Source organism: uncultured Sunxiuqinia sp. (genome assembly GCF_947495665.1).
GTDB lineage: Bacteria > Bacteroidota > Bacteroidia > Bacteroidales > Prolixibacteraceae > Sunxiuqinia > Sunxiuqinia rutila.
In genome coordinates, this window is sequence record NZ_CANLZV010000009.1 from 1 (window position 1) to 57671 (window position 57671).

34 protein-coding genes (1 of these 34 running past the window's edge) are annotated in these 57671 nt (G+C 43.2%); 16 read left to right on the forward strand and 18 right to left on the reverse strand.

Features of this window, described 5'->3' with window-relative positions; genetic code table 11:
- Nucleotides 1–344: 344 nt before the first annotated feature.
- The 9 genes from Q1A18_RS12200 to Q1A18_RS12240 form a co-directional block, all read right to left on the reverse strand.
- Entirely contained in the window at nt 345–2624 is a 2280-nt protein-coding gene (locus Q1A18_RS12200) for a glycoside hydrolase family 95-like protein (RefSeq protein ID WP_299580357.1), read from the reverse strand.
- Nucleotides 2625–2718: 94 nt separating this feature from the next.
- On the reverse strand, nt 2719–4515 hold the full coding sequence (locus tag Q1A18_RS12205) for an alpha-L-fucosidase (RefSeq protein WP_299580359.1): 1797 nt from the start codon (nt 4513–4515) through the stop codon (nt 2719–2721).
- Nucleotides 4516–4866: 351 nt separating this feature from the next.
- Nucleotides 4867–7014: an alpha-L-fucosidase gene (locus tag Q1A18_RS12210; RefSeq protein WP_363322890.1), complete on the reverse strand. Its 2148-nt coding sequence runs from the start codon at nt 7012–7014 to the stop codon at nt 4867–4869.
- A gap of 28 nt (nt 7015–7042) precedes the next feature.
- Nucleotides 7043–9184, reverse strand: a complete 2142-nt coding sequence (locus Q1A18_RS12215; RefSeq protein ID WP_299580361.1) for an alpha-L-fucosidase — start codon at nt 9182–9184, stop codon at nt 7043–7045.
- 143 nt (nt 9185–9327) lie between these two features.
- The gene (locus Q1A18_RS12220) at nt 9328–11049 is read right to left on the reverse strand and encodes a RagB/SusD family nutrient uptake outer membrane protein (protein ID WP_299580364.1); all 1722 of its coding nucleotides are present in this window, start codon (nt 11047–11049) and stop codon (nt 9328–9330) included.
- 26 nt (nt 11050–11075) lie between these two features.
- The gene (locus Q1A18_RS12225; RefSeq protein WP_299580367.1) at nt 11076–14450 is read right to left on the reverse strand and encodes a SusC/RagA family TonB-linked outer membrane protein; all 3375 of its coding nucleotides are present in this window, start codon (nt 14448–14450) and stop codon (nt 11076–11078) included.
- Between the two features lie 214 nt (nt 14451–14664).
- Nucleotides 14665–15654 carry a FecR domain-containing protein gene (locus Q1A18_RS12230; RefSeq protein WP_299580370.1) on the reverse strand — a complete coding sequence of 330 codons (990 nt, stop codon included), beginning with the start codon at nt 15652–15654 and terminating at the stop codon, nt 14665–14667.
- Nucleotides 15655–15730: 76 nt separating this feature from the next.
- Nucleotides 15731–16309: an RNA polymerase sigma-70 factor gene (locus Q1A18_RS12235; RefSeq protein ID WP_299580373.1), complete on the reverse strand. Its 579-nt coding sequence runs from the start codon at nt 16307–16309 to the stop codon at nt 15731–15733.
- A gap of 80 nt (nt 16310–16389) precedes the next feature.
- Nucleotides 16390–17820: a sulfatase gene (locus Q1A18_RS12240; RefSeq protein WP_299580376.1), complete on the reverse strand. Its 1431-nt coding sequence runs from the start codon at nt 17818–17820 to the stop codon at nt 16390–16392.
- Nucleotides 17821–18204: 384 nt separating this feature from the next.
- Here Q1A18_RS12240 and Q1A18_RS12245 point away from each other — a divergent pair, with 384 nt between their 5' ends.
- The 8 genes from Q1A18_RS12245 (at nt 18205) to Q1A18_RS12280 (ending at nt 32350) form a co-directional block, all read left to right on the forward strand.
- Nucleotides 18205–18795 carry an RNA polymerase sigma-70 factor gene (locus Q1A18_RS12245; RefSeq protein ID WP_299580379.1) on the forward strand — a complete coding sequence of 197 codons (591 nt, stop codon included), beginning with the start codon at nt 18205–18207 and terminating at the stop codon, nt 18793–18795.
- Nucleotides 18796–18873: 78 nt separating this feature from the next.
- A complete protein-coding gene (locus Q1A18_RS12250; RefSeq protein WP_299580382.1) occupies nt 18874–19893 on the forward strand; it encodes a FecR domain-containing protein in 1020 nt (339 codons plus the stop codon).
- 93 nt (nt 19894–19986) lie between these two features.
- Nucleotides 19987–23391, forward strand: coding sequence for a TonB-dependent receptor (locus Q1A18_RS12255; RefSeq protein ID WP_299580385.1), 3405 nt, complete (start codon nt 19987–19989; stop codon nt 23389–23391).
- Nucleotides 23392–23412: 21 nt separating this feature from the next.
- Complete coding sequence (locus Q1A18_RS12260; protein WP_299580388.1) at nt 23413–25293, forward strand: RagB/SusD family nutrient uptake outer membrane protein; 1881 nt, start codon at nt 23413–23415, stop codon at nt 25291–25293.
- A gap of 38 nt (nt 25294–25331) precedes the next feature.
- Nucleotides 25332–26207 carry a discoidin domain-containing protein gene (locus tag Q1A18_RS12265; RefSeq protein WP_299580391.1) on the forward strand — a complete coding sequence of 292 codons (876 nt, stop codon included), beginning with the start codon at nt 25332–25334 and terminating at the stop codon, nt 26205–26207.
- Between the two features lie 469 nt (nt 26208–26676).
- Nucleotides 26677–27822, forward strand: a complete 1146-nt coding sequence (locus Q1A18_RS12270) for an efflux RND transporter periplasmic adaptor subunit (protein ID WP_299580395.1) — start codon at nt 26677–26679, stop codon at nt 27820–27822.
- Between the two features lie 3 nt (nt 27823–27825).
- Nucleotides 27826–30972: an efflux RND transporter permease subunit gene (locus tag Q1A18_RS12275; protein ID WP_299580398.1), complete on the forward strand. Its 3147-nt coding sequence runs from the start codon at nt 27826–27828 to the stop codon at nt 30970–30972.
- Between the two features lie 4 nt (nt 30973–30976).
- A complete protein-coding gene (locus Q1A18_RS12280) occupies nt 30977–32350 on the forward strand; it encodes an efflux transporter outer membrane subunit (RefSeq protein ID WP_299580401.1) in 1374 nt (457 codons plus the stop codon).
- A gap of 221 nt (nt 32351–32571) precedes the next feature.
- Here Q1A18_RS12280 and Q1A18_RS12285 read toward each other — a convergent pair whose 3' ends face one another.
- Nucleotides 32572–33441 (reverse strand): AraC family transcriptional regulator, encoded by an 870-nt coding sequence (locus Q1A18_RS12285; protein ID WP_299580404.1) that lies wholly within the window; start codon nt 33439–33441, stop codon nt 32572–32574.
- 359 nt (nt 33442–33800) lie between these two features.
- Here Q1A18_RS12285 and Q1A18_RS12290 point away from each other — a divergent pair, with 359 nt between their 5' ends.
- The 6 genes from Q1A18_RS12290 (at nt 33801) to Q1A18_RS12315 (ending at nt 48359) form a co-directional block, all read left to right on the forward strand.
- The gene (locus tag Q1A18_RS12290; protein ID WP_299580406.1) at nt 33801–35180 is read left to right on the forward strand and encodes a sugar porter family MFS transporter; all 1380 of its coding nucleotides are present in this window, start codon (nt 33801–33803) and stop codon (nt 35178–35180) included.
- Between the two features lie 21 nt (nt 35181–35201).
- Nucleotides 35202–38042 carry a sugar-binding domain-containing protein gene (locus Q1A18_RS12295; RefSeq protein WP_299580409.1) on the forward strand — a complete coding sequence of 947 codons (2841 nt, stop codon included), beginning with the start codon at nt 35202–35204 and terminating at the stop codon, nt 38040–38042.
- An 11-nt stretch (nt 38043–38053) separates the two neighbouring features.
- A complete protein-coding gene (locus tag Q1A18_RS12300) occupies nt 38054–41266 on the forward strand; it encodes a sugar-binding domain-containing protein (protein ID WP_299580412.1) in 3213 nt (1070 codons plus the stop codon).
- A 37-nt stretch (nt 41267–41303) separates the two neighbouring features.
- Entirely contained in the window at nt 41304–43364 is a 2061-nt protein-coding gene (locus Q1A18_RS12305) for a Sip1-related alpha-galactosidase (protein ID WP_299580417.1), read from the forward strand.
- Between the two features lie 166 nt (nt 43365–43530).
- A complete protein-coding gene (locus tag Q1A18_RS12310) occupies nt 43531–46839 on the forward strand; it encodes a DUF5107 domain-containing protein (protein WP_299580420.1) in 3309 nt (1102 codons plus the stop codon).
- Between the two features lie 74 nt (nt 46840–46913).
- Entirely contained in the window at nt 46914–48359 is a 1446-nt protein-coding gene (locus tag Q1A18_RS12315; protein ID WP_299580423.1) for an arylsulfatase, read from the forward strand.
- Between the two features lie 109 nt (nt 48360–48468).
- Here the strand turns inward: Q1A18_RS12315 and Q1A18_RS12320 are convergent, their stop codons facing one another.
- From Q1A18_RS12320 to Q1A18_RS12345, 6 genes are all read right to left on the reverse strand, one after another.
- A complete protein-coding gene (locus tag Q1A18_RS12320; protein WP_299580426.1) occupies nt 48469–49554 on the reverse strand; it encodes an alpha-L-fucosidase in 1086 nt (361 codons plus the stop codon).
- Between the two features lie 11 nt (nt 49555–49565).
- Nucleotides 49566–51971 (reverse strand): glycoside hydrolase family 95 protein, encoded by a 2406-nt coding sequence (locus tag Q1A18_RS12325; protein WP_299580429.1) that lies wholly within the window; start codon nt 51969–51971, stop codon nt 49566–49568.
- 180 nt (nt 51972–52151) lie between these two features.
- Nucleotides 52152–52604: a hypothetical protein gene (locus Q1A18_RS12330; RefSeq protein ID WP_299580432.1), complete on the reverse strand. Its 453-nt coding sequence runs from the start codon at nt 52602–52604 to the stop codon at nt 52152–52154.
- A gap of 134 nt (nt 52605–52738) precedes the next feature.
- Nucleotides 52739–53095, reverse strand: coding sequence for a hypothetical protein (locus Q1A18_RS12335; protein ID WP_299580435.1), 357 nt, complete (start codon nt 53093–53095; stop codon nt 52739–52741).
- A gap of 32 nt (nt 53096–53127) precedes the next feature.
- Nucleotides 53128–53373: a hypothetical protein gene (locus tag Q1A18_RS12340; protein WP_299580438.1), complete on the reverse strand. Its 246-nt coding sequence runs from the start codon at nt 53371–53373 to the stop codon at nt 53128–53130.
- A 157-nt stretch (nt 53374–53530) separates the two neighbouring features.
- On the reverse strand, nt 53531–53665 hold the full coding sequence (locus Q1A18_RS12345) for a hypothetical protein (RefSeq protein WP_299580441.1): 135 nt from the start codon (nt 53663–53665) through the stop codon (nt 53531–53533).
- Nucleotides 53666–53762: 97 nt separating this feature from the next.
- Here Q1A18_RS12345 and Q1A18_RS12350 point away from each other — a divergent pair, with 97 nt between their 5' ends.
- Together Q1A18_RS12350 and Q1A18_RS12355 are read left to right on the forward strand one after the other, a co-directional pair.
- Nucleotides 53763–54167, forward strand: a complete 405-nt coding sequence (locus Q1A18_RS12350) for a hypothetical protein (protein ID WP_299580444.1) — start codon at nt 53763–53765, stop codon at nt 54165–54167.
- 105 nt (nt 54168–54272) lie between these two features.
- Entirely contained in the window at nt 54273–55025 is a 753-nt protein-coding gene (locus Q1A18_RS12355; RefSeq protein ID WP_299580448.1) for a DUF6261 family protein, read from the forward strand.
- Nucleotides 55026–55265: 240 nt separating this feature from the next.
- Here the strand turns inward: Q1A18_RS12355 and Q1A18_RS12360 are convergent, their stop codons facing one another.
- Complete coding sequence (locus Q1A18_RS12360; RefSeq protein ID WP_299580451.1) at nt 55266–57323, reverse strand: GDSL-type esterase/lipase family protein; 2058 nt, start codon at nt 57321–57323, stop codon at nt 55266–55268.
- A gap of 10 nt (nt 57324–57333) precedes the next feature.
- On the reverse strand, nt 57334–57671 hold the 3' portion of the coding sequence (locus tag Q1A18_RS12365) for an alpha-L-fucosidase (RefSeq protein ID WP_299580454.1). 2041 nt of this gene lie beyond the right edge of the window; only the last 338 of its 2379 coding nucleotides appear in the window; its start codon lies beyond the right edge, outside the window; it ends in the stop codon at nt 57334–57336.

The following is a 57671-nucleotide window of genomic DNA, read 5'->3' on the forward strand; positions in this document are numbered from 1 at the left end:
ACTTTTCTTTTCCCATATCATGTAAATTTTAAAACATTCATTTTTGTTTACATGACACAGTTTGTTGAACACTCTCAATCTAACAGTCAGGAATAAGAAAATCTAACGATCTATTATAAAAAGTATACTGGGAAGAAAACGAAAAAAGCCAATCCGAACAGCCAAAAGATGAGGAATGATTCCGTTTTTTACAGGAATGATCCCCCACTTGGCTGGAAAGATTGGCTTTTTAGCTGGAAGAACTTACAAAATGTATTGGAAATCCTGCTCCCCCCTGGCAGAACACCTCCCACAGCCGGAAGAAGGCTTTCCTAAAAATAGCTTATCTCCTTTCTAATCTAATACTAATTAGCATTAAGCGTTATAACCTCATCTTTCATTAAATCAACCACAATAAGATTATCCTTAGACTCCACTTTCTTTGAACAAATAAAATCACCGCTTCCAAAAGGATTCTCTAATATAAATTTTCCACCACGTTCTGAGCTAACAACAATTTTGTTCACCCTACGATTCTTCATTTCCGCAGTAACCAGAAATGCACCATAGGTTCTTAAATTTTCAAAGGCCACATCTTTCCATGAAGCTGGAATTGCTGGAAACACCTTTACAACGCCGGTATGGCTCTGAATCAACATCTCTTGGATGGCTGAAGCAAAAGCAAAGTTTCCTTCCAGAGTAAATGGACGATATGTTGTACCAGTCTGCCCATCTTTGCATTGGTTCCGATTAACATGAAACGAGTTTTTTAAACAATAGCACTTAGCAAACGTCTTCAATACCTCCACTGCTTTTTCGCCATCAAAAGCACGGGCATAAAGATTCCCCTGCCAGCTGAAGGAGTACCCCGTCCACCTTGAAGATCCGTTTGCTTCAAGGTTTTTTAGAGTATTCTCAATAATTATCTTATCGCTTTCTCCTTTCGAAAAATCGACTATTCCCAGTGGATGAAAAGCCAGCAAGTGTGAAAAATGGCGATGCGACTCATTGTATGGGAAACCCGGGGCAAACATAAATCCCGTTTCCGAATGAATTGCCAGTTCTGGCCATTCTTCTAATTTTTTTGTCCATTTCTCAGCCTCATTGTTCAAGCCCAATTCAGTAGCCAACTCAGCTGTTTTTTCAAGATTCCAACGAATCAAAGCCAGATCAAAGTTGGTCGTTTCAGCAAACCAGGCTTCTCTTGAGTTGTTATAGATTTCCGGGCTCGAACTGATTTTTAGTTTTCGTTTACCATCTGGCCCTATCACCGATATTTCATCCAGAAATACAGCTACGTCTTTTAACCACGGATATGCCTTTTTTTCCAGAAACTCTCGATCTTGCGAAAACTGCCAGTGTAAATAAAAATGATGTGCCAACCAGGCACTTGCCCCTTGTCCCAAGGCATACTGTATCCAGCCTCCCATTGCTTTTCCTTCCAGTGTGGAAACACCGGGGACATTTAACCCCTCTACCTCAAAATAATCTTTGGTATACTGTTTAAAATTATCTCTGTATTTCCAAAGCCAGTTAATAAAGCCTTCTTCCAGGTTTAAATAATTACCAGCATACGACGGCCAATAACTTAACTGAGTATTCAAATCGTGATGAAAATCGCCTTTCCATGGTGGCAATTTACCATGATCAGCAGTCCATACTGCCTGCAAAGAAATAGGAGGAGCATCAGCCCGTGCTGCCGAACCGAATTTATACATTTCCATGTAATATTGTTTCTGGAGTATCGAATCAGGAATCGTTATCGACGATTGTGCCCAATAATTTGACCACCACGTCAAATGACTACTCATAGACTTTTGGTAACCGGTCTTTATTTCATCCTGAACTACATCAATAGCTTTGGGAGTAAGCTCCCAATCCTTTTTTTCAGACGACACCGACCAGCAGCCCGATAAGCTATTATTTCCTGCTTCCCACCGGGTACTAATCTGATAGGCAAAATCATCCCAGCCTTTTTGACTGTAAGTCAACGAATTTTTAGTTTCTATAATTTCACCTTGTTCATATCCCAGTGTATTAAGGGCATTTTTTGATTGTGTAATACCTGTTTCTTCATTTTCACGATTATAAGCCGGGGATATTAAACTCACAGTTACAGCTTCCGGAAGGTTTTCAAACTTATACCAACCGACTGGCTTTTCGGCATGGACAAAAGTGGTGAGTTGTGCACCACACTCCCATTCTACCATACATGTCGCTGTTTCAATATCTAAGCTAACCTCTTTCACTTTCCCAAGCGCTTCAATTTCAAACTCCAAAGCACCGGCAGGAATTTTTGACGGTGCCGGCAATTTTCCGTAAGGATGATCAAAGGTTTCCTGTATTTTCAAATAGTTATCAGCTTTCCAGTACTCATACACATCACGGAACTTCCATTTGTCGAAGTCAATACTTTCCATTGGGCGTAAATCCCACAAATCAGCCCGGTCGAGCGAAAAGCGGAGCTTCCCATTTTTTTGCCATATGAGATTACCAACCATTCCATTTCCAAGTGGCATAGCCTCGTCCCATACCGTTGCTAATTCCGTAAAAACCAGCTTATCTTTTTTGCTATTTTCTTTAATGCTCCTTTTTGTACAGGAAAACAATAAGAGTGCTATACACAGGACAGTTATTTTATTCATTTCTCTATAATTTGCATAAATAGTTACTATTCGTATTTGTTAAGTTTAAGATACTGAATATTGACTTACACAATATCTCTTCATTTAATTCATACTATTTACCATAAACGACTAAATTTTTAATGTAAAGTTCAGGTGAATCACTTTTCGTTGTATGAATACGAATGTACCTTGTGTCTACTCCAGGGAGTTGAATTCCTGCGCTAAAATTGGAGATAGTAAGCTCCCATTTTCCCTGTTCCGGAACCTCTTTAGCTATTTCTTTCCATTCTTTACCATCCGCTGATACCTCAACTTTTACTTTTTGTTTAATATTTAGAGTTAATTCACTAATAGCAATTCCTGTAGCATGCACTATTTCTTTCAAATCAACACGCAATACTTCCTTTCCTACCAGTTCTTCTTTTGCCCATAGGATACTCCCGTAAACCGGATCTGAGAACTTTGATAATTGTCCGCGATGGGGAGCCATTCCATCAATCTTGTTTTCAAATTCCAATTCGACAATGATCGATTCTTTGGTGTCATTGACATTGGTCAGATCGAATACTATGGCTTTGGGGCTTTGCTCATATTCTATTTCCCCCCCAGTAAGGCATTTTACTGACTTCAACCGATTGTTTAAAGCAGGCAAAAGCAGCCGGTCTGTTAAAACATCAGTTACATGCACATAGACCTTATTCCCTTTATAGGTACTGCCTCCCCAGTTTTCAGGATACCATGGTCCTCCCTTGGTTTCATAAATGGTATGTCCGTATAATTGCAACCAGTCACCTACCTCTTCAAGCCGATGAACCTGTTTGGGATCGAAAGCTCCTTCCCATTTTGGGCCCCAGCTCAGTAAAGCATTCCCATTGCCACAAGACGTTGCTGTGATGATTTTAACAAGTTGTTTTTTTGTCTTTACCGGGGTATCTGACCACGACCAGGAACTACAAAGTGTTAAGCAACTTTCCCATGAACGTTCCTGGTACATACCAATTTTTTGTTCAGGCGTATCAAAATCGCCTGGGATACTCGCCCGATTATTGATGATAATACCAGGCTGAAGTTCCCGAATCATCCGGGTAAGTTTCTCTGACTGCCACATATCGGCCGTGAACATGCCTCCCCACCAACAGGCATCAAACCAAAAAACATCAACTTTACCGTAGTTTGTGCACAATTCGCGCACCACATTAAACTGGTAATCGATGTACTTCTGATGGTTTGGGCCAGGCTTTATTTCGGTTACTCCGGGGCGGGCTTTGTAATACGGAGGTTGCCTTATTGGTTCAATGAGACTGGTATCTAATGGTTCATAATCCGGATGATACCAATCACGCTGAGAATAATAAATCCCAAATTTCATCCCGGCTTCGTGGCAAGCATCGGCAATTTCTTTAAGGTAGTCACGCCCAAAAGGAGTGTTGGTCACTTTAAAATCAGAATATTTAGTATCCCACAGGTGAAATCCATCGTGATGCTTGGCAATGGTAACGATATATTTCATTCCGGCTTTTTGGGCAATATCCACCCATTTGCGGGCATCAAAATTTTCGAACACAAAATGCTCTGGATATTTCACCCAAACACTATCGGCAATGGGGCCGTGTCCCCCCCCCATGCCATCGGGTGCTTTGCGGGTGTAACACATCCCCCAGCTTAGCTCTTTACCGATGTAGGTCGAAAGACCAAAGTGAATAAACATCCCGTAACGGGTATCATTAAACCATTGCATTTCATCTTCAGAAGCAAAGTTACTAGCGTTCCATTCTTCTGTAGAAAAGCGTTGAACAAGGTTCCATTTGGCGTGGTTGCTTGTGTCCGATTCAAGAACAGACCACTGAGCCCGGGCTGATATTGTAAATAAGATGGTACTTAATAATATTAGTAAAATCTGTTTAGGCATAATTTAATTGATTTAGATGCTGTTAAATTCTGATATTAAAAAAATATAAAGAAATCCTGAGTTAGTAAATAAATAAAAAACATTGATTTGTTTATGTTATTCGTTATTTGCTCGGACTGAAAACATCGTGTCCTTGTAATGATCGTATTGCTGATTCATTTTATGTTACACATTTAATGCGCCTGGAAAAGTATGGCTATTTTATATTTTCAGAACTAAAGTTCAAAAAACACACTTGTTCAATAGCGTTTCCAGCTCCTTGTTTTAGTTATTTATGCTTCTGTTTTCCATGTCTTTTATTTTCTAAACCGGGGTGTAATTCGGCAAATATTGAAAAAGTAGATTTACTTTTTACCAAATTTCAAGCCCGGCAGCAACGAACCTTGACGAGTTTTTCTTGCCATCGCTTATTTCAATTTTAAATCCATCGGTTGAAACCGTTTTGTCGAACCAAACATTCTGCACAATAGGATTATTATGCATATTGCCAAAAGCGCCTGTTTTTATTATTTGCCAATTGCCATCCTCATCTTTCATCAAGATTTTATAATGTTGAATATGTGCATAGCCGGTCATTTCCCCTTGCTTGGGGGTGTAACTAAATCCCTTGATTTTTGTTCTTCCATTAAATTGAATTTCAATAGCAGGAGCACTTTCCGAACTGAATTCTGTCCAGGTTTCAGCATTAAAATCCATAAGGGCTTTGTGATTAAATAGCCCCTTAATCTTCCACTTATCAGGATTCTTGCCGGCAAATGATGAACTTATCTGCTGAAAGCTTTTATTATCTTCAGATACAGAAACGGCTTTCACAAGCCCACCTTCGGGGAATTCAAATGGTTCCGAATAGACCAGGGTCGATTCCGAGTTTACAGGAGATGTTCCATCGATGGTGTACCTGATTACAGCATCGGCACTACTAATGTTTACCTTTGCCTGAGCATCCTGTTTTATGATAGGCGGTGCCACAAGATGCGGAGCAAAGTAGAGTTTAAGTGTGGCTAAGCTCGGGCTTTTACGACTTTCGAGGATGGTTATTCTTATTTTATTGGTTTTGATATCTGCTGTTCTCAAAAGCCTTCTGAATCCAATAGTTGTGGCTTCTCCTGCCTTTGCCCATTCCGAACCTGTCCAGTAATCCACTTTAAACTTTTCAATTCTTTGCCCAAATTCCGTAATAGCTTCACGAAGTTCAATTACATTAAATTCATGGTTATCATATAAGTTTATTGTTATTTCGCCAGTTGTTGAGTCTTTTTTTGCAACCCAACATGTTCTTAAATCATCGTCGAAAAGATAATTGGCTGCATAGCCTCCATCTCGTACAGAGGATGAAGTGGCGGTTGCCCCGTCTGCAAAATTATTTTTGTACATAATTTTCAGATAGTTCCCAAAATCTGTCATAAGATGCACGTCTTTTTCGGGAATTAAGCCCAAGGTATCAGGCGAGTGATTTACCAGCAAATTGCTGTTTTGGCCAACTGTTTCGAAATAGGAATTGACCAAATAAGAAAGTGTTCTAGAGCTTTGTCCAGGATGCCAAAACCAGCCATGACGAATTGGTAAACCACCGCGGGCAGGGTACCAGGCTAACTGCTGTGCACCTTGTAACTGTTCGATATGACCAAGATTAGCTGCCATTAAAGGAACTTGAGAATCAAAACCCGAAAAATCAGCTTCCGGTAAATGGATTCCCTGCACACTCCATTCGGTAAATCGGCCTCTGCCACCTTCGTTTCCTACCCAACGGATGTCGGGTCCAGCTCCCGAAATTAAAGCCTGGGGTTGCAAGGTTCTGATCGTATTGTAAATTCGTGGCCAGTCGAAATGCATAGTAACGCCACTAGTTTTAGTATCAATACCTGCCCCATCGAACCAGACCAAATCTACCAAGCCGTAGTTGCTCAGAAGTTCCTTTAGCTCATTTATCATGAGGTCGTTGTACTCCTCTTTGCCATAAGGTTTCTGCATGTCCCAGGGCGAATAATACATGCAAACACCAATTCCCTCTTTGTGGCAGGCATCAACAAATTCCCTGACAATATCTCCTTTCCCGTTTTTGTAAGGTGTTTGTGCAATAGTACGTTCGCGGTATTTGCTTGGCCAAAGGCAAAATCCATCGTGGTGCTTGCAAACCAGGATGATTGATTCAATCCCCGCACTTTTAAAAGTTTGCACCCACTGATTGGCATCCAGCTTTTTAGGATTGAATATGGATAGATCCTCATTCCCGTTTCCCCATTCTGCTCCAGTATAGGTGTTCAGGTTTAAACAAATAAAGCCTAACATTCCATACTGTTGCCAGCGAAGCTGACGAGCCGACGGGCGTACCTTAGACGCAAGTTCAATTCTATCTTTTGCTGAAGCATTCTCAGGACAAGTAACTGAAACGCCATCGTAGTAAGAGTTTTTTATGTACTTAACCGGCGTTTGCTGCGCCCATCCAAAGGCATTTGTTAGTAACGTGATGCATATTATATTTATTATAGTCTTGTTCATCTTATGGGTTCTTGTTTAGTTTGAAGCATTAAAACAAGCGAAGATCAGCAACTTTAGCCACTGTTTGTTTTCGGGTAGCACGGTTTATTACAATTTTTATTTCGTGCGATATTATTTGATCTTTGAAGTTCACTGTTTGTTCAATCGGATTATTATCAATATTCCCAAAATCACCGGAACATACCTCTATCCATTTCCCGTTCTCATTTTTCGTATAAAAGGTGTAACTCTCAACACGTCCAGGCTCGTTGGGAGCGCCTTGTGGGGGCAAATAACTAAAACCTGAAAGTTTTGTTTGCCGATTGAGTTCAATCAGAATTTCCCCGCCGTTTTTTTCAGTTAAATCAAATTCAGTGCTTGTGGCAGGATCATAGTCGGCCAGGTACCGGCTTTCATCGCCTCCCTTTATTTTCCAAGGTTGCGATTCTATGCCTATTGTTTTTGAGCTTTCGCTACTCCAGTTCCCGCTATTTCTGTCACCTGCAATTGCCCTGACATATCCACCCACAGGCAAACGGAAAGGCTTCCGGTAAAGCTCAGCCTTTTCGCCAAAAGGACTGGTGTTATCAACGGTGTAATATATAGGTAATCCATTTCCGTTGATTAGAATTTCTCCTTTCTTATTTTGGGTAATTTCAGGGCCTTCCTTTATTTGCGGAGCAAAGTATAACTCCAGTGTAGCCAGCGAAGGGCTCATCCTGCTTTTGGTAATTCTTAGTCGCAATTTATTGGTTTTGGTTTGTTCAACCCGAAGCAATCTTCTTATGCCCACGGTAGTTCCTTTTCCGATTATTTTCCAAGCGGAGTTGATCCAGGCATCTACTTCAAACTCTTCTATACGCTGTCCGAAATCCACAATATTTTCCTGCAGTTTTACCACATTAAAACTTTGCACACCATACAAATCAACCAAGATTTCTCCTTTTGATTCATCTTCCGGAGCCAGCCAGCAGGTTCTCAAATCATCATCAAAAAGATAATTGGCAGCATAGCCTCCCTCTCTAACAGAACTGGCTTTTGCCACTGCCCCGTCCGTATAATTTTTTTTGAACATAGCCGACAGATACTCACCAAATGTTTTCATAAGCACCACATCTTCGCTGGGGATTAACCCATGATTATCGGGAGAAAGGTTAACAAGTACATTGCTGTTTTGACCTACGGTTTCAAAATACGAGTTCACCATATACTGCAAGGTTCTCAGCTGCTGGCCTTCTTTCCAAAACCAGCCATAGCGGATTGGTAAGCCACCCCGCGCGGGGTACCATGCCAGCTGCTTAGCACCTTGTAACTGCTCGATGTGTCCAAGATTGGCTGCCATCAAAGGAACCTGAGAGTCAAAACCTGAAAAATCAGCTTCAGGCAAATGGATTCCCTGCACACTCCATTCGGTAAAACGGCCTCTGCCGCCTTCATTTCCTACCCATCTGATATCGGGTCCGGCTCCTGAAATTAAGGCCTGTGGTTGCAAGGTTCTTATTGTATTGTAAATTCGTGGCCAATCGAAGTCCATTTTTACACCACTTGTTTTGGGATCAATACCTGCTCCATCGAACCACACCAGATCAATGTTGCCATATCTGGTGAGCAGTTCAGTTAGCTCATTTATCATTAAATCGTTGTATTCCAATTTGCCGTAAGGTTCTTGTTTATCCCAAGGCGAATAGTATATACAGGTTTTAATTCCCTCTTTTCGGCAGGCATCTATAAATTCCCTTACAATATCACCTTTTCCATTTTTATATGGTGTCTGCGCAATGGTTCGTTCCCGGGATGTACTTGGCCAAAGGCAAAATCCGTCGTGGTGCTTACAAACCATTATTACCGATTGAATCCCGGCACTTTTAAAGGTTGCAACCCATTGGTCGGCATCCAGACCGGCAGGATTAAATATGGACAAATTCTCGTGCCCCGTACCCCATTCCCGGCCGGTAAATGTATTCAGGTTAAAATGGACAAATCCCAACATGCCATATTGCTGCCAGCGTACTTGACGAGCCGACGGACGGACTTCAGCTGCAATTTTAACCATATCATCATTCGATATGCCCGGATTGACTAATACCGATGTGCCATCGTAATATGAATTCTTTATAAATTTTGGTTCTGTATTTTGAGCAATTACAGAAATTGCTCCTATGATTAATAATCCAGTCAATAAACCTTTCATAACAAATCTCCCCTAAACTACTTCAAAATATTATTGGTATAACGCATTTAAATTGCTGTTCTTCTTCAATTATCATTTTATTTATAATATTGGGGATAAGATTCTTATCCCCAATATTATAAATAAGCCAATCAATACAATTACTAATAGCCAGGATTTTCTACAAGGTTTGGATTATCAGAAATTCGACCTAGCCCCAGTGGAAAATAATAAAAACGTTCTTCGAAAATATGCGGGTTCGCACCGTCTGCATTTTTTACAGTAACGATATAATTTTTACCATCAGTAGCATCAAAATCATAGGTAAATTCTAATCCTTTGTAAACTGTATTCAGATCATCGTAAGCCGTTCTCCATCTTCTTACATCCCAAAAGCGCTGGTCTTCGAACACCAACTCCACCTGACGCTCCTTACGAATTAATTCTTCCGTGATTTCTGTTAGTGGGAACATACCTGCACGTGCACGTACTTCGTTCACCAATGCAAGTGCCTCTCCGGACTTGTTTAGATAGAATGCTGCTTCAGCTTTGTTAAGAAGTACTTCAGCATACCTGAAAACATAGTAATCGGTGCTGCTATAACCGGCAAGTGGATTCACGTAACTTTCGTCAATCCTTTTACGGGTAAGTAATCCAGTGCGCTGCCAGTTACGATTTGGCCCGGCGTTTGGAACATCGGAATCTGCCGGACGTGTACCAATAGATCTCATGTGCATCCAAACGGTTTTGCCCTGAAATTGCGATTCCGGATAAAAAATAGACGCCCTAAACCGAGGGTCACGTTTTCCAAACAAATCATGAACATCCCAATGGTTTTCGGAATTAAATTCGGAACGATCAATCTTTCCCGACCTTCCATCAACAAAATCAAAATAATCCACCATTTCCAGGTACGGACCATAATTCGAGTTCCAGGAAGCAAATCCCATAGGCATACCAATATTGTCGTACATATGCCCTTTACCCGCAGCACCATCAAATAAAACAGAGAAAATAGGTTCAGGATTCTCGCTTTCATCTAGAAATAGATTGATGAAGTTCTGAGCCGGATCGGCATTTTTGTTGTATAATGCATATTTTCCACTTTTAATAATGGCATCGGCGGCATTGTATGCTTTTTGCCAATAGGCACCTGCTTCGCTTGCGTTCATTCCAAGTATTCCGTCGAGTTGCACCCTGCCATCAAATTCACCAACACTTGCGGCGTATAACATCGCACGACTTTTCAATGCATAAGCAGCGTATTTATTTGCCCTACCGGCTTCTGTCACCTCGGGCAATGCATCTGCAATTTCATCCAGTTCAGTGTCGAGGTAATCATAGATCTCTTTTTCACTATTTCTTGGCACAAACAAATCGTCTACATCCTTGTCCTGGGGAGCAAGAATAAGTGGTACACCACCATACCGACGTACCATTTCGAAGTAACACCAGGCACGAAGAAATTTAGCTTCTGCCGATTTAATTTTAATAACCTCAGGATCAAGAATTTCGTTTGCTTCGATTTTTTGGATAAAATCGTTGTAAGCTCTAATATTACCATATACCCAATAATCGTATTTTTTTGAGCCACTTTCATCCGGTATGTCATACGTCATATTCCAAGGATCCTGCCAGGGGCCAAATACTCTGGCTTCGCCACCAATCTGCCACCAGGCACCCAAGTTATGGTTAGAACCTCCCTGGTACTGAAACTGAGTACGGCTATACAAATCGGCAAGTAGTGCATCAACGAGGTTTGGATCTTTGAAAACATCCACCTCCGAAATTAGACTTTTAGGTGATTTATCCAGAAAATCATCGCTGCAATTTACAAACAGCAGTGATAATAAGCCTAATAAAATTATATATATTATTTTATTCATTTTTTTAGATTTATTAATTAATACTTCTATAGTACTATATTCACTCCTAAAGAAATCGAGCGTTGGTTTGGAAATACCCAGGTTGAAGAATTAACACCTGAGAACTCCGGGTCAAAACTGTCTTTATATATACCCAATTTACTAAGGGTAAGTAAGTTGGTACCACTAACAAAAACCGTAGCTCCTTCAAAAACACCTTTAATTAACTGGCTAGGAATGTGATACGATATATTCAGGCTTTTCAACCTTAGGTAAGTTCCATCCTTTAGCCACAAATCTGACATTTTGGAATTGTTGCCCATGGTCCCATTAGAATGGACTGCTGGCAGTTCCGCATCAGGATTAATATTTTTAGTCGGATTGGTTGGATCATCCGGTATCCATCTGTATTTTTCATAAAATGTTTGTGGAACCGCCGTGTTGTTTGTAAACGGGCTACGTGGCGCACCAGCAATCGACATGTTAAAATGACTAGCTCCCTGCCATAGCATATCTGCACTAAAGTTTTTAAAAGATCCGGCTAACCTTATTCCGTACGACATGTCAGGGAAACTGCCATAACCCAGTTCAATCTGATCTCTGAAATCAATTACTTCATCATTGTTTATGTCTTTGTAGATAATGTCTCCCGGTTTCAAGGTAGCATTACCATGCTGATCCTGATCGTAGGGAAGTGCATCGATTTCGGCTTGCGAATCAAAGAAACCATCCGTCACATATCCAAAAATACGATTGGTCCATTGCCCTGATCTTTTATAAATTCGAATTTGATCGGGATCAGTGTATTCATCTTCTTCGTAGTGATCCCATTTTGCCCGGGTTAATGTAATATTACCAGAAACCGTGTAGGTAAAATCACCGGTTTTCCCCTGATAGGTCAACGTAGCATCGAAACCACGGTTGTTTTGGCTATTTATGTTTTCCTGTGGTAGCCCCAGCCCGAATGTACTGGGTATTTGGGCAGTTGAATTTGCCAAGATGCCCGTTCTTTCGCGATAGAAAACATTACCCTCGAAAGTAACTTTATTGTTCAGGATAGCAACATCTACACCTAAGTTATAGGTTGTTACATTTTCCCAGGTAGCATTAGGGTTGGGTAAGCCGGTTGCTCTTATTCGTGCATAAGCTTCGTTATTTCCGAACAGGTAGGGTTCTCCACCCTGAACATTAAAACCGATAAGATGCTGAAATGCATTATTGATATTGTCAACTCCGGCCTCAGAATACGATGCTCTTAACTTTAAGTTATTAACAACATTTTCATTAAAAAACGATTCCTCACTAATTCGCCAACCTGCCGATACACTTGGGAAGAATCCCCAGCGGCTGTCTAGCGGAAATTCTGAAGTAGCATCGAAGCGGAAAGTCCCTGATAAAAGGTATTTATCTTTGTAACTATAATTTAAACGACCTGCATAACTCCTTCGTGCTGTTTCACTTGAACCACCAGAGACATTTTGGCCGGTTTCACTTCCGGCAAAAAACTCGTTTAATTCTCTGGAGAGAAACTGCCCCCTGTAGCCACTAAAGTTAAAACCACGATTGTCAATTTGCTCGGCAAGCACTAATACATTCAATTTGTTATTTTCATCAATCTGGGTATCGTATTCGGCTGAAAGGAGTGGATAAATTTGTATGTTTTTACGGAAAGTCTCAGTCATGTTTCCGCCGTCAGTTTCTCTGTGATGCAATATAAATGGGTTGCCTTCTGAATCGAGAGTGTAAATATCAAATTTAAGTCCTCTGTCCTTATAGAACTCGCCGTTATAGAAATACGATAATTTAGCTTTCAGTGACAAGCCCTTAATAAAGGGCAAGTCGTATTTAAGGCTCATGTTCCCGCTAAAAATGTCATTGCTAATTTCTGTAAATCCGGAAATGTTCCTTTCCGATAATCCATCAATTGAAGTCTGGTCGCTACCCAGGTAGGATGCCATATCATCGCCTGGTACTTTGGGATAAATCGGTGCTGCAACATCCAATCCGTTAAAAATTTCACCAACATCACCTCCCGGACGTTCTCTGAATTCGTTCCGGTACGCAAGGTCGAGTGAATAGGTCAGGTTCTTGTTGATCTCTGCGTCAATATTTGCCCTCGCACTATATCGCTTAAATGAAACATCATCAGAAGCCAAAATACTTCGTTGGTTAAGGTGTCCCAGCGATGTAAAGAATTTAATCTTATCGCTACCTCCTCTAACAGTAAGGCTATTCTCAACCATTGGGGCATCATTCCGGAATAAAACATTCTCCCAATCGGTATTGTAATAACCGGGAGCTTCATTCCTAAAGTTATCTACCACTTCAGGAGTGAGCGGAACCAATTCACCTCCGACAATAATCATCGGATCGATACCATCTGCCAGGTTGGCTTCACGCCACATCTCGGCAAATCCGCCAGCATCAACATACTTCGGATAAACCACAGGACGTTGCAGGGAATAACTGTTTTTAAACTCAATAACGGGCTTACCCATTTCGCCCCGTTTGGTGGTCACTAAAATAACCCCGTTTCCTGCTCTTGAACCGTAGATAGCTGCTGCAGCATCCTTTAAAACAGTAATCGATTCAATTTCGTTTGGATCGATGCGTTCGAAATTGGTTTCAATACCATCCACCAAAACGAGTGGTGCTCCAAATCCACGTATTGATATATTTACATTGTCGTCGCCCGGCATACCTGAAGTTTGTTTTGTAATAACACCGGGCATCCTACCGGCAACTGCTATAGCGGCGTTACCAACCGGAGTTACGGTTAATTCATCGCTGTTTATCTGCGCAATAGAGCCGGTTAAACTTACTTTTTTCTGGCTACCATATCCAACAGCAACAACTTCATCCAAACCAATAGCATCATCGTCCATAATCACGTCAATTGTTGAATGATTTCCAACAACAACTTCCTGGGTTCGCATGCCAACAAAAGAAAATACTAAAGTCCCACTAATAGTAACATCCTCAATCGAATAATTCCCATCAAAATCAGTGACTGCCCCTTTAGTTGTTCCTTTAACCAAGACAGTTACACCGGGAAGTGGTTGCCCGGATGAGTCGGTCACCTTTCCTGTAATCTTTCGCTTCTGTTGTGCAGACAAGTCTCCCTCTTGTGGTTTGATAATTACATTCTTTCCTGCAAGCTGGTAATTGACAGACAAATTTTTCTCAAAATAGTCTAAAACTTCTTCGAGTGTTTTATTCTTAAACTCGACATCTACCAATTGCGTATCATCCACTTCTTCTTTATTGTAAAAGAAATAGACATCCGATTTCTGCTCAATGGCATCAAAAACCTCAGCAATCGTAGCCTTAGTCATTTTGAGATTGAGTTTGGCATTTTGAGCATTCACTCCGGCAGCCACTGGAAAAACCGATATGAGCAATAGAAATAAGTTTAGCCTCATAATTAATCTCAGTTTTTTGAGCGCAGGCATACCACCTCCGCTCGAACATGGAATTTTTTTCATAAATTTGATTGTTAATCGTTAAAAAATGATTTTCGTTTTTTACAGCAGGATTAGTTGGCGCTAATCCTGTTGTTTTTTTAATGTTCTAAGCGTTAGTCAGTTCTTTCCATCTCATGAAATTTTGAAGAATTAGTTATAGGTAAATTACTGGTTATTCCATCCAAATGTCGCGTCCTTCCACCCGGAAGTGAATGGATGTTGTTTGCTCGATAGCTTCCAGAGCATTCAAAATATTTTGGTCATACTCAAAAGTTCCGCGAAAGCGTGTCTCTCCCATTGCCTCGTCTTTCAGGTGAAACCGCACCTTATAAAATCGCTCTAAATGATAGATAATGGTTTTCAGTTCAGCATCTTTAAACACAAACTTTCGGTCGCGCCAGGCCGTGTGAAAATAGGTATCTGCTTCCTGAATCTGAATATTCTTTTGCTCTGGATTATAAATTGCTTGCTCCCCCGGTTTTATTTTCACGGGGGCCTGATTGGGATAATCCGTCAAGTACATTTCAATGACACCTTCTTCCAGTACTGCTTCGGTATGATTTTCATCCGGATAAGCCCTCACATTGAATGAGGTTCCTAACACTTTTACCTGAAGCTTACTGGTTTTAACGACGAATGGTTTTTTCGGATTTTTACTCACCTTGAAATATCCTTCACCAATCAGTTCAACATTTCGCTGGTCTCCTTGAAACGAAGGATCATAACGCAATGAAGAGCCGGCATTCAACCAAACATGTGTTCCGTCGGCCAGAATACTTTCTGCCACCTGTCCTTCAGGAGCAATCAATTCACTGTAGAGTTTTTCAGAACCAATTGATTGTGTTCCCAAGTACCAGCCAAGCGCAAGAAGTAAAGGCATGGCAATAACTGCTGCAGCCTGCATCCATCGTCGCATCAGGCGTTTCTTCGGGATGTGCTCTTCTTTTTTATGAATTGTTGTTTTAACGTTTGATAAGGCCCTTTGGACATCGTGGCTACTGATCGGTCGCTTGCTGTTTTGCCAGATACGACGAATTTGCTCAAAACTTTTTCGGTTTTGTTCGCTGGAACAAACCCACGCTTCAAACTGAGCCAGTTCTTTAGGTGTAGCCTCACCACTAAGCTTTCGGGTAATCAAAAATTCGATGTGCTGATCATCCATTCGTTGAGAATATTGCTTGATTAAATGAACACTTTACCCTGAGACGTATTCGAAAGCAAATCCCCTGAAAAGAAAATCAGTTTTTTTTCGAAAAAACAAAAGCCAAAAGATTAAGATACTGTGAATCTGAAACTTTAGCTTTGATTTTTTTTAAGGCAATGCTTACTTGTGTTTCTACTGTTTTCACTGAAATTTCAAGGCGCGAAGCTATTTCAGCATATTTCAGACCATCAAAACGACACAAAACAAAAATTTCCCGGCACCGTTCGGGAAGTTCCTGAATAGCGGTATTGATTTTGTCATTTAGCTCGGCAAGCTCCAATTGATCCAAAAAGACCGCTTCTTCCTGCTTAAAGCTCTGTTCCTGCAAATATTCCGACTCTACTTTACGATGCCTTAACCAATCTAAAGCCTGATTTCGAACTGCCCGAAACAAGAATCCTTTCAGCGAATACACCACATCCAAGCGTTCCCGCTTCAGCCAAAGATCGACAAACACCTGTTGCACAATCGAACTGGATTGATCGTAGTCATGAATGATGTTATCAGCAAAAAAACACAATCGGGAATAATAGGACTCAAACGTCTCATTAAAGGCCGTTTCATCCCCTTCTCTGATTTTTAGGAATCGTGTTTTATCGTTTAGCAGAGTCATAGTGGACGCAAAAATAACGAATAAATCGAATGTGCAATTTTTTAAAAAAGACTGCCAAAGATCGATTAGAACAATTCTTTTTACTCCTGGTAATCCGCATTGGGTGTCAAAGGCACTGGTGCCTGTGTTTTTACCCGCCAGTCAATTAAGAGCTGGTGTAATTCATCACGCTTGTCAGGGTTTGCGATAGCCAGGTTATTTTTCTCACCTATATCATCCTTCAAATGATAAAGCTCCAAATCATCGTTTTCGAAATACTCAATAAGTTTCCAGTCTCCCAATCGGATTGCTGAACCTGGCCGGGTTCGGAAGATCGGATCCTGGGTTTCCTGATTACCCCCCTCCAAATAAACCGGGAAATGCCAAAAAAGAGCCCGGTCCTGTATAGTCCCTTCACCGATTAATACCGGCAAGAGACTTTCACCATCCAGGTTCAGGGCTTCCGGTTTTTCGACTCCGGCCACCTCTAAAATAGTGGGAAAGAAATCGAGATTCGTTACTGGAAGATCCGATTGTCTTCCGGCTTGAATTTTCCCTGACCAAACCGCAAACATGGGCTCGCGAATCCCACCCTCGTAATAAGCTCCTTTACCCGCCCGAAGCGGCCATTGTTTTGAAATTGGGTAAAGGCCACCATTGTCCGAAGTAAAAAGAATAAAAGTATGCTCCAACTTGCCTGAGCTTTCCAATAAGTCAATCAACCGCCCAACTTGCCTGTCCAGGTTCTCAACCATGGTGGCATATGCTGCATTGCCTTGCCCATTTGAAGCCGCTTTATTCTCATATTTCTCCAGCAAATCCTTCACCGGTTGGATCGGAGTGTGAACTGCATAAGGCGAATAATAAAGGAAAAAGGGTTCCTTTTCAACTGTACGCAAAAAATCAAGGGTTTTATCCATCACCAGGTTGGTCAGGTAATAATCCTCAGACGGAGCTTTAAGCGATGGAACATTTCTATAAGGTGGGTAGTAACTCCCCGGATTTCCGGCATGACTACCACCAATATTGACATCAAATCCCTTCTCCAAAGGATCGTCGGATAAATGCCACTTTCCGGCATGACAGGTCGTGTAGCCTGCCTTTTTCAGAACTTCAGGGATCAGCAGAAATTCGTCATCCAGGTATTCCGTGTTTGGCGTGGGAATCAACTTTCTGTCTTTTCTCTTACCTCGTTCTGAGCTACCAACCGTATAAATTCCATGTCGGGGAGTCCATTGTCCGCTCATCAGGCAAGCACGGCTTGGAGCACAGTTAGCTGCCGCCGCATAGGCATTGGTGAAAACAATTCCTTGTCCGGCCAGCTGATCTAGGTTTGGCGTTTCGTAATACTCCGAGCCCATAAAGCCGACATCGCGCCAGCCCATATCATCGATATTAATTATTAGGATATTGGGAGTTGAGTTTTGCGGAGCCTGAGCCCGTTCTTTAGCTGTATTACATCCTGCAAAAGAAAACAGCGAAAGCAAAGCTGCACCACTTAAAGCAAGGCTTAGATTTTTGTGTAATTCCATCGTTAGTCAGTCGTAAATAGTCGTAGTTTAAAATTGAAGTTCAGAATAAGTTCTCTTCAAAAATTTCAATAACAAATCTACCTACAGGTTATCGTTATCCCAACAAATTTCCAGAATTTATTTGAGAGGCTCACTTCTAAAAAAAATATTATCATGATTCTGTCTACCTGTTTTTGCGCTTCAATGCGTTCCAAATAGACCTATAAATAGGATTCTTTTTCAATAAAAAGATTTACTAAAAACCAAAGCGAAGTTAGCAGATAGAACTATCAGAACTAAACACAAAGAATAGTTAGATAAACTGGCCAACAATTTTCCTACTTACGCTAGGATGCTTTATATTTAAGCACTCAAAGAGCATTTTTAAGTTTAAAATAAACCAAGTTGCCTAACAATCAAACAAATAACGAATTAGAATTAATCCAAAAATTTAAAAACGGAGATTCGGCTGCTTTTGACGCGTTATTTGCACTGTATGCCAGCAAGTTATTCAACTTTGTCAATAAATACCTCGATTTAAAAGAGGAAGCCGAAGAGATTGTACAAGATGTTTTTCTGAACCTTTGGAAGCACAAAAAGGAAATTCGATCGGAAAAAGCATTTAAATCTTACCTCTATCAAATTGCCTTAAACAACATTCGGAACTATTTCAACAAAAAGCTGGTTCAGGAAAAGCATAAGCAATTGATTGCTCAAAATTACCTTTTTGAAAAAGAATCGGATGCGGATGAGCTGGATTACGAATCTGTCATCAAAGAAGTTGACCAACTGATTGACCAGTTACCGCCAAAACGAAAGGAAATATTTCTTCTAAGCCGAAAAGAAGGGCTTGACATCTCTGAGATTGCCAACTATCTCAATATTTCAGAAGCAACTGTAAAAAACCAAATTACATCGGCTGTTGCTTTTCTTAAGAAGGCTGCCAAAGAAAGCGGATTATCCAATTCCCTATTCCTGGTTTTATTTTATCGCTAAAAAAATTCTTCGAAACATAGTACCATTTTTTTTGAACTTGTCTTTAAAGTATATCAGCTTGACAAAAAGGATATCAAAATGACAACTTCGAAGAAAAAAGATTTTGAAAATATATTTGAAGGGAAACGCTCTTTCTCTTCCGTATCCTCTGTTATCGATTACCTTGGAAGACAAAAGAAGGAGCGGGAGACAGAAGATTTTCAACAAAACCAATGGCATCATATTTTATCAGATGACAGCATTCCATCGGCTGACTTAAAGCATGTCCTGTATAAAGTCAAATACGATATTCTATTTGAAAAAAATCAAAAGCAAAGGAAGTTACTCCTAAGCATATCAGCGGTTGCAGCATCTTTGCTTTTACCCTTGATTTTGATTTTCACGCTCAACTACCAAGCCGGCATACACACTAAAAATACGAGTAACCTTGTTGAATTGCATTGCCCGGAAGGAACACGAACAAAGTTCACCTTACCGGATGGCTCCAGTGGCTGGCTTGCCGGTGGATCATCCATTGCTTACAATCTGGACTTTAATCAAGCTCGGAATGTTAGCGTTAATGGAGAGGCTTTTTTCGATGTCAAACGTGATCCGAAGAACGAATTCACTGTAGAATTGAATGACATTACTGTTCGTGTATTAGGAACCCAATTCAATGTACTAAACTACAATGATGATCCAATTTCCGAAGTCGTTGTATTATCAGGATTGGTGCAAGTTGCCGGCAATGAGAATCAGTTTCAGGAACAGCTAAGCAACAATAGGAAATTACAATTTCAATCAGAAAAAAATGAATTGGCCCTGTCCCATGTAGATGCAAGTAGCTATACAGCTTGGAAGAAAGGTCGTTTGATTTTCAATAATGAAAACCTGGAAGAAGTTTGTCGCAAAATAGAACGCTATTACAATATAGAAGTCGAACTAAAAACAGAAGGACTTGACAATCAACTATTCAGAGCTGATATCGAGATTGGCCGACTTAGCGAATTGTTGAACTACATGTCTTTAGCATTACCAATCAAATACGAACTAACTAATCAAAACCAAAATAAAACAGGAGAGGGAAAATCTCAAAAGCTCACTATCTCAAAAAATTAAAGTAACTAAAAAAAAGAGGAAATGCTCGCAACACTTCCTCTTACATTTAGCATATAGACGATTTTTTAACTAAGTACTAAACATTTCAAATTTATGAAAAAAAAACATGGGGAAAGAACATGGCAAAGTCATGTTCTTTCAAAAACATTTAAAGTTATGCGCCTAGCCTTATTTTTTACCCTGGCAAGTATCTTTCAAACAGCTGCTTCAACCGGGTATTCTCAAAGTGCAAAAATCACTCTAAAGCATGAAATTGTAAGCCTTGAGAATGTGCTCAACAAAATTGAAGATCAATCAGAATACCGGTTTATCTTCAATAAAAACCAAATTGACCTTACTCGAAAAGTCAAAGTCAATTTTGAAGAAACAACCATCAAGGAAGTTCTGAGTGAGTTGTTTGTAAACAATAAAATAGACTACCGAATAATTGATAAACAAATCATTCTGACTACAAGTAAGCAAGCAAATGCGCAACAACCACTAATAATAAAGGGAAGAGTTCAAGATGATGCAGGACAGCCTCTTCCTGGCGTAACTGTTGTATTAAAAGGAACGACACAAGGAACAATAACCGATACTGAAGGTAACTATTCATTAAAGGTTTCAAAACAGGAGAGCATCACTCTACTGTTTTCATTTATTGGCATGAAATCACAAGAAATAGTAGTTTCTGATCAAAGCACGATAAATGTCACAATGATTGCAGAAGCCAAAGGGTTAGATGAGGTTGTTGTTACTGCTTTTGGTACAGCTCAAAAAAAGGAAAGCATCGTTGGCTCTATTCAAAGCATACGGCCCGATGATTTAGTTGTTCCCGCAACAAACCTTTCAAGTGCCTTTGCAGGACGATTATCTGGGGTAATTGCTTTCCAGCGAAGTGGAGAGCCAGGAGCCGATGGGGCTAATTTTTACATCCGGGGAATATCAACTCTAAGCGGAGCTAAAGACCCATTAATCGTAATTGACGGAGTTGAATCTTCTAAATCCAGCTTGAATGCGCTTCCTCCTGAAACGATTGAAAGTTTCTCAATTTTGAAAGATGCAACTGCAACTGCAATGTATGGTACACGAGGGGCAAATGGAGTACTCATAATAACAACCAAAAGCGGTGCCGACATGAAACGCCCTGTTATTAATGTACGATTAGAGAATACTGTAAACACCCCAACATCTATTCCTGAGTTCGTTTCAGCCCCCCAATATATGAGCTTATTTAATGAAGCTGTACGTAACCAATCATTGGGCGACAGGCTATACACCAATGACGAAATAAGAGGCACCGAACTAGGACTCAACCCATATGTATTTCCTGATGTTAACTGGTATGATGAAATTTTCAAATCATCCTCCATGTCTCAAAATGTCAATTTCAATGTCAGAGGAGGAGGAAAAAAACTTGACTATTTCATGAATGTAGGATACAATCATCAAGAGGGAATGTTGAGAGGAAGAAGTAATGAGTTCTTTTCATATAAAAACAACATTAACCTATCCCGCTATGTATTTCAGAACAATATTAATCTAAAGCTATCCCAAACCTCAAAAGTTGGGCTTAAGCTAAACACTCAACTTCAAACCAAACGTTCTCCATCCAAAGGTATCGGCAGTTTATTTTCATCAGTTATTAATACCAGTCCTGTGGTTTTCCCTGTAATGTATCCACGCAATGAAGACGACTCCTGGATAAAATGGGGAGGGACCTCCGAAGGAATTTCCGGAATAAATCCACTTGCAGAATTGGTAAGAGGGTACGAAGATTCATTTAACAGTAACATAACAGCAAACCTGGAGTTTGAGCAAAAACTCGATATACTGACCAAAGGGCTTCGATTCAAAGCATTGGCCTCATTTCGCAATAATTCAGCAACAAGTACAAAACGCGAACAAGGGTATAATAGTTACCGTGTTACGGACTATGCATTGAATGAAGATGGAACCTATTCCTATACGATTGAATCTCAAAGCGAAGAAAATGATCCAGTACTCTCTACTTCTGGGCAAGTTAGTGGAAACCGCCGTGTCTATCTCCAAACTTACTTTGATTATACCCGAAAGTTTGGAGTACATGATGTAAACGCAATGCTACTTTACAATCAAGACCAACTAGCCAACAATAAGGCAGATAATCTTATGGCCTCATTGCCGAAACGCAAGCAGGGGATTGCTGCCCGTGTCTCTTATGGATATGACAACCGCTACTTAGTTGAATTAAACTTAGGTTATAATGGGTCTGAAAATTTTGCAAAAAATCATCGTTGGGGGTTTTTCCCTTCAATAGCAGTTGGCTATAACATCTCTCGTGAAGCTTTCTTTGAACCACTAAGCAAAGCAATATCTAATCTGAAATTCCGAGCTTCCTATGGGTTCGTTGGAAATGACCAAATTGGCAGTGACCGTTTTGTATACCTTTCAGATATTAGTTTAAGCGGTAGTGATAAATATAAAACCGGCTATGGCTCAACTACAACAGAAATGGCCGGGCCAAAGTATGTACGTTATAGCAACAGTGGCATCACTTGGGAAGTTGGCAGAAAGCTAAATATCGGAGCAGATTTGCAACTATTTAGAAACCTAAATATTGTTGCGGATTTTTTCAGGGAGAACCGGGAGAATATTTTTCAACAAAAAGCAACTATTCCGAACTATCTCGGAACATCTGGCACAAAGGTATTTGGAAACTTTGCAGCCGTACGAAATCAAGGATTTGACCTTGCAGTGGATTATGGGAAGGTTCTAGACCAAGATTGGACTATCCAATTTAAGGGAACATTTACATTTGCTCGTAACAAAATTACCGCTTACGATGAACCCGCATATATGGAATATCCTCACTTAAGGCGTGTTGGAAGCTATTTGAACCGAATAGAAGGCTATATCTCAGATAATCTTTTCATTGACTGGAACCATATAGCCAATAGTGCCGACCAGCAAATTTCGGAAAATGTTGCTCCCGGAGATATCAAGTACTTAGACCAGCCCAATGCAGATGGAGAGTATGATGGAATTATAAATTCCGATGATAAAGTAACTATGGGACATCCTACTGTTCCTGAAATTGTTTATGGTTTTGGTCCCTCTGTAAAGTATAAAAACATCGATCTTTCCTGTTTCTTTCAAGGTGTGGCAAATACCTCATTGATGATGTCAGGGTTTCATCCGTTTGGAACTCAAAAAAGTCATAATGTGCTCCAGTTTATCGCAGATGATCATTGGAGTCCTGATAATCAGAATATTTATGCAGCCTATCCTCGACTCACTAAAATTGGACACGGCAACAATTCTGCCGCATCTGACTTTTGGCTACGCGATGCCTCATTTTTAAAGTTAAAAAATGCAGAAATTGGCTATACCTACAAAAGAGCACGTTTCTATGTTAGCGGAATGAATCTACTAACATTTTCGTCATTTAAACACTGGGACCCGGAACAAGGTGGAGGTTCTGGCTTACGCTACCCAACACAGCGTTCCTTTAATGTTGGACTGCAAATTAATTTATAACAAATACTAAATACAAAACAGATGAAAACATCAATATATTCAATAATACTCGCTTTTATTTTATTGGGAATATCATCCTGCGACTATCTCGACATTGTTCCCGATGAAAGGCCTACTGAGAAAGATGCCTTTAAGGATCAAAAAGCTGTACAAAAGTTTTTATACTCCTGCTACTCCTACTTGCCAAACCCCAGAGATGGCGCAGCATCCCTTGATTTGATGACAGGTGATGAAGTAATTACGGGCTTTGAACACGAAACATTTGCTAAATTCCCTAAAGGGAACTACACAGCTACAACACCTGTTATTTCATATTGGAACACCTTATTTGGAGGCCTGAGGCAATGCTATATAATGAAAAACAATGTAGCGAACGTACCAGGACTTTCCGAAAAATTAATTAAAGATTATACAGCTCAGGCTGACTTCCTAATCGCATACTATCATTTTCTATTAATCAAATGCTACGGCCCCAGTATTTTGATAAAAGAAGAACCTGATGTCAATACTCCTCCGGAAGACTTTTCAACAAGAAGCAGTCTGGATGAATGTGTCCAATTTGTTGTTGATAAATTTGATGAAGCTGCTACCAACTTACCGGCAAAAAGATTTGGAGAAGAATATGGATTGGCTACAAGTGTTGCAGCCAAAGCTCTTAAGACAAGAATACTTTTGTATGCAGCCTCTCCCTTATTTAACGGAAACTCAAGGTATGATGACTTGAAGAATGATGATGGTACTCCACTCTTCCCAACAAGCTTTGATTTGCAAAAGTGGCAGTTAGTAAAAGATGCAACGCTGGATGCTATCACGACAGCTGAATCAGAGAATCATGCGTTATATACGAATAGCAGTTATGGTGAAAACGGTTATCCTGATGATCCGGTAATACGTACATTAAGGTACAACATTATTGAACCTGCTAATTCCGAGATTCTTTGGGCAGATACTCGTAAAGAAGGAACATATGGCTTACAAAATAAGTCTCGCCCCTTTGTATCAAAGGCTTCCTGGAATGGAGTAGGTCCCACTTTAGCCATGTTAGATCGTTTTTATACCGAAAATGGGTTACCCATAAGTGAAGACCCAGCATACAACTACGCCAATCGTTTTAATGTAATTACAGTGGAGCAAGAAGATGAAAAAGTAGCTCAACCAGGAAAGAAAACGGCAGTTTACAACCTCAACAGAGAACCTCGATTTTATGCCTGGGTATCTTTTCATGGGGGTTACTATGAATTAATGTCTGCTACATCCAATGGTGCCTATAAAGATGATCCAGACTTTCAGGAATCAATTATCGAAGGAGAAAACTACTCTCGGCTAGTAACTTCAATGTTGAAAAACGGAAATTGTGGAAGAGGCAACAGAACAAATAACTACAACCCCTCTGGTTTTCTAAACAAAAAAGGGTGTGATCCATCACACAGAACAAAACTAAGCAGTGAAGGCCCTATTGAGTATCCTTGGCCTGTTATCAGGCTGGCTGAGCTTTACCTTACTATGGCCGAAGCATGTGTTGAAGTAAACGATTTAGCTAATGCCAAAAAATATCTAAACAAGGTTCGAGTGCGTGCAGGCATTCCAACTGTTGAAGAAGCCTGGAGCACGGTTGCAGACCTAAGTCAGGATAAACTTCGTGAGATTGTAAGACAGGAACGTCAAATTGAATTATACCTTGAAAACCATAACTTTTGGGATATGAGACGCTGGATGTTAGCCGAAGAAGCCTTCAATAAAAAACATAACGGATTTAATACTGAGGCCGAAGACGTTGAGAACTATGTGAATGTTACAGAAATACCTTTTAATCGTGTATTTAAGTCCGCAAATTACTTGCTCCCTATACCAATCAAAGATATTAATGTAAACACAAACCTGGTTCAAAACCCCGGATATTAAGGCTTCGCTTGTATTTAACAAACTAAAACGAAAAACAGATGAAGAAATTACTATATATTTTAATCGTACCTTTTTTCTTTATTGCCTGTGAGGAAAATGAAACTGTAAATGTTATTCCTCCCGATATAAGTAACGTACATTCAGATTCCTTGCCTGGACAAATTGTTTTAAGGTGGGATATGCCAACTGATCACGAGAATATTCACTATATAGAAGTGAGCTATTTTGATCACCGTAAAAATAAAGACGTAATCAACCTTTCAAGTGGAGACTCTCTACTTATAGATGATACAAGATATAAATATGGTGATTACCAATTTAGACTAACCCCCTACAGTATTACCCGGACACCAGGAGATTCACATGAATATACTGGAATATCTGGTCATGCCCCAATTCAGGAAACTTTTCTATCTCAAGAGAAATTAAGTTTTACTGAAGCACAAATAACTGGTAATTCAATTATGGAAGGAGGGAAAAATCCTCCCATAAACCTTTTCGATGGCAATGATGGAACAATTTATCACGCTAGATGGAGTGGAGATATCCCAGATATTGCATGGTTGGATTTTGATCTTCAGGAAGAGGTCAAAGCTTTTAAAATAAACTGGTTTCCAAGAACAAATCAGTCCTTAGGAAAACCAATTGATGTTGACCTTATGGGGAGTATTGATGGTCAGGACTGGTTTTTGATTATTAATCTGACCAAAGAAAAAGACGGATTACCAACATCTCAAACAGACTGGTTCCAATCTCCAACATATAAATCCAGTCAACCATTTCGATATCTCAGATATGCTGTAAATAAGACAAATCAAGGAGATAAATTCTGGACTATGAGTGAAATGGAAATTTATAAAGTAAATTTACAGATTATCGATCCTGAGTCACCTGATTACGAAGAAGAGTATTAGCCATTTCATTCGCCTCATGCCATTTGAAAAAAATGGTTAATGAGTTAGCTCATAACAAGAATGATTAACGACTTCCCTTAGGTCGGAATCATTCTTGTTATTCAATTTCTATTATTTTGTTCCCAAATTCTATAAAAAATACCACTCTGACCGATTAAAAAAAACAGAGCGTAAAGAAAGCTCCCAAAAACTTCGTTGTTCCTGCTTAAGCAATTACCTCTAACTAATATTCTCAAAGTAAAAAAGGCAAGGCTCAAATCACAAACTCCACACAAAAAGCCGCTTTTATTCACTTCTTCCTCCTCTCCTCCTTCCTCCTGGATATAATAATCTGAATTTCTCCTTATCTCATCCAGAACTTGCTTTTAAGCTGATATTTCCCTAAATTATATCTCGAAACAGCGACCATTCAAGTCATTACAAGATATTGACCCATTTCACAATTAGAAATTTAATATCTCCTCAAATTATGACAAAAACATTCGCCTTGGCACTAATCCTTACCTTTGTGGTAGGATGTGCTCCCCAGAAACCCACCTTTGAGCCCCCTGTAATTCCGGTGTACAAAGCCTCAATGGAGGAGGTAGAGGTCTACAAAGATTTTATCGGTCAAACCTATGGCCTTTATGATATTTCCGTTCGAGCCCGCGTTGATGGGTATTTGGAAGGCATTCATTTTAAAGAAGGCGGAAAAGTCAAAAAAGGGCAATTGCTCTACTCCATCGATCCGGCTCCTTTAAATGCAAAAGTAGCTGAAGCCATGAGCCTTCTGGCCCAGGCAAAAACCAACCTGATTAAAGCTGAAAGCGACTACAACCGCTATAAACCACTTGTTGCTAATAAAGCCGTCAGTCAAAGTGATTATGACGCTGTTGTTGCCAGCTATGGGGCAGCCCAAGCCTCACTGGAAGCAGCCCAGGCCTCACTCGACTATGCCAAAATTCAGCAAAGCTACACGAAAATATACGCTCCAATCAGCGGCATTATCGGAGCTTCAGAAGCAAAGACCGGAGATTATGTCGGGCTTGCTCCCAACCCGGTTGTGCTGAATACAATATCTCAACTAGACACCATCCTGGTTCACTTCTACTTAACCGAATTGCAATACCTGAACATTTCTCAACTCGAAAAAGCCCAGCAAGCCATTGCGGAACCAAACAAACAGGAAAAAGAAGCAGAGGTTCAGCTTTTCTTTGCCAACGGTAGCCGACATACTCACTTGGGACGGGTTGATTTTGTTGGACGGAACATTAATCCAACAACCGGAACAATTCTGGTGCAAGCCTCTTTCCCCAACCCCAAAGAAACCATACGCCCCGGACAATTTGCCCGCTTAAGAATCGGTTTTGCCGAACGGGCCAAAGCAGTAGTCATTCCGTTAAAGTGCTTACAGGAAGTTCAGGGGCAATACCACGTCTATGTGGTAAACGACAAGGACGAAGTAGAATTCAAATCTGTTGAGGCTGGTGAAACCCTGCAGGACATCGTGATTATTCGCCAGGGAATCAGCCCGGGAGATCTGGTCATTCTTGAAGGAACCAACCGGGTTCGAACAGGAATGCAAATAACTCCTCAACCACAAGAGTTTGTTAGTGTACGCAACGAAGAACAATAAGCTATGGGAAATTTTTTCGTTAAACGGCCCATCGTGGCCATGGTTATTGCGATCGTTATTCTGATCGTCGGAGGGATCTCGGCCATACAACTTCCCATGGAACAGTTCCCGGACATTACGCCACCAATGGTTCAGGTAAGAGCTCAGTACAGTGGAGCCAACGCCATCAATGTAGAACAATCAGTTGCCACTCCTTTGGAACAGGAAATCAATGGCGTGGAAAACATGCTTTACATGAAATCGACCAACGCCAACGACGGCAGTATGGTCATTAGTATTTCATTTGAAATAGGCACTGATCCGGACATGAATACGGTGTTTGCCCAAAACAGGGCCTCTGCCGCTACGGCCAAACTCCCGGAAGAAGTTAAACGAATGGGTGTTACCACCAAAAAAAGCATGAGTAGCATTGTTATGGCTTTGGCCATTTATAGTGATGGACGATACGATCAGAAATTTCTGGGGAACTATTCCATCATCAACATTCAGGATGTACTGGCACGGGTTAGAGGAGTAGGCCGTGTCACCGTCATGGGAGCCGGCAACTACTCCATGCGTATTTGGATCAAGCCAGACCGGCTATCACAGTTGAACCTCACTGTCCCTGAAATTACCAATGCTATCCGGCAGCAAAACACCATTGTTCCCGGCGGTAAGTTTGGCGCCGAACCGGCCCCTCCAGGTACCGAACACACCTACACCGTTACTTTACCCGACAGGCTGGTTACTGCCGAAGAGTTTGGAGAAATTGCCATTCGCACCAACCAGGATGGCAGCCAACTCAAACTAAAAGATGTAGCCACCATCGAACTGGGATCGGAAAGCTATAACACCGAAGCCCACTATCAGGGAAAACCCTGCGCTTTAATTTCCATTTATCAGTCTCCGGGAACCAACGCGGTTACCATGGGCGAAGAAATTATAAAGACAATGGATGAGCTGGCAGCCTCCTTTCCTGAAGGAATACAATACGAAACAGCATTGGACGCCACAGCTCCTATTACTGCAGGACTTAAAGAAGTAGTCATCACCCTCATTGTTGCTTTAATTCTAGTCATCCTTGTCGTATTCCTGTTTATTCAGGATTGGCGGGCAACCCTTATTCCAACCATTGCAATCCCGGTTTCTCTAATCGGAGCATTTGCCATTTTTCCATTGTTGGGATTCACCATCAACACCCTCTCTTTACTGGGACTTGTTCTTGCCATCGGAATTGTTGTGGATGATGCCATTGTGGTTGTCGAAGCCGTGCAGGTTAATATTGAAAACGGCATGGATCGAAAAACAGCCACCATTGCAGCCATGAAAGAGGTTACAGCTCCGGTTATAGCAACCACTCTGGTGCTTGTTGCCGTATTTATTCCGGTAGCCTCCATGGGCGGAATTAGCGGTCGGCTGTATCAGCAATTTGCCATTACCGTAGCCGTTTCCGTGGTATTTTCATCGGTCAATGCCTTGACCCTGTCCCCTGCCCTGGCTTCCATTCTTCTTCGGAAACCAACGTTGCCTGGCGGTTTGCTTGGTCGCTTTTTCAAAACCTTCAACAAGGCTTTTGAACGAGGCTCCGTCAACTACATGAAAGTTACCCATATTGTTGCTCGGAAGATTACGCGAAGTATCCTGTTCCTGGTCATGACGGTGGTCTTAACAGTTGTTGTCAGCCTGTTTGTTCCCGAAGGATTCATCCCCGAAGAAGATCAAGGCTATCTGTTTGTAAACATGCAGCTTCCTGATGCGGCCTCGCTGCAACGCTCGACTAAAGTCGTTGATGACGTACAAGCGATCCTTGAAAATGTAGAAGAGATTCAAAGTGTCGCTTCCGTGGCAGGCTTTAACCTGCTTTCAGGAAGTATGTCCACCAACTCAGCCATATGTTTTATTACCTTGAAGAAATGGGATGAACGCAAGTTGAAAGCCAACCAGGTTGCTCAAAAGCTAAACATGCTTTTCAACCAAAACATCAAAGCAGCCCAGGTGCTCTCTTTCGGACCACCAGCCATTCCCGGACTTGGAAACGGCTCCGGCTTTACCCTCATGTTGCAAGACAAGCAGGGACACACGCCTCAATTCCTTTCAGAACAAAGCGAACTGTTTATACGAGCAGCCATGCAGCGGCCCGAAATTGCCAATATTTTCACCACCTACCGTTCGAATGTTCCCCAACGACGGCTAAACATTAATCGGGACAAAGCACTGAAATCCGGTGTCCAGTTGAATGACCTTTACACCACCATCAGTGCCTTCTTAGGAGGTGCTTACATTAACGACTTCAACCGGTTTGGACGACTATACAAAGCCTACTTACAGGCGGCTCCTGAATATCGTCAGGATGGCAATCAACTCAACATGTATTTCATTAAAAACAGCGATGGGGTTAGCCTGCCACTTTCTTCACTGGTCACAGTTGAAAAAAGCTCCGGAGCAGACTACACCAACCGTTTCAACCTTTACCGGGCTGTTGAACTGTCGGGTTCGCCAGCTTCCGGATACAGTTCAGCGCAAGCCCTTACAGCCTTGGAAGAAGTCGCTCAGGAAGTATTGCCTCCGGGCATGGGATACGAGTGGGCCAACATGTCGTACCAGGAGAAAAAAGCAAGTGGCTCGGGAGCAATCGTTTTTGTCTTCGCTTTAATCTTTGTCTTCCTGATTTTGGCTGCACAATACGAAAGTTGGTCGCTCCCTTTCAGCATTCTGCTCGGAACGCCATTTGCCATTCTTGGAGCCATGCTTTTTGTTTTACTTGCACGCTTTATAAGCCCCAGCTTCGAGAACAATGTATTTATGCAGATTTCGCTGGTTATGCTCATTGCCATGGCCGCAAAAAATGCCATTCTGATTGTTGAGTTTGCTAAAATCAAATTTGATGAAGGCATGAGCTTATATGATGCAGCCATTGAATCGGCACGGCTCCGTTTTCGTCCCATTTTGATGACTGCCTTTTCATTCATCCTCGGCGTATTACCTCTTGTTGTAGCATCCGGAGCCGGAGCCGAAGCCCGCAAAGTGATGGGCATGGCCTTATTCGGAGGAATGACCATCGCCACTTTACTTGGAGTCGTCATGTATCCGATGTTATTTGTTTTCATCGGAAAGCTGGCTAAATACGAAGAAAAAAGAGCATTAGCCAATCAACAAAAACCAAAAGAGTAGCCTTATGAAAATGATTCGAGCCATCGCTTTGCTTTTTCTGGGAATCCTAATTCTCGGAGGATGCAGAGTCGGAAAAAACTATACCCGACCCGAAGTTCAACTTCCGGAGCATTACCTTTTTGACGAAGAGAAAGCCAATTTTGACGATAAGCTGAAATGGTGGAACCTGTTTAATGATCCGGAATTGGATACCCTGATTCAAAAAGCATTGCACAACAATAAAGACCTGTTGGCCACTGCCCAAAGAGTTGAAGCCGTGCGCCACCAGTTGGCCATCCAAAAAGCTGATTTGTACCCGCAGTTTTCTTATTCAGGTACAGCCGGAAGAGGCAATTATGCGGGAAGCAAACTTCCCAACCCGGTCAACAGCTTTAACCTGATTGGACAAGCTAGTTGGGAACTGGATTTCTGGGGAAAAATAAGACGAATGAATGAAGCGGCTCAAGCCCAATACCTGGCCAGCGAACATGGGTTAAATGCCTTACGGCTTTCGCTTGTCACTACCTTGGCAACGACCTATTTTCAAGTTCAGGAGTTTAACGCCAAACTGCAAATTGCTGAATCGACCTATGCGATTAGGGATAGCTCCTACCAGATTTTGCAGTACCGCTTTGATGCAGGAATCATTCCGGCAATTGACCTGAACCATTCCCGAATTCAAAAAGCCATCGCCGAGGCAGCTATCCCTCTTTACAAGCGGTTGGCAACACAATCGGAGAATTTCCTGGCTATCCTGGTTGGCGAGTATCCCAGTCAGCAAGACTATGCCAATAAGCTGAATGTTTACGCGCAGGTTCCGGAAATACCAGCAGGCATTCCTTCAAGTTTGTTGGACCGCCGACCGGATATCATGCAAGCAGAACAAGAATTAATTGCCCAAACTGCAATGGTTGGCGTTGCGCAAGCATTGCGTTTGCCATCATTTAGTTTAACGGGCTTACTCGGTGTTGCCAGCAACGATTTAAGTGAGCTTACTTCTGGTGATCCGGCCTGGAATGTCAATGGAAGCCTTTTGGGACCGCTTTTCAACTGGCAAAAAAATGCCAACCGCGTAAAGGCTGAAGAAGCGCTTACCCAAGCGGCCATCCACCAATATGAAGGCATCGTTCTCCATGCTTTTCGAGAAGTAGAAGATGCCCTGGTAGCTATTCAAACCCTGAAACAGGAAGAAAAAGCGATTCAGGAACATGTTGATGCTGCGGTTGAAGCTGCAAAACTTTCTGAAGAAAGGTATGACAAAGGAATTGCCAGCTACATCGAATTTCTTGAAAGCCAGCGCCAGGCCTTTGATGCTCAAATGTCGTTAACCAGCAACAAACAGGATTTACTCGAAGCCTTTATCAATTTGTACCAGGCCTTGGGAGGAGGCTGGGAATAGAGCACTTGTGAAGAAGTGCCTAAAGTTGGAGAAGAAGAGTGCCCGGAGAATGGTGATCAGTGGTTGGTGACTGGGTGGTTATGAGTGCCTGCCTAATGCCTATTGTCTTGATTATGAAAACCCGGGCATCTAAAGTCTATTGTCTATCTTCTAATGCCTTGATTCCTGCTTTTAAGATCCCGTCCGGCTTAGGAATGACTTCACTCCCCTTCCGCCCCCTCTCAACGCTTACGGTAAGCCCGGGGAGTCACATTCATCACTTTTCGGAACTGTCTTGAAAAATAGAACTGGTCATCGTAACCCAGTTGATAAGCCACTTCAGCAATACTAAGCGATCGCTTATCCAAAAGCTGACAGGCTCGCTGAATCTTTAATTGTATAAAGTATTCAATCGGAGAATAACCCGTTCTATTTTGGAACGTACGCGAGTAATGCGATGCAGAAAGGGCAACAACCGAAGCGATTTGCTCCAACTTCAATTTTCGATCCAGATTTTCGAGCATGTAATTAATGGTTTGAGCAACCACATCATCTTCATCTGATAATTTGACCTCGCGAAATTGTTGCACATGTGAAAAAGAAGCCAACAGGTATCGCAAACAAAGGTTGACATATTCCAGCGTCTCCTGACTATAACCCCGTTCCAGGTTACGAAAGATTTCAGCAAACAGGTTGAGGCGATCATGTATTCGTGAATTTCGCTCCCGCTTAATATCAAAACACGCCCCCGACAAACGATGATAAAGCATTGCTTTTTCTCCGGTAAAGTGAATCCAATAGATTGACCATGGCTGCTTTGAAGACGAATGATAAGCATGACCTACTCCAGCAGGGATAATAAAATATTGATCAGCATGAATCGGATAATCCGTTTCCTTTATTCGAATAACCCCTTCGCCATCCAGGCAATAAATTAAAATATACTGAGCACTTCCACGCTCTCGAAATCTAAAGTGATGCCTGGCTTGCGGGTAATAACCAATGTCGGTAAAATACAAATCATTAATCAACCGGTTTTGCCTGATCAGATTAACGACCTTCTCGGGCAGAACAAAACTCAATTGTCCCGGAAATCCCTCTTCTTTTTTCATGAGCAACAGCTAAGTATAAACATCACATACTTAATAAACTTATTCAATATCGATTCAAGCTTTCGAATTCCTGAGCTCCACCACACACCAATGACTTAATGCCGACCATCAATATTAAATGAATACTGCCTAAATAACGAATCCGAATTCTTGACTGGACAAAACTATCAAAATAGCAACACATTACCAATAACCACTAAGTTCAAATCTTTATAAAACCCTAAAAAGCAAACAGAAAACAAAAACATCAAAATATACCAAATAGCAAGATAATCCATAAAATCACAAAATAATTCATTTGTCATTTGCTCATTTGGTGCTAGATTTGCCTTCAAGTATAACCCCATAAACCTAAACACATGAATAAAAGGTTCATTTTCGGCATCACACTCATCTCTGCACTCGGAGGCCTGCTCTTTGGGTACGACTGGGTAGTCATTGGCGGTGCCAAACCTTTTTACGAACGTTTTTTCGACATTGTCAACTCACCAACCCTTCAGGGATGGGCCATGAGCAGCGCCCTAATCGGCTGCTTATTTGGAGCGCTGTCCTCCGGATTCATTTCCGATCGCTTCGGACGGAAACCATCGCTGATTTGCGCTGCTGCTCTGTTTACCATTTCTGCTTTGGGAACGGGCTATGTTTCTCAATTTACCCCATTTATCATCTTCCGGCTGGTAGGTGGGCTTGGCATTGGATTAGCGTCTGCTATTTCGCCTGTTTACATTGCAGAAATTGCTCCGGCAGCAACGCGAGGGCGCCTGGTTTCAGTCAACCAACTTACCATCGTCATTGGAATTTTGCTAGCGCAAATAATCAATTTGCTTATTGCTGACAAAGTTGATCCGGGAGCTTCTGATCAGGCAATCCTGAATTCCTGGAATGGGCAATGGGGATGGCGCTGGATGTTTTGGGCTGAACTGGCTCCGGCTTTACTGTTTTTCATTTTGGCATTCTTCATTCCGGAAAGTCCGCGCTTCCTTCTTAAGAAAGGAGATAATGCCGAAGCTCGAAAAATTCTATCACGCATTGGAGGCGCTGATTATGCCCGGCAGGAAGAAGCTAGCATCAACGAATCCTTTACCGAGCACTCCTCCCGAATCAACTGGAGCAAACTCCGTTCAAAAAAAATACGCCCAATACTTGTCATTGGCATTGTTCTGGCGGCATTCCAGCAATGGTGCGGAATCAATGTCATTTTCAACTATGCTGAAGAGGTGTTTACCTCCGCCGGCTACTCGTTGAATGACATGCTGTTCAATATTGTTGTTACCGGAACAGTTAACCTGCTTTTCACCCTGCTTGCCATGCGGGTTGTTGACAGCTGGGGACGCCGAAAACTACTATTGACCGGATCTTTGGGATTAGCCGTCATCTACCTGACCATGGGCATTTGTTTCTTTCTTGAATTGAAAGGCCTGGCTATTTTAAGCCTTGTATTGCTGGCGATTGCCACTTATGCCATGACCCTTGCACCGGTTACCTGGGTGGTTCTTTCCGAGATCTTCCCAAACAGCATTCGGGGAGCAGCCATGGCTATCGCCACCATGTCGCTTTGGATTGCCAGCTTTGTGCTCACCTATACTTTCCCAATACTGAATAAATGGCTAAATGCCAGTGGCACATTCTGGCTTTATGCCTTTATCTGCATCGCAGGGTTCCTGTTTATTCTGAAGAAACTGCCTGAAACCAAAGGAAAAAGTTTGGAAGAAATTGAAAAATTAGAGACTGAAAGTTAAACTTACTATTATACAAAACAGATGAAATACACGAACTTTATAATCTTTTTACTGATCATTTTTGCTACAGCCTGCCAACCTCACGCAGGTCAAAATCAGATTAATTTGGCTGGAAGCTGGCAATATGAACTGGATCCTGATGATAAAGGGATTCAAGAGGAATGGTACAACCGCAATTTTGAAGGTAGCCTGACTTTACCCGGCTCATTAACCACCAACAACATAGGCGATGACATATCAGTCAATACCCCATGGACCGGACTGATTGTGGACAGTTCCTATTTCAAAAGCCCGGAGTATGCAAAATATCGCGAACCGGGTAACATCAAAGTACCTTGCTGGCTTCAGCCCATAAAATATTACAAGGGAGCTGCCTGGTACCAGAAAGAAGTCAGCATTCCGGAAAGCTGGAAAGGACAAGCCATCGAACTATACCTGGAACGCTGCCATTGGGAAAGCCGGGTTTGGGTTGACGGGCAAGAAGCAGGCATGCAAAACTCGCTTGGAACTGCTCATCAATACGATTTAACCAGCATGCTAACTCCCGGCAAACACCGCCTGACCGTTTGCATTGACAACCGGACAAAAGCGGTTGATCCCGGATTAAACTCTCACTCTATTTCAGATCATACCCAATCAAACTGGAATGGCATGATTGGCGACTTATTACTAAAAGCTGAAGCGCCAACCCATATCAACAGCCTGCAAGCATTTCCAGACCTTGACACAAAATCATTCACCGTCAAAGCCACAGTGGTCAACACGGGATCAGTTACGCAAAAAGGAAATTTTAGCTTGAATGTACAGCCTCATAACTTCAAATCGAACGAAGACATTGCAACGGTAACCCAGGAATTGGAACTATTGCCCGGTGAAAATCAGGTAGAGCTTTCTTGCCAATTGGGAGAATCAGCTGCCTTGTGGGACGAATTCAATCCAAACCTGTACGAACTAGACCTTCAGTTACAAACAGAAGGCACTCAGTCCGGCAAAAGCATAATCACCGGTCTTCGCGAATTCAAGGTTGAAGGAAGCCGATTTGCCATTAACGGGCGTCCGACCTTTTTACGAGGAACTTTAGAATGTGCCATTTTCCCAAAAACAGGCTATCCGCCGTGCGATACCACTGAATGGAAACGGATTATGCGCATCGTAAAAGCTCACGGATTGAACCACATTCGATTTCATTCCTGGTGCCCACCCAAAGCTGCTTTCACTGCAGCCGATGAACTAGGTGTTTACCTTCAGGTAGAATGCTCTTCATGGGCTAATACCACGACGACCATCGGCGACGGAAAACCTATTGATGCCTACCTATGGGATGAAAGCAAGCGAATGGTTGAAGCCTATGGGAACCATCCATCATTTTGCCTGATGGCCTACGGAAACGAACCCGCCGGGAAAAATCAACGCGAGTTTTTATCCGATTTTGTCAACTATTGGACTGAAAAAGATTCCCGCCGTCTTTATACCGGAGCAGCTGCCTGGCCCGTTATCGAGGCCAACAACTACCACAATATCCCCGGTCCTCGGATTCAGGGTTGGGGTGAAGGGCTGCAGAGTATTATCAACAGTCAGCCACCTCGCAGCGACTATGACTGGCGCGACGACCTGACTACTGACGGCAAGCCGGTTGTCAGCCATGAGATTGGACAATGGTGTGCCTACCCCAATTTCAAAGAAATTGAAAAATATGATGGCGTACTGAAAGCCAAAAACTTTGAGATTTTCCAGGAAAAGCTGGAAGAACAAGGCATGATTCATTTGGCCGATAGCTTTTTGCTGGCTTCAGGAAAACTGCAAGCACTGTGCTACAAGGCCGACATTGAGGCAGCACTGAGAACCCCTGGATTTGCCGGATTCCAATTACTTGACCTGCACGATTTTCCGGGACAAGGAACGGCCCTGGTTGGAGTTTTAGATGCCTTTTGGGATGAAAAAGGCTATATCACTCCAGAAGAATACAGCCAGTTCTGTAACTCCATTGTTCCCTTGGCCCGCTTGAAAAAACATGTTTTCACGGCTGGCGATACCTTGCAAGCTTCTGTTGAAGTTGCCAATTTCAGTTCAGAGGCTCTAAACCAAGCCAAATCAGGCTGGACCTTAAAAACAACCGATGGTACCACCGTTGCCCAAGGAATTTTCAAACAACAAGATATTCCTATTGGCAACTGTTTCAAACTGGGACAGCTGAACTACGTTTTTAAAACAAGTGATTCGCCCAAACAACTCCGTCTGGAAGTTAGCATTGAAAATGCCATCAATCACTGGGATCTTTGGGTGTATCCCGCTAAAAAAACGCCTACTCCATCTGAAATTCTGGTTACCCGTCAACTCAACCGCCAAGCTATTGACCAACTTAACAATGGCGGAAAAGTTTTACTCAACTTGGGTAAGGGAACCGTGAAAGAAGGTTATGGAGGCGAAGTTGGACTTGGCTTTTCATCCATCTTTTGGAACACCGCATGGACCGTAGGGCAAAAACCGCATACCTTGGGCATTTTATGCAACCCAAGCCATCCGGCATTAAGCCAATTTCCAACAGAATATCACAGTAACTGGCAATGGTGGGATGCCGTTTCGCATGCCGATGCCATCAACATCAGCCAACTGAATGCGGATATTGAGCCAATTGTTCGAATCATTGACGATTGGGTGACGAATCGCCCACTGGCTCTATTGTTTGAAGTCACCGTTGGAAACGGCAAGCTCCTGGTTAGCAGTGCCGACTTAACCACTAACCTGCAAGAACGTCCTGCAGCCCAACAGCTTCGGACAAGCCTGGAGCAGTACATGCTAAGCGAACAATTCAACCCCAAGCAAAGCAGCAGCATTAAACAGCTCAAGAACCTACTACGCTAAATCAATTGGATATGAACTACAAACTACTACTCATACTACTTACTACCCTCTTCCTTGGGCCATTAACTCAAGCTCAGGAGAATCCACGTTCCCTTGCCGGAACGTGGTCGATCAAACTGGATCCGGATAACTTGGGCGAGCAAGAAAAATGGGCCGAAAGCTCATTCAATGGCACCATTCAACTTCCGGGCACAACGGACGAAGCTCAACTCGGAGAGAAAACTTCAGGTTCCGACTATGGCATTTTAACCCGGGCATACAAATACATTGGACCAGCCTGGTATCAACGGGAAATTGTCATTCCTAAAAGCCTACGCAATAAAAACATCGAACTGTTTTTGGAGCGCGTACTCTGGGAGTCTAAAGTATGGATTGACGGCAAACAATGCGACACACAGGATGGTCTCGGCGTGCCACATCGACACCAACTGGGTAAACTTAGCCCCGGAAAACACACGCTTACCGTGCGGGTTAATAACGACATGATTCACAACATTGGCGATAAAGGGCATACTTACAGCGAATATACCCAGTCGATCTGGAACGGCATTGTTGGTAAAATTGAACTTCGTGCGGCAGAGACTGTCCATATCGACCGGCTAAAAACATGGCCCGATGTCGATAAGAACGAACTGACCATTACTTTCGACACAGAAAATGAAGGAAAAGAAACGAAGGTAAACTATCATTTCCAACTAACTGATTTAAGCTCGGGAGAAGTGGTGCTTGACACCAAAGAAAAAGCCACAGCTTCCAGCGGTAGCAGTGACGCTTCCTTCAATTTCAAAATTGATCAACCGGTTAAGAAATGGGATGAGTTTACGCCTAACCTGTATGAACTTTCAGTTACTGTAGCCGCCGGGAAGGCTCGCGAAACACAGCAAACGCGTTTTGGCTTCCGAAAAGTGGGCCATTCAAAATCGAAAGTCCTGATCAACGACCAGCCGGTTTTCATGCGCGGAAACCTGGATTGTGTGCATTTCCCGCTAACGGGCTACCCTTCTTGTGATCCAGCCGAATGGGAGCGTATTTTCAAAATTTATAAGTCTTACGGACTCAATCATGTCCGCTTTCACTCCTGGTGTCCTCCCGAAGCTGCTTTTATTGCGGCCGACAAGCTAGGACTATACCTCCAAGCCGAAATCCTTTGGATTGACTGGTGGATGACCTCTGCCCCCGAAGATCGCCCGGATATGTACACCAAAGGCTTACCTGAAGGTTTGGGCAAAAATCCATCGGCTGATGCTTACGTACAGTCCGAAATGCAACGCATGCTTGACGCTTATGGAAACCACCCTTCCTTTACCATGTTCTGCATTGGCAACGAATTGGGGAACTCCGATTTTGACACCATGCAACAATGGGTTGAAAAGGCCAAAAATGAAGATAACCGCCGCCTGTATTCTGTTTCAACGGCCCGAAAAATTATGCCAGTTGACCAATACATGGCGACGCACAACATTCCTGGAGTAGGACGCACCTATGGCGTGAGCGGCTATACTACCGACTTCGATTTGGAAAAGCATTACGCGCAAGCCAACATTCCTATTATTGCACACGAAGTTGGCCAGTTTCCGGTTTACCCGCTTTGGAGCGAGATCGACAAATACACGGGCGTTTTAAAAGCCCGTAACCTCGAAGAGTGCCGTGAGTCGGCCCAAAAGAATCACCTGTTGGGTATGAACCGGCAGTTTCATGAGGCCAGTGGAGCCATCCAGGACCTGCTTTACAAAGCACACGTTGAGAACCTCTTTCGCACCGAGTCCTGCGCCGGCTTTCAACTTTTAAGCATGCAGGATTATCAGGGTCAAGGTGAAGCGCTGGTTGGCTGGCTCGATTGTTTTTGGGACGCCAAAGGCAATACTACTCCCGAAAGCTTCCGACGCTATTCCAACACCGTTGTTCCTTTAGCCCGATTCGAAAAATTTGTTTGGGAGAATCAGGAAAACTTTTCGGCTAAACTACAAGTAGCCAACTATGGACCTACCTCCCTTCAAACAACAGCAACCTGGCAGCTAACATCTGCTTTGGGACAATTGATTCAGCAAGGAACAATAGATGATTTTACCGTTAAGCGTGGTGTGCTGAAAACCATTGGAGAAGCAACATTCTCCTTTGATCAGATTCAGCAAGCCGGGAAATATACCTTCAGCATCACCTTAAACGGCACCGAGTTTTTCAATAGCTGGGATCTGTGGATTTACCCTCCGGTAACTCCCGAGCAGGAAGAAGTATTGACTGTTGACAAAATTACGCCTGAGGTACTAGAATTCTTGAAAAATGGCGGCAAAGTACTCTTGTATGCCAGCGAACTGGGCACCAGCACAACATCGCGCCCAATTTATTTCACGCCTCTTTTCTGGTCAAGCGTATTTTTTCCGGGACAGGCAAACTCAACCTTGGGCTTGTATGTCAACCAAGCGCATCCGGCACTTGCCGGATTCCCGACTGATAATTTCAGTCATTACCAATGGCAAACCATCAGCAAAGGCCGGTCTTTCGTACTGAATGATCACCCGAACCTACTTCCGGTAGCACAACCGATAAGCGATTTCCATATCAATGACAAGTTGGGATCCATCTTCGAATGCCAAGTTGGAACGGGTAAGCTGATGGTGTGTGGCTATGATATCTCGGATGACAGCAAGCCTGTTGCCCGTCAGCTAAAGCACAGTCTGCTGAGCTACATGAATCAAAGTAATTTCAATCCATCGTATCAACTGAGTGAGGATGAAATCGAAAAGCTCTTCTATTTTGTACAACCAGCCGTATCGCAAGCACCAGAAGGATTTGAAGACGCCATTTTGTATGTAAAGAGTGGCGCTAACCGGACAGCGACCGGATCAAAAGAATGGAAAAAAAGCTTCGATAAAATCCTGGTTCAAAAAGCAGGCTGCGATTATGATGTTGCAGCGCATGACACTTGGAATGATGGAAAAGAATCTGCTTGGACTGGTCGGGAAATGACGGTCAAACTAAAAACTCCAAACGGCATTATTGGCAACCTGTTTGTTCGTTTTACCGATCCGAACAAGCAAAACCGAGCCGGAACAATCTGGATTGAAGGCCGCGAAATGATGATCGACAACATTGGGCAAGATGGCAAATGGGTAAAATTGTTTGTCATGCGTGAAGATACCAATGACGGAGAAGTCGTGCTCAAAACCAAAGTTCAAAAAGGTGGAAACCTGATGATCAGCGAAATTGGATTAATCGCAGAATAAAGCTCAATGCTGATATCGAAAAAATTGAATCAATAAAATGAGAAAATTGAATTCATTAAATACTAAGATTAAATACCTTGCACTCACCCTACTGGTCTGCTTATCAAGCTATACCTTGCACGCACAAAGCATCGACTTGTCAAAAGCAGAAAAAGCAGGGATCATTGAAAAAAAGCTTACGAATGTAAAGCCTGATCAGCAAGGAATCATTGAATCGGATTTACTTATCCTGCCCGATTTTCAACGGGGCGTTTATTATTGCCCACATGTCGATAAACATGCCATTGGCAACCGTGTACTTGGCATTGACTTTGAAAACTTAGACCATTTAAGGTCACAACGTATCAAACTAAAAGCCAACCAACCATTTGAAGGCATCGATATGGGATCATTTATTTGCTTACAGCTAAATGATAACCGCTACCTATCGATCTTGGCCATGGCAGGCGAAAGTGCCTTTTCCACATTCACCATTCGTGAAGATGGAATGTGGGTTGATGCCGGAACGTTTGGTACGGCCAGCTTCTCAGGAATACTTCCTAAAATTGCCTATGCTTTTGGGGAAACGCCGCATGAGGCCAGCCTGAATGTTTGGGAAAAAGCACTGCAATCCCGCTCCTTAAAATCCAAAACAGCCTTACGTCAACACAAGGAATTTCCTGAGCCGTTCAAGTATACCGGCTATTGCACCTGGGAGCACATCCGCCGTAACATGAACACTGAAATTCTATCGGGGATGATCAAGGACATGGAAACAGCCGAAGTTCCGATCCGATGGATGTTGATTGACGATGGATACGAAGATCATGAAAACAACCACCTACTGAGCTTTCAACCCGACAAAGCTAAATTTTCAGATAGCTTTCAATCACTGAAAGATTTGAAAAGTGAAGATGGCGTTCGATGGATTGGACAATGGTGGCACATGGCTGGTTACTTTAAAGGGATTTCACCCAACCATCAAATCACCGAGTTAAACAACCACTTGTTTGAGTTACACGACGGTTTCATGGTACCCAAAACCAATCAAAAAAGTGCTGATATCTTCTACGAGACCAGAGCGAAAGAAATGGAAGAGGCCGGAATCGATTTCATAAAAGTGGATTTTCAAACCGATTTATTAAAAGAATACCAATCGCAACCCAATCCGGTTCAAGCGGCAAGCTACAATCATCGTGCATTGGAGAAAGCGTGGCAAGGGCATTTTGACGGACTGCTCAACTGCATTGCCCAACATCATCTCCACGTATTTAAACACGAAAAGAGTGCGACGATCCGGTCGGGAATTGACTACCACCGGGATGATGAAAACAACCGTTACATTGCCGTTCAGAACCTACGGAATTCAATTTACCTGGGCATGACTCACTGGTTGGATCACGACGCATTTATAAGTTCCTACCATACCGGCCAGTCAGGCGCCGAGCTACGTGCCGTATGTGGCAGTCCTATTTACGTATCGGAAGACATGGACAAAGTGAACTTTGAGAGCATCAAACCTGCCACTTGGAGCGATGGAGAGTTGATTCGACCACTGGCTCCCGGAACACTAACTCCCGAAGGATTTTTTAACGATCCAACAGAAACCGGACTTCGTGTAGTTGCCCCCTTAGAAGGTCAGGTTGCTACATTCTGGCTGGCCAATTTTCACAATGAGCAAGACTTGGAAATCAAGCTATCTCCGGAAGATTACCGATACGGAGGAACCATGATCCAACCCTACAAAGGATTATGGGAATCCCCCAAGGAAGGACTTGTTGCTTTTGACTACCACGAAGGGAAAGCCTGGAAAATGACAGAAACGTTCTCCACCAAATTACCCATGTGGAAAACTAAAATCATCCACTTGATTCCGGTTCAGGACGGATGGGCCATCATTGGTCGTCCTGACAAATATTTGTCGCCTGCCAGTTGTGAGATTGTAAAGCGCTCAGCCAAAAAAATTACCGTCAAACTAAAAGAGAGTGCTCCATTTCTTATTTGGCACGAAAAAGGGAAGTTAATTGCTGATAACGCAAGCGTGACTCAACTAGCTGAGAATCTTTATCGCATTGAGCCCACTTCGACACAAACAAGCATTACGATAAACAATAAGTAAACACAAAATACAAACAACGAGTCGCTTTTTGTAAAAGTAGCGGCGGACAGCCCTGGTATAATTTCGCAATTGGTTCTTTGGGAACCAACGGGCTAGATCCGCCTCAATCTTAACACGATACAGGACGAGGTATGTCCTATTGGCAACCTTTAAAACAATGAAAAACATGAACAATACAGCAAAAGCCTGGCGCGAACAGGTGATCATCCCAACCTACGGAATTGGGAAGCCGGAGAAAAATCCGATGTTCCTGGAAAAAAGAGTTTACCAGGGAAGTAGCGGCGTTGTCTATCCCTATCCTGTCATTGAAAAAATACTGGATGAAAAAGAGGATAAAGTATGGAATGCCATTTATTTGGAAAACCAATACATCAAAATCATGATTCTCCCCGAACTGGGAGGTCGCATCCAGATGGCTTACGACAAGACCAAACAACGTCACTTTGTTTATTACAATCAAGTGATTAAACCTGCTTTGGTTGGTTTAACCGGCCCGTGGATTTCCGGCGGGATTGAGTTTAACTGGCCCCAGCACCATCGCCCAACCACCTACGATCCCACAGATTCCTGCATCGAAGAGAATGAGGATGGAAGTGTTACCGTTTGGTGTCATGAGCTGGAACGTATGTTTCGCACAAAAGGGATGGCCGGATTCACGCTTTACCCGGACAAAGCTTACCTTGAAATCAAGGTGAAGCTTTCCAACCCCACTCCTCACCCACAGACCTTCTTGTGGTGGGCCAATCCGGCCGTAAAAGTGAATGACGACTATCAATCCGTCTTCCCGCCTGATGTAAACGCCGTGTTTGACCATGGTAAGCGTGATGTTTCCAGCTTCCCGATTGCGACCGGCACTTACTACAAAGTTGATTACTCTGCCGGAGTGGATATTTCGCGTTACAAAAATATTCCGGTGCCGACCAGCTACATGGCCATCACCTCGAAATACAACTTCGTGGGTGGTTACGAAAACGACAGTAAAGGAGGCCTGCTTCATGTGGCCGATCACCATCAATCGCCCGGAAAAAAACAATGGACCTGGGGTAATGGAGACTTTGGACAAGCCTGGGATCGTAACCTCACCGACGAGGACGGCCCTTACATTGAGTTGATGTGCGGGGTTTATACCGACAACCAACCTGATTTTACCTGGCTGCAACCTTATGAGGAGAAAAGTTTCAAGCAATATTTTATGCCTTACCGCGACTTGGGTATGGTTAAAAATGCCACCAAAGAGGCCATGCTCAACCTGGAGTCGGAAAACGGAACAACCCGCATCCGGGTTTACGCAACCGCCAACTATCCGGGAGCGAAAATCCGCCTTAAAAGTTCGGGCAAGCTGATCTTCGAACAAATCGTTGACCTTTCACCAGAAACCAGTTTCGACACAAGCATTGAGGCTACCATTTGTCCTGAAGATGCTTACCTTTCGGTAACCGATTCCAAGGGTGCTATTTTGGTTGATTGGAAAACCGAAAAAGAAGAATTAAAACCAGTTCCGGATCCGGCCCAAGCAGCCAAAGATCCGGAAGACATTCATTCGATTGAACAACTTTACCTTCGTGGCTTGCATCTGGAGCAGTACCGTCATGCCACCTATTGCCCAACAGATTATTACCTGGAAGCACTCAAAAGAGAACCAGGTAATGTCCGAAACAACAATGCCATGGGCTTGTGGCTCCTGCGCCGGGGACAATTTGCCCAGGCTGAACCATATTTCCGCCAAGCCGTTGAGACCCTGACCGAGCGCAATCCGAATCCTTACGACGGAGAGCCCTTATACAACCTGGGAGTTTGTCTGCGGATGCAAGGTAAATTAGATGAAGCCTACGATGCATTTTTCAAAGCCACATGGAATGGCGCCTGGCAGGACAGCGGCTTCTTCCAGGCAGCTCAAATCGATGCAGTACGCGGAGATTATGAGAAGGCGCTGGAACTATGCGACCGCTCTCTTTGGAGAAACTGGCTAAATCAAAAAGCCCGCCACCTGAAGATCGCCTTACTCCGGAAACTCAATAAAAAAGAGGCAGCGCTAAAACTCGCTGAAGAATCGCTTGAGATGGACCGTTTCAGCTTTGGTATTTTATACGAAAAATACCTGCTTCTGAACGATCCTACGATTCTAGAAGAAATGCAAGCTTTAATTCGTGATAATGTACACAACTACATCGAGTTTTCGCTAAACTATGGTATGGCAGGTTTTTATTCCGAAGCAATTGATTTTATTTCACTTTACATAGATAAACACCAAGCAGCCTACCCTATGGCCTGGTATTTTAAAGGTTATTATCTGCTCAAATCAGGCCAGGCAAAAGAAGCAAAAGCAGCTTTTGAAAAAGCTTCGCAGATGCAACCCGACTATTGCTTCCCGAATAAACTGGAAGAACTGTTGGCTTTGCAAGAAGCCGTAACCATTTGTCCTGAAGATGCTAAAGCCTGGTATTACATGGGGAACTTCTGGTACGGAGTTCGTCAACATGCTGAGGCACTCAAATGCTGGGAGCAGTCAACAACTTTAGACGACTCATTTCCAACCGTCCACCGAAACCTGGCTCTGGCTTACTACAACAAGCAACAGAACCCGCAAGCGGCCAAAGAAGCTTTGGAAAAAGCCTTCAAGCTGGATACTTCCGATTCTCGTGTACTCATGGAGCTGGATCAGCTTTATAAAAAGCTGGGGGTTCCTGCAAACGAGCGCTTAAGCTTGCTGGAAAAATATCCGGACTTGGTCGACTTCCGGGATGACCTATACCTGGAGCGTGCGACCTTATACAACCTGCTTGGGCAAGAAGAAAAAGCCCTGGACTTAATCATGAAACGCAAGTTCCACCCTTGGGAAGGAGGCGAAGGAAAAGTAACCGGGCAATATTTGTTCAGCCATATTGAACTGGCCAAGAAAGCCATTAAGCAAGGGGCATTCTCAGAGGCTATCCCACTTCTTGAAGCATGCTTTGCGTATCCTCATAATCTGGGGGAAGGCAAACTGGCCGGAGCACAGGAAAATGACATCAACTATTGGCTTGGTTGCGCCTATGCAGGCATGGGAGAAACAGCAAAAGCCCAGGCAGCGTGGGAGCAGGCAGCTATTGGCTTGGCCGAACCATCAGCAGCCATGTACTACAACGACCAGCAACCGGATAAAATCTTTTACCAAGGTTTGGCTCTTCGCCAATTAGGCCGGATGGAAGAAGCCAATGGGCGTTTCAACAAATTGCTGAAGTACGGTGAGAAGCAACTGTTCATTCCTTTCAAAATGGACTATTTTGCCGTTTCCCTTCCCGACCTGCTCATCTTTGAAGATGACCTTCAAAAAAGGCACGAGTTGCATTGTCATTACCTGATGGGATTGGGGAACCTGGGACTTGGCAACATTGAAAAAGCACAACAGGCTTTTGATCTCATCCTGCAGTCCGACCCCATGCATATCGGAGCAATAACCAGTTTACAGTTAGTCAAAAAAGAACTGTTCGTATGATGACCAACCCCATACAATCAAAAGGAAACCTCCCAAAGAGTCTTCTCTTTGGGGGGCTTGCTGCACTTGGCATAATGCCACAGCAAGGAATTTCAGCAGAAAAAGGGAAAGAACAGCCCAATGTTATTGTCATACTGACTGATGATGTTGGCTACGGCGACTTGGGCTGCTATGGTGCTACCAAAGTAAAAACACCCAACATTGACCAATTGGCAAGTGAAGGTATCCGCTTTACCAGTGCTTATGCACCGGCTTCAACCTGCACGCCTAGTCGTTTTTCACTCATTACCGGACAATATGCCTGGCGTAAAAATGCAGGAATTTTGCCTGGCGATGCTCCCATGTTAATCAAACCGGATGAACTTACCCTGCCAGCTTTTATGCAAAAGCAAGGTTACACAACGGCTTGTGTGGGCAAGTGGCATCTGGGCTTAGGTGAAGGGAATCCGGATTTTAATCAGCAAATTAAACCGGGGCTGCAAACCATTGGTTTTGACTATTCCTTCATCATTCCGGCAACCAATGACCGGGTGCCTTGCGTTTACCTGGAGAATGATCAGGTGGTTGGTCTTGAGGCCAATGATCCGATTCAGGTAAGTTTTAAAGGACCTGTTGGCAACTGGCCTACCGGGAAAGAGCATCCGGAGCTACTCAAGCTCATGTACCTGCACGGTCACGATCAAACCATTGTGAATGGCATCAGCCGGATTGGCTACATGACCGGTGGAAAGAATGCCCTTTGGGTGGATGAGCACATGTCGGAAGACATAACCAGCAAAGCCGTTGAGTTTATTCAAAAGAATAAAGATCAAGCCTTCTTTCTGTACTTTGCACCACATACCATTCATGAACCACGCGTGCCCAATGCTCAGTTTAAAGGCTCCAGTGAATGCGGGGTTTATGGCGATGTGTTGCAGGAAATGGACTGGTCAGTAGGGCAAATCATGCAAGCCCTTAAAGAAAATGGGCTTGACGAAAATACGCTGGTTATTTTCTCCAGCGACAATGGGCCCCGTGTTGAAGAAGGCTACCGGGATGGCGGTTTAGCTAATTTGAATGGCCATGATCCGGCCGGCGGGTTGCGTGGCGGAAAGTATACCTTATTTGAAGGCGGAACACGAATGCCATTGATCTCACGATGGAAAGGAACCATCAAACCCGGAACATCGGACGCTATTCTTGGTTACATTGACCTTTTCGCCTCGTTTGCAGAGTTGACCCACTACAAGCTTGAAAAAGGAGAAGCCCCGGATAGCCGGACTGCACTGGATGTTATTCTGGGAAAACGCAGCAAAACGCGCCACAACGAAGTGCTCACTCAAAATAATTCCGGCACCAATGCAATCCGAAAAGGCGATTGGAAATTCATTCCTCAACAAAAAGGAACATCCCAGCCAATGCTTTTTAACTTGAAGCAAGATGTTGCTGAGACCACCAATTTAAGCGAGCAGTACCCCAAAAAGTTGGAGGAATTTGAGACCATTCTGGAAACAGTAAAACAAGGGAAAGGCTACCGGTAAACACTGGCAAGCGAGGCCAATCAACAGGCAATAAAGCCGACTTTTACGATTGATCAGCAGCAATAAAAAAGGGAGCATTAGTTAAATAACTGATGCTCCCTTTTCCATTTTACAGCTTAATGTGTTTTTTTAGTTCCAGCAATAACGCCACATCTTGATCTCTCAGCCGCCCCTCCCGATTGGGCGGACAATTCAAGATCAGAATGTTATCCCGCGCTGTTGCTTGCTCGTACAGCTTTACCAACTCATCAATCGACTTAAACGTGGTATCTGTTGTGTTGTAAAACCAACGCTGACTAATACATACCGTAGATTCCCACGGCATGTAATACCGTTTACCATCGTGCGTAAATACCTTCGGGTCATTCGCTACCGGCAAGTACGGATCGCCCAGGCGGAAATCGCTGGGGAAATAGCGAATGGGGTATCCTTCTTTTTGATCCTTTGGATATACGGGGTGATGATCGGGATTTTCGGGCAGCCCAATTGTCCAGTTGATTCCTACCTGACATTGTGGCTCGCGCGATTTGATTGTTTGGTATATTTCCTTCAAAGGCCATCGATGATTTGCCTTAGTCCATCCACCATCAAACCAAAATTCGACAATAGGAGTGTATTTCTCTGTTATGTCCATCAACTCATTTAGCTGATTAATCATGTAGGTATTATACGATTTATCAAGAAGCGTATTTTCCTTGTATAACTGGGGGTGTTTATCATTCAGATAACCATTCCCATTTTCCTTTCGATCCCACAGCGAATAGTACAAGCCCAGGCCGATATCGTATTTCTGACACGCTTTGGCTACGGCTTCAACAACATTGGTGGTGTTCCCCGAATTCGCCACATCGTACCCGGTATATTCGCTATTCCACAGGCAGAAGCCATCATGATGCTTGGTTATCAGGATCACATATTTCATTCCGGCATCTTTGGCCGTTTTAATCCATTGGTCCGCATCAATCGCAGTTGGTTGATACGATTCAACAGGCTTCGATCCATCCGTCCATTCCATGTCATGAAACGTATTGATTCCGAAATGGATGAACATGCCATACTTCCGCTCAATTTGCTCAAGTTGGTGTTTATTGGGCTTTTCAGAAGGAACAGGCCATACGTCTTTCAAAGATTTCTGCCCCATACTGGCTGTTGCTGCAACCAGAACAGTGCAAAGTGTAAACAAGATTCGTTTCATCGTCAGGTAGATTAATTCATTAATTGCATGTTTGAATCCAAGCGATAGCTTTGACCTTTCTCCGTTTGCTCCAGCTCAATCATTTGATCTCCATACTTCAGTTTTACCGGCAAGCCATTCAGCGATGTTATTGTTGCCTGGGTCAATTGACCGTTTTGCCAGTCAATAGCCACGATGAAGCCACCCCGAGCTTTTAATCCTTCAACTTTACCCGTTGGCCAGGCAGAAGGTAAGGCTGGCAGCAAGTCGATATACCCCGCATGACTTTGAAGTAGCATTTCGGCAATACCGGCCGTTGAACCAAAGTTAGCATCCATCTGGAATGGTGGATGTTGCCCGAATAAGTTTGGGGAAGTACTCTTGGCCAATACCGTGTTCAAGCTTTCCTTGGCTTTGTCACCATCATGCAGACGCGCATATTGATTAATCAACCAGGCTGCACTCCAGCCCGTGTGCCCTCCTCCATTGGCAATGCGATGATCCAAAGACTTACGAGCTGCTTCCATCAACTCGGGAGCGTTTTCAAAATTAATCTGAGCACCCGGATGCATGGCAAACAAATGCGAAATATGGCGATGCCCAGGCTCAACCTCCGGGAACTCTTCAGCCCACTCCATCAATCGACCATCCGACCCCACTTTTGATCCGGCCAGTTTCGCTTGTGCTTTTGCTACTTTGCCTACCAGTTCCTTTTCAATGCCTAAAATCTGCGAAGCATGCACGTAATCGGCAAACAACTGCCAGATTACTTGCTGGTCGTGCGTTGGCCCCATGCTAATTTGACTGCGGCTTCCATCCGGCGCAATAAACGTATTCTCCGGTGAAACAGCCGGACCTGATACCAGTTTCCCAGTTTCTTGATCTTCAACCAGCCAATCCAGGTAAAATAAGACTGAACCTTCAAGTACGGGATACAGGCGCTTTAAGAAAGCCTCATCTCCGGTGAAAGCGTAATGCTCAAAAATATGGGTACTGATCCAGGCTCCACCTCCGGAGTGCAAGCCCCAGCTGGCCATTTCGCCCGGCGAGGTATAGCCCCAAACGTTTGAAACCGGATGAACCACCCAGCCATTCATCTGGTATTGAACTTGGGCTGTTTTTTCTCCCGGCTCCGAGATCATTTCAATAAAATCAAACAAGGGCAGGTGCATTTCCGAAAGGTTGGTCACCTCTACCGGCCAGTAATTCATTTGCACATTCACATCGGTATGGTAATCGCCATTCCAGGGCGTTTGAATTTTGTTGGCCCAAAGACCTTGCAAATTAGCCGGCAAGGTTCCGGGGCGTGAGGACGCAATCATCAGGTAACGACCATATTGAAACAACAACTCAGCCAGGTGTGGATCATTTTTTGTTTCCTTGAAGGCCGCCAATCGCTCATTTGTTGGGATAGCGGTCACTTCTTCCGGTGTAATGTCCAAACTCACCCGGTTAAAATAGCTTTGATATTCATCCAGATGGGCTTGTTTCAATTTCGGATAGCTCTTTTCAGAAGCGGCTTGCAGTCGTTGGCTCGTTAAGGCTGCATAGTCGCGCCCTTTGAACAGGGGATAATCCAACACATAATCCGTGGAGGCGGCTAATAAAAGCGTTACTTCGTCGGCATCCTTAACCGTCAACCCATCATCGCCAGAGCTAACTGCTCCCCCTTTAGTGATGGCTTTTAAGCGAGCCATATAGTGCAAGTTTTCGCCTCCCTTACCATCACTAAGCGCTCCGCTCATGATCAACTCATCGCCTTCAGCGTAAGTTTTGAAACGCTCCGGACGATCCAGTTCACAACTAAAAGAAAGCTGTCCGGGTTTGTCTGCCGTTAAACGAACAACCATCACCTGATCAGGTTGACTAACGAAAACTTCGCGTTGGAAAGTCACCCCATCCTGAACGTAAGTCACGCGGGCAATCGCATCCGTTAAATCCAACTCACGATAATAGCTTTCATAGGGCAGCTTTTTGTCAAAGTCGATGCGTAAATCGCCCAGTGTTTGGAAACATCCAAAAGGGACTTCTGCCCCATTGCCATGCCCGGTCCCTTTCCCTTGACAGATTTGGGTCTGGTTGGTTAATGCGGTCGCCTCTTTGTACTTTCCATCATTCAACAAACCACGAATCTCACCGAGGTATTTACTTGCCTCCGGGTTGTCATTTTCATCCACACTTCCCGACCACATGCTCTCTTCGCTTAGCTGAATGCGCTCCTGGTGAACATCGCCAAAAACCATGGCACCCAGAGAGCCATTTCCCAACGGTAAAGCACTTAACCACTGAGGATCATCTTTCCATCCATTGGGATCATCGGCAACCGTAGCATCTGCCGGTTGATCGTACCAAATTTTAACAGGCTCTTTGGGCGGCTTCGTAAAGGAAACACAGAGCAGGGAAACGAGTAGTGTAAAAACATTCATTGAGTTTTTCATAAGTAGTAGTAATAATAGATTATTTGATTTTCAGATTTTAGACATTTATCGTGTATGGGTTTTGATTCAATTAGCTGGTAGTAGTCTGGCCATGCGATGCCCCTTCTGGAGCCACGAACTGTAAGAACTGCTCAAAATATGAAATAAGTTCAGGCACTTTGCTGCGAGGGGGTTGGATGCTTAATTGCTATGGGGTCTTTTTTTCAATTTAATCGCTACTAAGAAATTTACAGAAACGATCTTGTCATTCTGTTTTGCAGGTTCCCAATCTGGCATTAAATAAATCACTCTCTCTATTTCTTCTCCAATTGGTGTTGAATCGATGTTGGTTCTACGTCCAAAATAGTTCTCGAAAACACAAAGGTTTTCAACATGTCCTTTTGCATTAATATGCAACATCGCATGAATTGGATTACTCGTAATTTCCTTAGCCTCTGGCAAATTAACATTATCCTGAATAAACGTATTCATCGCGTCCGCTCCTCCAGGATATTTCGGAACTTCGGTTACCATTACAGCAGGAATACTTCCATCGGCAATAGAATCGCAAAAAGATTTGATAGTCGTTACACTTTGCCCCTTGGTTATTGTGACAAAACAAGCAACTATGAGCATTAAAATTATTTTTTTCATATTTTAGGTGTTAGTGATCTTAGCTAAAAATGCCCCATAACGGAGGTGGTAGATGAGATCGGATTCCTGTTTTGCAGTTGGCATACTAACGAGTCCCGCCCTGCATTATCTACATTGTTACTATTTCATTGTTCTTATTTTTCCAGATGTTCTTTTAGTTCTTCTCTCAGTTTGTGAAAATATTCAAGTTTTTGAGCGATTATTTCTTTCTCTGATAGTCGTTTGCGTATTGTAGTTGGTGTATCAAAATCATCTGAAATTATTTCTATTGAAATTATATCCCCTTTGTTTAAGCTATTACGATGCCAATCAACGTGTTCATTGGTATCTGAATTTAATCCCCCAATTGAAATATCTAATTCTTCCGAATCATCATTTTTTCGTCTAACAGAATTAAGTATACAGGAAACAACCGAGTTGGCATTTTCAAATCCTGCTCTACAAATAATTTCATCATTTATACAAACCTTAAAGCCAAATATTTTTTTCATATTCAATCTCATTTTGAGGGATTCTCAATGTATTATTCAATTATTATTCTCAAAATATAAAGAAGCACTGCAACTGTAATAGATGCCCTTAGGATATTAAAAAGTATTTTAGGAATCAATACTTTGATACTATTTACTATCCCCATTGAGGCAAGCATTACAAAAAGAAAATAGTCTTGACCTTTTTGCCAGAAATATATTGATGATGATATAAATACGATTGAAAATACTAACCAAAAAATGTCAATCTTCTTTATCGCTGAATTTGCTAGATTCATATTTCTGATTTTAAATTATTTTGAAAAAATTTGAATTTTCGGTTTTTTCACAATGAATGGTAACGTTTATATGATCTCCCATATCTTCGAGCTTATTGAATAAATCACTTTAAATATAGAAAATATAGTTCGGCATCTTTAATTTTTGGATAACATATTAACCACCGGATTTTAGATTTACCCCAGCTTGCTCCACCTTACCGCTTGGCCCAAACAAGGGGGCTGTTCGTTTCAGTTTGTCACGCATTTCACTAGCTTGTTTAACCAAGCGCAAATCCTTTCTCTCTGGCATTTTTCATTCCTCAGCCCACTTGCCCCGCCAACTGCACCTTTCAGAAGAATCGCCCAACCTAAAAACATGCTAATCAACTGACTAACAGACCTCCCCATTGACCACTGGCAAGCTTTTGTTCGGAAACATTTGGTTGCCGGGCACCGCTGGCAAGCTTTTGCACGGAAACATTTTGCTGCCGGGCACCGCTGGCAAGCTTTTGCTCGGAAACATTTTGCTGCCGGGCACCGCTGGCAAGCCTTTGCTCGGAAACATTTGGTTGCCGGGCATCGCTGGCAAGCTTTTGTTCGTGAACATTTTGCTGCCGGGCACTGCTGGCAAGCTTTTGCTCGGAAACATTTTGCTGCCGGGCACCGCTGGCAAGCCTCCGAATTTCAAGCTTGTGGTGCCACGGATCAAGGGCAAGCTTAAAAAAAATAACCGACCTTTCCCCCGGGTTAGGGGCATCCAGCTGTATCGGATTCATTTTATGTTCTACAAAACATTTTTGCACTTGACTTGAAAATCAGATTGTTGTAATTTTAGTTGAACAAAAGTAATAGGCTTGTTTTATCACCCCTCCAATAGCCTTATAAGCTTTCTAATTAACACTAAAACGAAACAGATCATGGAATTCATTCAAGCAATCAACCTGCCGCGCATGCGCAACAACGAACATTACCAGTTTATGAGTGAGGTGGACAAAGCCATCAACAAGGCCACACCGGCTGCTTTGCAGCTTGAGGGTGTCTATCCCGACTTTGCGGGTGGGCTGGCCCGTTTAAACGGAAGTTTATTGATTGACCCCGGGAGTGTAAAAACCGAAGAAATTGCCACGGTGGATGTCAGCCGCGACCGCACCTGGAGCGCCCTGAACGAACGGGTGAAATCGTCGTTGTTAAGTCCCATTGAGGCTGAAGTTGAAAGTGCCAAAGCCATCAAACGTATTTTTGATCTGTATGGCAACGTGCGGAGTTTGTCGTACAACGAAGAGAGTGCGGCCATTAGCAACCTGGTTGAGGATTTGGAGAAAAATCAAAATGCAGCGCATTGCGCTACCCTTGGGATCACCAATTGGGTGAGTGCATTGAAACAACAGAACCTCGATTTTCAGGCGCTGATCGATTCACGCAACCTTGAACTGGCCAACAAGGACAGTGGCGATGTAAAAGCCCTGCGCGACGAGCTGGACCCGATTTACCAAAACATCGCCAAGCGGATTAATGCACAGGTAACGCTCGAAATAGCCACACCTGCAGTCGAAGCCTTTATTCGCGAGCTGAATCAACGGATTAAATACTACAACGAAACAATAACTGCCCGCGACGGACGGACCAGAGTTGCCGAGGAGGACAGCCCGGTGGAACCCCTGGTGGAATAACAAACAACGCATTATCTGAAAGGCATCTGAAAAGGTGCCTTTTTTATGCGCAGGAGAACGGGACTGGAAGTGAGCAGGGAGAGATCCTGAACCAAGTTCAGAAAGACGCTAAAACCCGATGAAGGCACGAATTCCAATTATCGCCAAAAGGACAAGTTGGTTTAATGGAGATCAAACCTTTTCCAAAGTTTGAAACTTTGGAAAAGGTGGTTCTGTTGGGCAATCTCCATGGAAGAACTCTTAATCGCTGCAATAGAAATACCTGATTCGGCAAGCATTTCCCGTGCTTTGCTTGTTTTTTTCTGCGGAAACCCGGATTCTCAGCACATGCTTTCCGTGCTCCAGTCCGGTCGCCAAGGTGTAATACCAGGGAAGGTGTAAATGCGCACTCCAGCGGGTAAATAAGTCCAGTTGCTGCCAACTGCCGCCATCAATGCGGTATTCGATTATCCCTGCATCGGGACCAGCAGCAACGGCTATTCCAACGATATTGCCTTCAAAGTTCCACTTCAAAATACCTGATGGTTTTTCGCAAACCAACATGGGTACGTTGACATAGTTTGCCCGGGTTCCTTTGTTATCCGCGGGCTTCCAGCTGGGCACAAACTGCCAGCCTTTCCCTTGGTGCTTCTTTTCAACAGCAACAAGCTTTCCATTGCCATAGTTGTCGGGATCAATCGGATCGGGCATCGGGTAACTTGTGAGCTTGTCATCTTCGGCCACAAAGCCACTCCAGGCTCGATCCAGCAGTTGCTTCACTGATCGATAATAAACCTGCTGTCCAAATGGCGAAGGATGCAGGTTTTTAAAATCTTCTTCCCAGGAAAACTCACCGGCATCAATCCTATCGGTTACTTCTTTGGCCAGGTTTATGGTAGAAATTCCGTAATGGGCAGCCACTTTTTCGTGATTCTGAATTACTTTAGGCACTTCTCCCTGGCGGTAAGTCTCCATTTTATCGGGATCCACAAAATGCATGATCACTAAATCAATCGCCGGATTGCTCTTTCTTAAATGACGAACAATACCTTCCATTGCTCTTACCTGCTCCTCATCGCTTCGCCCATTCGAAGCATCATTCACAGCAGCCTCTTCAAACAGCAAGTCAACCGGCCCGTTGGCCAACACATCACGTTCCAGTCGAAAAGCGGCCGGTGTAGTCCCCATGGAAGGAATGCCCGCGGCGATAAACTCAAAATCCGTATCCGGGAAACGTGTTTGCAGGTAGTTACAAATGCTATCGCGCCAACCACCATTGTAGGTGATTGAACCGCCCAGAAACGCCACCCGTCCTTTCTTTTCCCGCTCAAACCTAATTCGACTGTTCTTCAATCCGTTTCGAAGCCGATGATACTGGGTCGCATCCAAGAGTTTTTCAGGCAATTCGGTATGCTGAAGGATAAATTGTGCCCCCAGTTCAGGCGTTTCAATTGGGAAATGATGCCCAAACAGTTTCTGTTCTCCCCGGGTACAAGGAATAATTGTAGCTGGCCCTCCCAGCTTCACATACCGGTCAATAAGCAAGAAGGTATTTTCTTCGGGAGGAACGACTTCATCTTTCAAACCAATCATATGCATAACAGGTACTTTAGCCAAAGCAAGTTCCTCCAGATTATCCAGGGGATTGTTCGCATAGTTCAAGGCCTCTTCATCCGATGCAAAGCCATACTCCTGCTTTAAGCGCTCCCAATCGGCAGCACTCCCCTGCCCTTTACCAAATCCACCGGGCCAACTCTTAAAGTCGCAAACCGGAGCTTCGGCATAAATGCAACTCACTTTGTCCGGGTTCTGCTTAGCCCAATTGTAAATGAACAAACCGCCCCGGCTAACGCCTTCCAACGCCACTTTTCGGGACAACTGATGTTGATTCACCAAATAATCGTAGAAATGATTCCATTTCGCCACTGCTACCGGACTGCCATACTGATTATTCGTATTGATGTAAGCGATGTAAAAACCTTCGCTGAGCAAGATACTGTCCATTTCCGTATGCCAATCCGGGAAACGTGCTCGCCATACCCAAGGATTTCCGGGCAATGCAACTTTTGGAACGACGATCCGGGCAGAAAGGCCACCTCCATCAGCACTTTCACCAGGCATTCCAACCTTTTGCTCCTCGGGAAAGAAAACAAAGTCATAACGGTCAAATCCTTTCCACTGGCTTTTGGCCCCTTCCCAGCCAACTGTTGTCATGCTCAACGGCTTACCGGCTTGTGTATCCGGTAAGCAATCGTTAGCATAAGAATTAAAGCAACTAATCACCAAAAAGATGATTAGTGCGAATGTGTATCTTTTCATCGACGTGTTTTTAGTCAACCTGATAAACAGCAAAGTTCTTAATCGAAGGAAGCTCATCGAATTGCTCAATCGTTAAGCGAATTTTGGAGCATTCGACGGAATCAAATTGTTGAATTCGTTTGTGCCCAATCGACTGTCCTTCGCAAAGTTTGGTCCATTTGCCCTTCACCAAACCTTCTACTTTGTAGCGGCGTACCCGCTCTCCCAAAGCAATCTCTTCTTGAATAATCACATGATTTACTGGTTGAGCCTTGGATAATTTCATCACCAGTTTTTTGCCTTCTCCTTTCGTTTGAGCCACAGGTGTTTCAAAACGACGCTTGATTTCTGCTCCCCATTCTTTCAGGC

What these genes read in the sequence shown, in the direction of transcription:
- Q1A18_RS12200 (WP_299580357.1), bottom strand. Translation starts at nt 2,624, where the DNA reads ATGAATAAAATAACTGTCCTGTGTATAGCACTCTTATTGTTTTCCTGT.
- Q1A18_RS12205 (WP_299580359.1), bottom strand. Translation starts at nt 4,515, where the DNA reads ATGCCTAAACAGATTTTACTAATATTATTAAGTACCATCTTATTTACA.
- Q1A18_RS12210 (WP_363322890.1), bottom strand. Translation starts at nt 7,014, where the DNA reads ATGAACAAGACTATAATAAATATAATATGCATCACGTTACTAACAAAT.
- Q1A18_RS12215 (WP_299580361.1), bottom strand. Translation starts at nt 9,184, where the DNA reads ATGAAAGGTTTATTGACTGGATTATTAATCATAGGAGCAATTTCTGTA.
- Q1A18_RS12220 (WP_299580364.1), bottom strand. Translation starts at nt 11,049, where the DNA reads ATGAATAAAATAATATATATAATTTTATTAGGCTTATTATCACTGCTG.
- Q1A18_RS12225 (WP_299580367.1), bottom strand. Translation starts at nt 14,450, where the DNA reads ATGAGGCTAAACTTATTTCTATTGCTCATATCGGTTTTTCCAGTGGCT.
- Q1A18_RS12230 (WP_299580370.1), bottom strand. Translation starts at nt 15,654, where the DNA reads ATGGATGATCAGCACATCGAATTTTTGATTACCCGAAAGCTTAGTGGT.
- Q1A18_RS12235 (WP_299580373.1), bottom strand. Translation starts at nt 16,309, where the DNA reads ATGACTCTGCTAAACGATAAAACACGATTCCTAAAAATCAGAGAAGGG.
- Q1A18_RS12240 (WP_299580376.1), bottom strand. Translation starts at nt 17,820, where the DNA reads ATGGAATTACACAAAAATCTAAGCCTTGCTTTAAGTGGTGCAGCTTTG.
- Q1A18_RS12250 (WP_299580382.1), top strand. Translation starts at nt 18,874, where the DNA reads ATGACAACTTCGAAGAAAAAAGATTTTGAAAATATATTTGAAGGGAAA.
- Q1A18_RS12255 (WP_299580385.1), top strand. Translation starts at nt 19,987, where the DNA reads ATGAAAAAAAAACATGGGGAAAGAACATGGCAAAGTCATGTTCTTTCA.
- Q1A18_RS12260 (WP_299580388.1), top strand. Translation starts at nt 23,413, where the DNA reads ATGAAAACATCAATATATTCAATAATACTCGCTTTTATTTTATTGGGA.
- Q1A18_RS12265 (WP_299580391.1), top strand. Translation starts at nt 25,332, where the DNA reads ATGAAGAAATTACTATATATTTTAATCGTACCTTTTTTCTTTATTGCC.
- Q1A18_RS12270 (WP_299580395.1), top strand. Translation starts at nt 26,677, where the DNA reads ATGACAAAAACATTCGCCTTGGCACTAATCCTTACCTTTGTGGTAGGA.
- Q1A18_RS12275 (WP_299580398.1), top strand. Translation starts at nt 27,826, where the DNA reads ATGGGAAATTTTTTCGTTAAACGGCCCATCGTGGCCATGGTTATTGCG.
- Q1A18_RS12280 (WP_299580401.1), top strand. Translation starts at nt 30,977, where the DNA reads ATGAAAATGATTCGAGCCATCGCTTTGCTTTTTCTGGGAATCCTAATT.
- Q1A18_RS12285 (WP_299580404.1), bottom strand. Translation starts at nt 33,441, where the DNA reads ATGAAAAAAGAAGAGGGATTTCCGGGACAATTGAGTTTTGTTCTGCCC.
- Q1A18_RS12290 (WP_299580406.1), top strand. Translation starts at nt 33,801, where the DNA reads ATGAATAAAAGGTTCATTTTCGGCATCACACTCATCTCTGCACTCGGA.
- Q1A18_RS12295 (WP_299580409.1), top strand. Translation starts at nt 35,202, where the DNA reads ATGAAATACACGAACTTTATAATCTTTTTACTGATCATTTTTGCTACA.
- Q1A18_RS12300 (WP_299580412.1), top strand. Translation starts at nt 38,054, where the DNA reads ATGAACTACAAACTACTACTCATACTACTTACTACCCTCTTCCTTGGG.
- Q1A18_RS12305 (WP_299580417.1), top strand. Translation starts at nt 41,304, where the DNA reads ATGAGAAAATTGAATTCATTAAATACTAAGATTAAATACCTTGCACTC.
- Q1A18_RS12310 (WP_299580420.1), top strand. Translation starts at nt 43,531, where the DNA reads ATGAACAATACAGCAAAAGCCTGGCGCGAACAGGTGATCATCCCAACC.
- Q1A18_RS12315 (WP_299580423.1), top strand. Translation starts at nt 46,914, where the DNA reads ATGCCACAGCAAGGAATTTCAGCAGAAAAAGGGAAAGAACAGCCCAAT.
- Q1A18_RS12320 (WP_299580426.1), bottom strand. Translation starts at nt 49,554, where the DNA reads ATGAAACGAATCTTGTTTACACTTTGCACTGTTCTGGTTGCAGCAACA.
- Q1A18_RS12325 (WP_299580429.1), bottom strand. Translation starts at nt 51,971, where the DNA reads ATGAAAAACTCAATGAATGTTTTTACACTACTCGTTTCCCTGCTCTGT.
- Q1A18_RS12330 (WP_299580432.1), bottom strand. Translation starts at nt 52,604, where the DNA reads ATGAAAAAAATAATTTTAATGCTCATAGTTGCTTGTTTTGTCACAATA.
- Q1A18_RS12335 (WP_299580435.1), bottom strand. Translation starts at nt 53,095, where the DNA reads ATGAAAAAAATATTTGGCTTTAAGGTTTGTATAAATGATGAAATTATT.
- Q1A18_RS12340 (WP_299580438.1), bottom strand. Translation starts at nt 53,373, where the DNA reads ATGAATCTAGCAAATTCAGCGATAAAGAAGATTGACATTTTTTGGTTA.
- Q1A18_RS12345 (WP_299580441.1), bottom strand. Translation starts at nt 53,665, where the DNA reads ATGCCAGAGAGAAAGGATTTGCGCTTGGTTAAACAAGCTAGTGAAATG.
- Q1A18_RS12355 (WP_299580448.1), top strand. Translation starts at nt 54,273, where the DNA reads ATGGAATTCATTCAAGCAATCAACCTGCCGCGCATGCGCAACAACGAA.
- Q1A18_RS12360 (WP_299580451.1), bottom strand. Translation starts at nt 57,323, where the DNA reads ATGAAAAGATACACATTCGCACTAATCATCTTTTTGGTGATTAGTTGC.